Here is a 54,491-nt window from a genome sequence, read left to right on the forward strand (position 1 = left end):
TTGTGGTTGTTCCGGCAATTGTTTTAGTCTTGGCAATTATCGCTACTTTTGGGGTTGAGAAAAAGTACTCTCGCTATACTTCTCGCACAAATTCGATCGCAAGAGAAGATAACATTACTTTAGGAAAGGCGCTGAAAATCTTAACAGCAAGTCGGCAAACAGGGTTATTTTTTACCTTTTTGCTAGTGATGACAATTAGCTTATTTATGCAAGAAGCTGTTTTAGAACCTTACGGTGGTGAAGTTTTTGGTTTATCCATTCCCCAAACTTCTTTGTTAAACACTTTTTGGGGAATTGGAATGTTAATGAGTTTGGGCGCTACAGGTTTTTTGATTGTCCCTCGTCTCGGTAAACAAAAGACTACTAAACTTGGTTGTTTATTAGTGGCAATTTGCTTTATTTTGATTATCGGATCTGGATTTACTGCTAATGCTAGAGTTTTCCAAGGTACATTAGTTTTATTTGGTTTGTCTGCTGGAATTGCTACTACTGGGGCGCTAAGTTTAATGTTAGACTTAACCGCAGCAGAAACGGCAGGAACTTTTGTCGGCGCTTGGGGTTTGTCGCAAGCAATGGCAAGGGGAACAGCAACCATAACTGGTGGCGCAGTTTTGGATATTGGTCGGACTTTGTTTCAATTACCAGTATTAGCTTATGGGTTGGTTTTTGCTTTGCAAGCGGTGGGAATGTTACTGGCAATTTGGTTATTAAGTCGAGTTAATGTTCAAGAGTTTCGCGCTAATGCTAAAGAAGCGATCGCTACTCTCATGCAAAATGACCTAGACTAAAATTAACTTTGCTCCAAAATTGTCTTAAACTATTTGGTGATTGGTTAATTATTAGTTACCATGACCAATCACTAAGTTGACCTTAGTTCAATTACCCAGATTTATCTGTGGGATAAAATCCAAAATCTAAAATCTAAAATCGAATGGCTGACTTTAAAACAGAAATATATAATTTTGCTCAAAAAACAACCGCCAGAATTGGTACTAAGTTGTTAGAAGATTATGGACAACTTAAACCGGATTTTAAAGCTGATGGTAGTTTGGTAACGCAAGCTGATAAATGGGCAGATCAAGAAATTCAAAATGCAATTTATGACTATTTTCCTAGTCACGATGTCTTAACAGAAGAAGGATCTCACGTCTTTTCTGGTGCAGAATGGTGTTGGGTAATCGATCCCATTGATGGCACAACTAACTTTACTAGGGGAATTCCAATTTGGGGAATTTCTTTAGGTTTAGTTTATCAAGGAATGCCGATTTTTGGTTATGTACATTTTCCCAATTTAAACCAATCTTTTCACGGTTATTGGTATGGGGATTCAGAAAGTAAAGAATCTAATGGCGCATTTTTAAATAATATCCCCATTCAAACTAGTAAAGATAATCCGAGTAATAATCACTTTTTTAATCTTTGTTCCCGCAGTACAGATGTTTTGAAAAAGTCTGTACCTTGCAAAATTAGAATGTTAGGCGTGACAACTTATGATTTTCTTTCTGTTGCTACTGGCGCAGCTTTAGGCGGTGTAGAAACTACTCCAAAAGTGTGGGATTTAGCAGGGATTTGGCCTATTGTTCAAGCTGCTGGGGGCGTTTTTGTGACTTTGGTAGAAGATTTACCCTTTCCTTTACGAGAGGGAGAAGATTATGGCGATCGATCTTATCCTACTTTAGTAGTTAGTCGCCCAGAATTAATCCCAACCTTTAAACCTTTGGTAGAATTTTTAGGAAAAAGGTGATCGTTAACTGGGGATTGGGAAATGTTTTATTGTTTAAATACTTTGGTTCTCGATCGCTTTTACAGGATAAATAGTGATGAATAATAAGTTAAAAACTAAGTTAGAATATCCGCTAAAAGAAGCTTTACTCAGATTATCTGTATCTCCGGTAAAAGCCGATCGAGAAGCAATTGCTAGATTAGAAAGAGAAACAGGTAAGGATATTCAAAAAATCATTCAAGATTTGGATAGCATCGATATTACTCTCCAAGCTGTAGAAGAGAAATGGCAGTTCTCTTCCCACAAAATGAAGCTACTATTTTGGGGTTTGTCCTTTGGTTCATTAGTGGGAATTGTCGCTTTATTTGTGCTACCTTGGGAAAAATTAGTGGTGGCGATCGCACTAGGTTTTCTTTTTGGTATTTCTGTCGCTTTTCGCCGTTCTTAAGAGGTGATAAATTATGGAAGTTCAAACTCTCAAACGTTACTACACCCCCGAAGAATATTTAGAACTAGAAGCAAAAGCAGAATATAAAAATGAATATCGAGACGGGGAAATTGTACCGATAATTTGTGAAACAACAAATCATAATAAGATTTCAGGTAATTTTGCTGCATTTTTAAAGTTGGGATTAAAAGGAAAAGATTACGATATTTATGTGTTTCAGGTACGTCTATGGATACCTCGCTATCGTCAATACACTTATCCTGATGTCATGGTAATTGAAGGCAAACCTATTTACACTGGAACAAATACAACTACAGTGACTAATGCTTCATTAATTGTTGAAATTTTATCGAAAAGTACTAAAAATTATGACCAAGGAGATAAGTTTCTTTATTATCGATCGATCCCTGAATTTAAAGAATATATTTTAATTGACCAAACCAGATATTATGCAATGCAATATAGTAAAACTCCCAATACTTCTCGGTTAAGCATTTTTTGCCTTTGTAGGGGCGAAGCATTCGGACAGAAAATCTAGGGTTTGAGTCATAAATTGTCGCCCGAATGCTTCGCCCCTACTCTTAACCGAGCAGTATTGGTAAAACTCCTGATGGAAAATGGATATTAACTGAATATGAATCAGAAAATGCAACTATACAACTAAGTTCAACAAACTTACAAATTAACTTCAGCGATATCTACGAACAAGTAAACTTTAATGATAGTGAAGAATAGTCCGTTGTTCCCACTGAAGTGGGAATCGCGCTGAAGCGCCTACAACGAACTGTTAATTTGACCAGAAGAAATCTGCGATCGGTCCATCTTTCTTTAAGGGAAATTCTGAATTAAAATTTAACAATATAGTTTTCTGTACTAAACTATTACCTAAACGACGAGAAACGCGACTGGGAATACCATAACCATACACTAAATGTCCTTGTCCAGCTAACACAATTACTGTATAATCAGGATTATCTTTGACAAATTTAGCAATATTTTCCGCCATTGTTTCATCCCACAGCACTTGTGCAGAAAAGAATCTTTCAAAACTTTCACTTGCACCATGTCCACCTTGTTGATGTTGATTAAAAACATCTAATAACATTTGACGATAGGCGGCGTTATCTGTGCGAATTTCAGAAATAGGAGGAATGTATTCTTTGTCTTCTGGGGTGAGACTTTCTAACCCTTGGCGTGCAACTTTTCGGGTAACTTCGCTGGGAGTATTTAAAGCTAAAACTGGGATGCGATTTTCTTTAGCAAAACGCAGAATGGGGGCGTAATATTCCCAAGGAAAACCCCAACGTTGTTGATATTCAGTTTGGGTTAAAAGTTCTTCTTCGGTGATTTTTCCAGCTAGGTATCGATCGATCGCCCCCTGAAAAGGACGCTGAAACATTTCCATTGCGATCGCAATTTTCGGCTTTTTCCCATAAATTTGTTGAATAATCTCTAACTGCGCTTTATGATCCGCTACACTAGTATGAGTCTCCCCTAAATAAATCACATTTGCTTTAGTAAGATTCTGGAAAAACTCTTGCGGTGTATAATTTTGTTGGGATACAGGACTAGATATTTTTTGGGCGTTTGCGATCGGGACACAAAATAAATTAATTCCTAAAAAACAGGCGCAAAATAAGGCGAGTTTGTTGGGTTTCATATCTTTTTTTAGTACGCAGATAAAAGCAGATGAACGCAGATGAACGCAGATAAACCTAATGATATATTTTGATTTTTGCTCTCTACCTGTTCCCTAATTTACTCATAAACTGTTTCATCTTCTTTCCGCCATGCAGGATCGACCATGCACACAAAAATTAATGGTTCATTGCCACAATTATGAATAAACTGTTTCGCATTGGGAGGAATATAAACAGCATCTCCCGATTCTACTATCTGAGTTTCTTCATTAATGTGCATTTCACCTTTACCACTAATAATGTAATAAACTTCCGAAGTTGTTAAAGAGTGAAGTGTGGAAGTTTTTCCTACTGGTAAAGTGGCGTGGGCTAAACTATAACGTAATGCTAAAGGTTGTTTATCTGGATGCAACAATTCTCGTAAAATTGTGTTATCTCCAGCAATAAATTCCTCACACTCACTTAATTTTCTGACTAACATAAACCTACTTTCTCGCTTGATAGTCGTTGCAATCTATGGCATCTTCAGTGTTAGCAATTGAAGGATGTACTGTACATTTTAGGCGATAGTCAGCAGTGAAAAACTGACAACCTGTACAGGGGATTTGGTGCATTTTTTTCGCTCTGGAGACGCTATCATTAAAAGCTGACCAGAGACTCCAACCAATCATAATTACTAACGACCATGCTAAGACAAAGCAGATAGGTACTAAATAGGGTTGGATGGCATGAACTAGGGGATAAAGCAGTTTAAACACGGCTAATTACTGCAAATAAATGACTAAATGTGTACTATCTCACATTTTATCTATTTAGCTAGAAATGAAACATCGTTCGTTGTAGAGACTTTAGTCTTACTCAGGACTGAAGTCCTTACAACGAACTGTTTCCTACACTCCTGCGTGACCTAAAGCTAAGCCAGCTACTAACATTCCTAAAACTAAGAAAGGTTGAGCACTTGCTTGATATTTTACGTCATTTTTTAAAGGATCGCGCAGGAAATACATATCTTGAAAAGTGATTTGCGGAATGACTAACAACATTAAAATTGTGGCGTACAAGTTTTGATGAATATAAACTAGATAGCCAGCAATTCCGATTTGGAAAATGTCAATCATTAATACACAAATCCAAGCGGCGGTGGTGACTCCAAACATGACTGGGAGAGATTGTAAACCCAATTGTCTGTCACCTTCGACACTTTTGAAATCATTAACAACCGCAATTCCTAAACCTGCTAAACTGTAGAACAGAGTAAGAACTACAATTGTAGAATTGAGGTCGCCAAATAATGCGTGACCTGCCCACCAAGGCAAAGCAATGTAACTAGCACCAAGGGCATAATTGCCTAGCCAGCCATTTTTCTTTAATTTTAAAGGTGGCGCAGAGTAAATGTAAGAAATGAAAGAACCGCCGATCGCTAAAACTGTAATAGTCGGGAAACTATGACCCGCCCACAAATCTAACAAATAAGCAACTCCAATTCCTGCTAATAACAACACCCAAACTTGAGTGATGACTTGGGGAATCGAAATTACCCCGGAAGGAATGGGGCGATATGGTTCGTTAATTGCGTCGATTTCGCGATCGTAAAAATCATTAATTGTTTGGGTATATCCTGCTAACAACGGCCCAGACATTAACATACAAGCAGCCGCAATTAGGACATTTTCTAACGTCCAAGTGTAGTTACCTGAAGAAGCCGCACCACAAACGACTCCCCAAATTAAGGGAATCCAAGTAATCGGCTTCATCAGTTGCAAGCGAATTTTCCAAATATTACTCTCCCCAGATGCCGCACCCTTCATTCCCAGCATTTGCCGAGTTTTGGCACTACGACTCGGCGCGAGTTCCGCCTCAGTATTAGGTTGAACATCTACTGGTAATTGTGCGGTTTTTTCTGGAGTAAGTTCAGGTTGTGTGAGGTCAGACATTGCTGCTACTAGATTTTCTAGCTAGAAGGACAGAATTAGATAACTGTTTTGGAATTTGGCTCCTTTCACTGATTGTCCACTCAGTTGGGGAGGTAATTCAATATTGTGTCGTTGATCTCCGGCTTCCACGGTGACTTCCGGGCCATTTTGGGTGAGTTTAACTTGTTTTTTGTCAAATCCGGGCAAAAATAATTTTACCTGTCTTGCTGTCAAGTCAATTTCCGTTGGTTTAGGAACCATTGCTGTGGTGCGAAAATCAGGCATGGCATCAATTAAAGCTTGCCAATCTTCACCCTCACGGCTGGGAATACTGCTAATTTTTAAAGGAGCAAATTCCGCGGTGACGGTATTAGTAATTGCGGATTCGCGATCGAAGGTTTCATAAACTTGTTCTAAGCTTTCAGCAATTTCCGCTACCACCGTATCCGGCAAAATCGCTTGATTGAGAATTACTCCCCCAACCGTTAAACCTACTTGTTGAGCACTACCCCAAAGATATTTAGCTGTAGCAATACTGCTTGGATCGCCTGTCGTTACTAAATAAGCCGCTACTCTGTTTGGGTTGGCAATTGCTTGCTTACCTTCCTCTAACAGACTACTGGCTTCCTTACCTTGGGGCAAATTTTCCGGGGTCAGATTAATATTTAAAACTGCACTAGCAATTGGTTGTAGAAAGGGCGAAAGCGTTCTTCCCAAATCCGAATTGCTAAAAATATTTTGGAAGCGCCGCACATACCAGCTGAGAATTTCCGGCATTCCCAACATTCGCAATGTGTCTTTATCGCCAATGCCATCGTAAACGATCGCATCATACTTGCCGCTTTTATCGTACTCCCGGAGCGCATTGAGAGCCAAAGCACTATCCATGCCTGGTAAAACTCCCAATTCTTGACCGTACACTTCCTTAAGCAAAGGCATCCGCAGATATTGCGCTTCCAGGTTTTTTACTTCTTCCCAACTGCGTTCTAGCAGCAAGGAAGTCTGAAACTGAATCCCAAATAAATTGGGACTCAGTTCCTGTGGTTCTGGAGTCAAGGTAGCACCTAACAGCATTCCAAAAGCTGGACTTGTGTCCTGTGTTGCCAGGAGAACTCTTTTCCCCTGACTAGCTAGTTTTTTCGCTGCTGCGATCGCTACTGTAGTGCGACCTGTACCACCTTTACCCAAAAAAGTCAAAATTAGGGACATTTGTCTTCCTTATGCGTTTACGGGTTCTAATTCATCCTCAAAGAACCAAGTGGTAAACTTGTCCTCAAACTGGACAAATACACCTACTCCGCTGCCATCTACCATTTTGTACTCTTTGATTGTCCCGATCTTACCCAAACAACCAATCACATTTGCTGGGGCTCTATCCCTCAGACGGCGTACCCGCACTTTTTGACCGATTTCCATTCCAACTCCAATCTATGAACCATACACAGTCTAAAGGTGTTGTGCTTCTAGGGCAATGGGGCAGGGGAGATGGGGAGGTGGGGAGATGGGGAGGTGGGGAGGTGGGGGGATAAGGAAAGTTCTTTGACATAAAACTCAAAACTTACCCAATCCCCAGTACCCAGTACCCAGTACCCAGTACCCAGTCCCCAATCCCCAATCCCCGATCGATTGCCAAAATCTGAATAAAATCTTACCCTAATACGTTATATGACCAGCCCATTGGTTGAGAAAAGTGGCTTAGCAGTAACCTTAAATACTTCTTTTAACCACTTTCTAGACCATCGGAACGCTGTTATACTGTCTAATTTTAGTAGGAAATACTGAATCTAGTGGCTAGGAACTAAAGCCCAAACCAACTAATCAGTGTTTTTTCGCGGAGTGTGGTGTGTTAATTGTGAGTGAGGAAACAGGTATTGCTGAGGTCAATGAGAGGAGTTGCCCGAAAAGCGGAAAGATTGAGCAATAAACTGCCAATTAATCCTTTATGGCGGGCTAAATTGGATCTACTCAGGGCGCTGGTACTAAGAGACTTGGAGGCGCGGCACAAAGGGTCTGTTTTAGGCAATTTGTGGCCTCTACTCAACCAGTTGTCACAATTGCTAATTTATACTTACGTTTTTTCCATTGTTCTGAAAGTCAAATTGCCTTTGCATGGACTACCAGAAAATAACCTTTCTTTTGGAATGTGGATCTTTGCTGGGTTAATTCCTTGGAATGCTTTGGTAGGCGGACTAGTACCAGCAGCTAATTCGGTAATTAATCAACCAAATTTAGTCAAAAAGGTGGTATTTCCTTTGGCGTTATTGCCATTGGTACCAGTTTTGTCTGCCTTTGTGGAAAGTACTTTAGGAATGATGTCTTTAATCGTTTTAGTGGCACTGACGACAAAGACAATTCATCTTACCCTTTGGTTGTTACCACTAATTTGGATTCCCCAGTTACTTTTTACTGCTGGTTTAAGTTATTTGGTGGCAGGATTAACAGTATTTCTGCGAGATATACCGCAAACTTTGGTAGTTTTAACTAATTTATGGTTTTATTTAACTCCCATTGTTTATCCGATTACTGTGATTCCTGAAAGGTTCCGAGAATGGGTATTTTTGCTAAATCCAATGGCAACGATCGCAGAAATTTATCGAGAGTTAATTTTAAGCGGCACAGTCAAGCATTTAGGAGAATGGGGAATTATTTCTTTATTCTCTTTAATTGTATTTTATGGCGGTTTATCGGTCTATCGGCGCTTGCGTCCAGCCTTCGCTGATGTTCTCTAAAATTTCCCGCAAAAACACCATAAAAAAATCTCATTTGTCCACTGAAAATTAGTTTTTAATAAAAGCGGCAATTCCATGACTGAAATCGTAATTTCTCTGCAAAACGTCTCCAAATGCTTCAAGCGTTATGCTCGTCCAGTCGATCGCTTAAAAGAGTTATTATTACCAGGGAAAGCTCAATGTCAAGAATTTTGGGCGTTGCGAAATTTGAACTTAGAAATTCCCCAAGGACAAACTTTAGGAATTGTCGGGCGCAATGGTTCTGGTAAAAGCACATTACTGCAAATTATTGTTGGGACACTTACCCCCACCAGCGGCACAGTTCATGTTAACGGTAGAGTCGCCGCTTTGTTAGAATTAGGCAGTGGTTTTAACCCGGAATTTACTGGCAGACAAAATGTATTTTTTAACGGTCAGTTAATGGGATTAAGCTACCAAGAAATAGCCGAAAAATTTGATGAAATTGCGGCTTTTGCAGATATCGGAGATTTTATCGATCACCCAGTAAAAACCTATTCTAGCGGAATGTTTGTCCGCTTAGCTTTTGCTGTTGCTACCAGCGTCGAACCAGATATTTTAATTGTAGATGAAGCTTTATCTGTAGGTGACGAAGCTTTTCAACGCAAGTGTTATTCCCGCATTCAATCAATTCGCGCTAGAGGCGGCACAATTCTCTTTGTTTCTCACTCAGCTAGCGCCGTAATTGACATTTGTGATGCGGCAATTTTAATGGATAGAGGCGAAAAGTTACTTTTTCATCACCCGAAATTTGTTCTCGATAAATATCACAAATTAATGTATGCTCCCGAAGATAAAGCTATGACTTTACGGGAAGAAATTCGGGAATTACAAAATGTAGTTAGCTACGATTCCTTTAAACAGCACATTTCGGTTGTCGAAAATAAAACCGTTGTTGATGTCACCTGTGAAACTGCACCGGAAAATGTCATAGAAACAGAAATTCGGGAATTTTTAGATCCTGAATTAGTACCATCAAATACTATTTCTTATGTACCACGAGGAGCTAAAATAACTAATCCTCATATTACCATGCCCGATGGTACAGTTGTTAATAATTTAGTGGGCAGAAAAGAATACATTTACACCTACTCAGTTGCCTTTACGAAAGCTGCCGAACAAGTGCGGTTTGGAATGTTAATTAAAACTGTCAGTGGTTTAGAATTGGGTGGTGCTTCCTTTACTGCTTCTTCGCAAGAAATTTATCACGTTGAACCGGAAACAATAGTAATAGTTAAATTCCACTTCAAATGTTTATTAACCCCTGGAGTTTACTTCTTAAATGCCGGAGTTGCAGGTTTAGTTGATGGACATTTTACCTTTTTATCAAGGCATATTGATGCCGCCATGTTTAGGGTACAACCAGAAGTTAACTCTTACAGTACTGGCATTGTTGACTTGATGATTAAACCCAGTTTAACTATCAACTCGGATTTAACTGAAAAACATCCCGAAGAAGTGGAAATTGTCTTGGGAGAACATTTGTGATTTATGGGTTTTGGCTTGGGTAGATGGAACCGGAAATTATTAAACTCAAACAGCAGGAAATAGTTGCCCAATATGGTGAATGGACTAATCATAACATTCACCTGGGCAATGGTGTTTACACAATTACTGACCAAGGAAATGGTTCGGAAAATAAAGTAAGGCGAATCTTACAAATAATTGCCGATACTGTTAATAAACCTTGGGAAAAGTTGCGGGTTTTAGATTTGGCTTGTTTGGAAGGTTTGTATGGAATTGAATTGGCGTTACAAGGGGCGGAGGTAGTTGGAATTGAGGGGAGAAATGCGAATATTGCTAAGGCAAATTTCGCTAAAGATGTTTTGGGCTTAAATAATATTCAGTTTGTCCAAGATGATGTGAGGAATTTGAGTAAAGCCAAATATGGCAGTTTTGATGTAGTATTATGTTTGGGCATTCTTTACCATTTAGATTTGCCCGATGTGTTTTATTTTATGGAAACTGTAGCAGAGGTTTGTGAAAATTTGGCGATCGCAGACACTCACGTAAGCATGAACGCCGAAAAGTGCTATCTTTATAAAGATCAGAAATATTGGGGTAGCAGCTATGTAGAACACAGTTTTACAGCCACACCGGAAGAGAAAGAAAAATCTTTGTGGGCATCCTTAGATAATCAAACAAGTTTTTGGTTTACCCGCTATTCTCTTTATAATTTACTGGCAACAGTTGGCTTTACCTCAGTTTACGAATGCCACAATCCCCCAGTTATTAATTATGAAAGAAAAAGATTAAACCAAGAAACCGATCGCAATACCTTTTTAGCAATCAAAGGCAAACAAGTTACCTTGAAAGTAACAGCAGTAGAAAATTCGTTATCTACCCAAAAATGGCCGGAAAAAACCGAGTTAATTCATAGAAAAACAGGAAATTAGTAATGTCTCTGACGCTGATAATAGCAGGAATGCACCGTTCAGGCACTTCTCTCACTGCTTCGTTTATCAAAGCGATGGGAGTTAATTTAGGAGAGAATCTTTTATCAGCATCTGAAGATAATGTAAAAGGCTATTTTGAGGATGTTGATTTTGTCGAATTTCAACGTATCTTACTCCAAAATTGCTCTCCTCCAGAAGAATTTGGCATTCCTGAAATAGGTTGGACAGAAAGTGAATATTTGCATCGCCATAAGTTACAACAATATATTACAAATGCACAAGAATTAATTAATTCTCGTCGTGAAAATTACCTTTTGTGGGGTTGGAAAGATCCTCGAACTACCCTATTGCTTGACTTTTGGGATAGTTTAATTCCAGAGGCAAAATATTTATTTGTGTATCGCTTACCTTGGGACGTAGCGAATTCTATACAGCGTGTAAAAACTAATCTTTTAGGGGAAAATCCAAATTACGCTTTAAAAATTTGGGCTTATTATAATCGCCATATTCTTCATTTTTTTAATCGAAATTCGCAACGGTGCATACTTTTTAATGTAAATTCTTGGTTAACTGAGCCAAATAAGCTAATTGAATTATTACAAAATAAATTAGAACTTAAAGTTACAGATTATTGGGATGATAATAAATTCAAACAATTGTACGACGAGACAATATTTAACTGTTTAAATTGGGACGATCATGCAATAAAATTTTGGTGTTACAACCAACCAGAATATTTTGCGCTACTATCAGAATTAGACCAAGCTGCCGATATACCAAGTAGAATCCTCGCCAAAGGAATTACCAATAATTTGTCCATCTCTCAACCAGCAAAAGCAAATAAAATCCCAGAAAGAGAGTTTATCAAAAATAAAGGTAATGAGCAACAAATGCCCATAATAGTAACAGGGATGCACCGTTCCGGCACTTCATTATTAGCTTCATTTATTCAAGCGATCGGAGTAAAATTAGGAAAGAGATTCTTTCCTTCAGACTATTTAAACCTCAAAGGATATTTTGAAGACTTGGACTTTTTAGAATTCCAAAGAGAAGTTCTGAAAAATTCCTGCCGTAGTCAAGAAGTTGGTTGGCATGATTGGGGATGGACAACCAGCGAATTCTTAGATTATAGCAACTTTTCCGAATACATAGAACCAGCCAAAGAGTTAATCAAAAGTCGTAAAGAACAATTAGGAATTTGGGGTTGGAAAGATCCTCGCACCACCCTGATGTTAGACTTTTGGCATCAGCTATTACCAGAAGTAAAATACATCTTTGTTTATCGCTATCCTTGGGATGTATTAAACTCAATTGTTCGCCCTAATTCCTTAGTTTTTGCCGAACGCCCTGACTATGCGCTGAAAGCTTGGGCATTTTATAACCGCCACTTATTAAAATTTTACCAGCAACATTCAGAACAAAGTATTTTAGTCAATATTAGCGCCATCATTGAACAACCAGAAAGATTAGTGAAACTGCTAAAAACTAAGTTAGATTTGCAAATTCCCGATAGCGACTGGGAAGCCAAATTTAAACAAATTTACGACTGGCGGTTATTTACCAGTTTGCCTTGGCAAAGTTCAGTGGTAGAACACATCTATAATAAATATTCAGAATGCTTTAGCCTGTTGGCAGAATTGGAAGCAGCGGCAGATTTACCCGATAATTTTTCTTTAGAATTAGCAGGATTGACAGCAGTGAAACAGACTCAGATAATAACTAAATCAACAGATGAATTGGAAAATGAAACAGCAGAATTGACTCAGGAAGAAAACTCAGAAATTGCTGTTTCCGTGGTGATTCCTTGCTATAACCAAGGAGAGTTTATTTTAGAGGCAATTTCCAGCGTGGAAAGTTGCCAAGAAGCAGTTTATGAAATCATCATTGTTAATGATGGTTCGACAGAAACTTTAACCAAAAAAGTTTTACAATATTTGAAAGATCATGGTTATTTTGTGATCGACCAAAGTAACCAAGGATTAGCTAGAGCGAGAAATAAAGGAATTAGTAAAGCTAGAGGGCGCTACGTTTTACCGTTAGACAGCGACAATAAAATTAGACCAGAATATCTCACCAAAAGTATCGAAATTCTCGATAATCATCCCGAAGTGGGAGTTGTTTACAGCGACGTACAACTATTCGATCGAAGAAAGGATATTTTACCCGTGCCAGATTTTGATATAAATAAACTGGCGATGGGTAACTATATTGATGCCTGTGCCGTAATGCGGAAACAATTATGGATAGATTGTGGTGGATATGATGATAAAATACCCGATAAATTAGGTTATGAAGATTGGGATTTATGGTTAGGTGCAGCAGCTAAAGGCTGGAAGTTCCACCATATTCCTGAAGTCATGTTTGATTATCGAGTCAGAGAAGATTCGATGGTTAGCATTTGTCGAATTCCCGAAAATCACGAAAAGTTAGTGCGTTATATATCTACTAAACACTTGGATATTTATAAGAGTAATTTCGCCAACATTTTGGCGGAAAAAGACGCAGCTTTATTACGTGAAAGACTGCGTAGCGAAGACATGGAATTTCGCTTACAGAAAGCCCAAGTTGCTTGGGAAGAAGCGCGACAACAATTAGAGGAAATTCAAGCAGTTTGGCAAGCAGCAGAAGCCCAAGTTAAGCAAATTCAAACCGCCTGGGAAGCCGCAGAAGCAGAAGTGAAAAAAGTGCAATCTTGCGGGGAAATTTCCCAGAAAGAGTTACAGCAAATTCAAACAGCTTGGGAAGCCGCACAAAAAGAACTGCGCTTAACTCATTCCGAATGGGAAAAAGCCGAATCTGAATTACAAAAAATTCAAACTGAATGGGAAAAGACGCAAGCAGCAGGAAAAGAATCACAAGCCCAAGTACAGCGGATTCAAACTGCTTGGGAAGAAGCACAAGAACAATTGCGAAAAACTAATGCTGAATTGCAAAAATCTCACTCGCAAACAACACAAGTTCATCAACAATGGGAACAAGCGCAGTTAGAAATTAAAAACATTTATGCCGAATGGGAAAAATCTCAATCCCAGTTACAACAAACTCATCTAGCTTGGGAACAAGCCCAGGAACAAATCAGGCTAATTCATGCTGCTTGGGAACAATCTCAAGCCCAAACCAGGTTGATTTACACTGAATGGGAAAAAGTACAGTTACAGTTGCAACAAAATCAAGTACAGTTGCAACAAATACAAGGGGAATGGCAACAAAATCAAGTACAGTTGCAACAAATGCAAGGGGAATGGCAACAAACTCAAGCCGAACTTCGCAATACTCAAGCCGAATTGCAAGAAGCGCGAGCAATTACTAGTCAATCCCAAAGCGGGATATTCGGAAAAATTAAAAAAGCATTGCAAAAGCTGAAGTAAGGAATAATTTCACCCAAAACAATTGAGCAAAAATGAACAAGATTGGCGGTGTAGTTGACACAATTTTCCAAAGTGCTAAGTCTACCCTAAAACCGGGGAAACAGGCAAATATTGCTGTAGAAGAATCACCTTTTATTGAAGTAACTCCTAGCGGAGAATTGTTAGGTTGTTTGGATGCGCCGACAATTAATGAAATTAATCTCAGTGGCACTTTAGCTGTAGTTGGTTGGCTTTGTAGCCGCAATAAATCCATTCAATCTTTACTCTTATCTATTGATGATATCTCGGAAGAACCAATTACTTACGGACTTCCTCGCCCAGATGTTGCCCAAGCTTTTCCTGAAGTGCCAAATTCAGGTTTGTCAGGGTTTAGATGGAATATCTTTTTAGGCAAAAACTTTTCTGGAAATATCATAATTAAAGTTTGGGTAGTGCTGGAAACTGGCGAGAAAGTTTGCTGTTTTTCTCGCCGTGTAAAACTAGAACCTGCGCCAGTAATAGAAGTAAAACCGATTACTCCTTATACTTTTGTTTATGGGGCAATTAAAAAAGCCATTGCAGCATTTCAACATGGGCGTTTGTCGCCGTCGCCACTGCAATGGGTGCGGAAATTACGCCGTTATTACAAACAACTAAAAACTAATCCTACTATTGCTATTGAAAATTATAATGTAACTCATCCTTGGCAAGAACAAGACCCTTATCAAAGATGGGTAGAAGTTAATCGCATTACGCCAAAATTGGCAGCAGTTATGGCGACAGATGCGGCTAAAATTAAGGATATTGGGCCGAAAATTAGTGTGGTTGTTCCTCTCTATAATACGCCGGAAAAATTCTTAGAGGAAATGATTCAATCAGTCACTTCTCAAGTTTATCCGAACTGGGAACTTTGTTTGGCTGATGATGCTTCAACTGCACCTCATGTGAAAGAGATTGTGGAAAAAGCTGCCGCTGCTGATGCCCGGATTAAGGTAGTTTTTAGAGAGGAAAATGGGCATATTTCGGCTGCAACTAATTCGGCGCTAGAGTTGGCGACTGGTGAATATATTGCTTTGTTAGATCATGATGATTTATTATCAGCAGATGCTTTGTTGCAAGTAGCAGAATGTGTGGTGCAAAATCCAGAGGTAGATTGGATTTACACTGATGAAGATAAAATAGATGAAACTGGCAGACATTACGATCCTCAAATGAAGGGTGATTGGAGTCCAGAAATGATGTTGACTCACAATTACACTCAACATTTTACGGTAATTCGTAAGAGTTTGGTGGCGAAAGTTGGGGGAATGCGCCAAGGTTTTGAGGGGGCGCAGGATTTAGATTTATATTTAAGAGTGGCGGAACAAACTACTGAGGAAAAGATTCGTCATGTTGCCAAGGTTTGTTATCATTGGCGATGTCATAGGGAAAGTACTGCTTCTCATGGTACGCAAAAGCGTTATGTGTTTGACAGTGCCGAAAAGGGGATTCGGGAAGCTTTGCAACGTCGGGGGATTAAAGCTGAACCTTTCTTGCCTACGATCGCACAAAAACACGGTTTATGCTTATATCAATTAAAGTGGGATAACTCTCACTTAGCCGAAAATCCAGTCACCATTGTTATTCCCACAAAAGACAGAGTTGATTTGCTGGAAAAATGTATTTCTAGCTTAGAAAAAACCGTCGATAAACGCTACGTCAAACTAATTATAGTTGATGATGGTTCTGTGGAACCAAAAACTCAAGCTTATTTCCAGAAATTACAACAAAATCGAATTTTTGATTGTCGAGTAGTGAGTTCGGGAAGAACAGAAAATCAACCTTTTAATTACTCGCGGGTGGTGAATTTGGGGGCGAAATATGTAGAGACTCCTTTGATGTTACATTTGAATAATGATATTGAAGCGATCGCACCCGGTTGGCTAGAAGATATGGTAGGCTGGATGTCACTACCAGGTGTGGGAGTAGTCGGAGGAAAACTACTTTATCCTGACCAAACTATTCAACACGCCGGAGTAGTAATTGGGCCTCATGAAGGACTGGCAGACCATCAATTTCACCAATTACCAAAAGAAGAAGTTGGCTACATTTGTTTACCTCATGCGGCGCGAAATGTCTGTGCAGTTACAGGCGCTTGTTTACTCACTTCAACCGCCCTTTATCGAGAGTTAAATGGCTTTGATGAAGAAAACTTTTCCGTACAATATAACGATGTAGATTACTGTTTGCGAATCAGAGAATTAGGGCGAAGAGTTGTCTATACCCCGCAAGCAAGTTTAATTCATTTAACTAGTGCTTCCAGAGGCAAAGATTACAACTATAAAGAACACTACAACTTTATAAAAAGGTATGAGAACTTTAAAGACCCTTATTGGAATCAAAGCATTGACTTAGAATCAATGTGGATGGGAATTAATCCCTACCATTATTGTCATTCCGAGAGAGTAGATAAATTAAAAGTTTTGGTAGTTTCCCATAACTTAAACTTAGAAGGTGCGCCATTAATTGTTTACACCTATGCGCGTCATTTCGCTACAATTGGCGGATATCAAGTTCAGGTAATTTCTACCGAAGATGGAGTTTTACGGGATGCTTACGAAGAGTTAAATATTCCGGTAAAAATTGTCAATAAACAATTGCCACTCCCGGAAGAAAAGATTGAGCATTTCCGCAGTCGCCTGAAAAAAATGGGCGAAACTATTGATATCAATTCCTTTGATTTAATTGTTTGCAATACTCTCGTTTGTTTCTGGGGGATTGAATTAGCCAGATTGTTCAATATTCCTAGTATTTGGCACATTCATGAAAGTACGCCTCTGGACAAAAGTATTAAAAACTTCTTCGGGGAAGCTTGCGAAGAATCAATGCCAAAATTGTTAAGAGATTGCTTTTTAAATGCTAACCGAGTAGTATTTCAAGCAGAAACAACTCGCCGGATTTTCCAAGGTTTAAATGCCAGAGATAACTTCCGCAAAATTCCTGGTGCTATTTCCGTAGAACAGATTAATGATTTCCGCCAAAGTCACAGTAAATCAGCGTTAAGGGCAAAATATGGCATTGGAGAAAATGACATTGTTTTAACTGTAGTTGGCACAATTTGCGAACGGAAAGGACAGCACATTTTCATTGAAGCAATTAAGGAATTAGAAGCTAAATACTCGCCGGAAACTTTGCCTAACTTTTCTTATTTAATAGTTGGTGGCAATGTAGTTAGTTACCTGAATTACATAGAACATCAAATCAAGAAGTTAGATTTAAATAACGTCAAAATTTACCATGAAACTAAAGAAGTTTATGACTTTTTCTGTTTGAGTGATATCTTTGTTTGTTCTAGCTTTGAAGAGTCATTCCCTAGAGTGATTTTAGAAGCAATGGCGTTTGAATTAAAAATTGTCAGCACCAATGTATTTGGAATTACGGAAATGATTGATAATGAGGTGGAAGGTTACTTAGTGGAGGCGGGTAATCCGAAAGCTTTAGCTGATGCGATTTATCAATGTTTATCCGAACCAAAAGTGGCGGCGCGTTTGGCGAGTAATGCTTATGTGAAAGTTAACCGGAAGTTTGACTTACCAACACAATTAAACAGACATTTGCTATTAAGTAAAGAAGCTGTTTTAAGTGCAAAAATGGAATCAGAGGGAATGGGGAGAAGGGCAGAAAAGAAAGTTTAGATTGTAGGTGAGAAAGTAGTTGTGGTACAAGAATTAATTGATGTTTCCGGGGAAAATTCGGTCAAGGGTCAACCTGATTTTATTATTATTGGCGCACAAAAATGCGGGACTACATCTTTGTATCAGTATTTAATTCAACATCCGCAAATTCTACCTGCTAGCCAAAAAGAGGTGCATTTTTTTGATTTGAATTTTGTTCGAGGTGTGGATTGGTATCGCCAACAATTTCAGCCTGTTTCTCAAGGATTAATTACTGGGGAAGCTAGTCCTTATTATATTTTTCATCCTTTGGTAGCTGAACGAGTTTATAAATTGTTTCCTCAAGTAAAGTTGATTGCGCTGTTAAGAAATCCGGTGGAGAGGGCGATTTCTCATTATTATCATGAGGTGCGGTTGGGTTGTGAAAAGTTGGGGTTGTTGGATGCGATCGCCCAAGAATTCGCTAGACTAAAAGAAGAAACTGCCAAAATGCTAGCTGATGCAAATTACTACAGCTACAACCATCAACATTACACCTATTTATCCAGAGGAATTTATGTAGAACAACTCAAAAATTGGAGGCAGTTTTTCCCGAAAGAACAACTTTTGGTTCTGCCCAGTGAAGAATTATATAATCAACCAAATCAGGTGTTAAATCAAGTACTGGAATTCCTGCAATTACCGAGTTATCAACTTACTCAATACGACAAATATAACTCCGGGGAATACCCAGAAATTAAACCGGAAATCCGCCAACAACTACAAGAGTATTTTCAGCCATACAATCAACAACTTGAAGAATTCTTAGGAGTAAAATTCCCTTGGTAACGTAGGGTAGGCATCCTGCCTGCCAAACAGCATCCGCAACAGGCAAGATGCCTGTTCTACGAAATCATAGAACCGAGGCGTGACCAATTAGATATTAAAATTGATTAGTTAGTTGTGACTTACTTATGAAAATACTTTTTCTGCATCCTAACTTTCCGGCCCAATTTCGTCATGTAGCGACGGCTTTAGCTCAAGATTCTAATAATGAAGTGCTATTTGGGACAAAGTTTGAGAATCCCGAATGGCAGATTCCTGGCGTTAGGAAAGTGGTATTTAAGCCGAGTCGGGAAGCGCGACCAGAAACCCACCATTATGTGCGATTCTTGGAAAATGGGGTTTTGCATGGACAAGCAGTATTTCGGGTAGCGGAACAACTGAAAGCAGCGGGATTTGTCCCTGATATAGTTTACGGTCACTCTGGTTGGGGGCCAACGCTATTTATTAAAGATGCCTTTCCCAATGCCAAGCTGATGTGTTACTTCGAGTGGTTTTATCATGCTATTGGGTCCGATGCAGATTTTGACCCAGCAGACCCCTTGACAATAGACGATATGGCAAGGATTCGGATTAAGAACACGCCGATATTAGTAGATTTGTATAGTTCTGATTGGGGGGTATCACCTACTTATTGGCAAAGAACCCAGTTTCCCAAAGAATTCCACAGTAAAATTTCGGTACTACATGATGGTGTAGATACAGAATTCTTTAAACCTAATCCGGGGGCAAAATTAATGCTGCCGAATTTGGATTTGTCAGAAGTTGATGAGATTGTGACTTATGTTGCTAGGGGGATGGAACCTTATCGGGGGTTTCCTGAGTTTATCGAATCGATCGCCTATTTACAAGAACGTCGCCCCAACTGTCACGTAGTAGTTGTTGGGTCAGACAGAGTTTGTTACGGTAAATCTTTACCCAATGGGGAAACTTATAAAAACTATATGCTGAAAAAAGTTCCCCTAGACTTATCCAGAGTCCATTTTGTCGGTTCCTTACCCTACGGACTTTACTTAAAAGTAATTCAAGCTTCCCAAGTTCACGTTTATTTAACCCGCCCCTTTGTCCTATCTTGGTCAATGATTGAATCCATGTCCACTGGCTGCTTAGTCTTAGGTTCCGATACCGCACCAGTCAAGGAAGTCATCCAAGATGGGGAAAATGGATTATTAGCAGATTTCTTTTCTCCGAAACAGATTGCTGATAGAATCAGTGAGGTTTTGGATCATCCAACCCGGATGGCTCAACTGCGCCAAAAAGCCAGGGAAACAGTATTAGAGCGATATTCCCTGGAAAAGTTACTACCAAGTCACGTCCAACTAATTAAAGATGTGGCAAATGGTTCTCTACCACCCGAAAATACCCCAACTCCTGCAAATGTAGAATGTAAAGTTTAGCAGTGGTCAGAAAGCTGCGCTCTTGAGCTTTCCTTTTCTGACTACTGAACTATCAACCATCCCCTACTTGTGTAGAAGCATTACGGTGCGTTAAATCACGCAACAAATTTGTCTTGAGAGGGTAGAAGTTCAGGTAATTTGGAGAAAGACCGTTGAACAAATGTGATTCCTTAGCTGCAAGTGTAATATTATCCCCAAGCTGGGGAACTATATAAACGGTGAGATGGTCTTATGGTAGTCAAGACCATTAAGAAACCATTAACAAAGTTACTGTTTAGGTAATTGGAGAAAATTATTGTGCAAGTTATACTACTTAAGGCAAAGGAGATAGAATCAGAAAGCGAATTTGGGTGTAAAAATAAATTAGCCCAAAATTTCGTAAATTTGAGTATTATCTCTACTAAACGCTTGGTACAGTTTTTTGGAATGAGGAGTGTAGTTTAGATGCCATTAATCACATTAACAGCTGGAAATGATCAAGCACCCCCTCCGGCTATAGCCGCTGGTGATACAGTACTGGGGTTGACGGGAAACGATACTATTACCGCCCCATCGAACACTGAAGTTTATGGCAACCAAGGCCAAGATGTCCTGACAGGTGGGGGTACGGGAGTTACCCTTTACGGAGGACAGGGCGATGACACATTGAGAAGCGTAAGTAGCAGTCTCTTATTTGGAGACAAAGGTAACGATTCCCTATTCTCTGTTTTTGCAGATACCCTGTATGGAAATGTTGGCAAGGATACTCTAGTAGTCGCTGCAAATAGTGCAGCTTTTGGTGGTCAAGGTGATGACCTAGTTGAAGCTGTAAGTAGTGGCGCAGTTGGTGCTACCTTAGCTGGTGATAAAGGTAATGACATCGTTAAAGGTGCTGGTGGTGGTGGTTCCAAGTTGTTTGGGGATGATGTCACCATAACTCTCACAGGCAGCGATGCAGGTGCAGATACCATCTGGGCTTATGGTAACGATACTGCTTATGGTGGTAGTGGCAATGATAGCCTCGTTGCCTTTGGTGGTGTCAAAGTGATGTTCGGAAACCAGGATGATGATATTCTCCGTTTCGCTGACACCGTAACTTCAGGTACAGGTACAACCCTCTACGGTGGTCAAGGTAACGATACCCTGTTAGGAAAGAATGGCGGAGCTCTGCTATCTGGTGATAAAGGTAATGACTCATTAGTAGCAAGTGTTGGTCCCGGTAATATTTTTGACACTCTTGTTGGCGGTGCTGGTGCTGACAACCTTTTAGGTACCGAGCAGGCAGAAGTTCTGATCGGTGGATCTGATTCAATACCAGGACTGGATACTACCACTGGTGTTGACTTGATTAATGCAAAAGGCGGCGACGACACAATTGTTGCTGGCGGAGGCGGCAGTGTCGTTTCCGGTGCGGAAGGCAAAGACTCTATGATCGGTGGAGAAGGTAATGACAGCTTCCTGGGAGGAAATGCTGATGATATCCTAACAGGTGAAGCAGGTAATGACACTCTCCAAGGTTGGATAGGGAGCGATACCTTGACTGGTGGTGCTGGCGCTGACTACTTCGTTTATGCTGGTGGTGCGTTTGTAACTTCTGCATTTTTTACCGATGCAGCAGGTATTAATCCGATCGCTAATGGTGCTCTCGGCGATCTAGGAAAAGATGCTGGTGCAGACAGAATCACAGACTTCGAGGTAGGAGTAGATAAGATCCTTCTCGATGGTCAAGGTACTCGTTTTGCTAACATTGGTTTCACCAATGTCGGTGACGCATTATTTGCAGCGTTGTCTACAACTCAGGCACCAGGTCTGGCAATAATCACGGCTGACAGTCAAGTTACCCAAGCTACAGGTAACTTAATTTATAACTCAGAAAATGGAAAACTCTGGTACGATTCAAATCCTGCTATCGGTCCTCTTGATGCTAATAGTGCTCAGTTCCTTCTCTTGCCAACTGGCCTAACCAACCTATCAAATCAAGACTTCATCATTGTCTAAAAAATTGTGAAACAAATGAAACTCGCTAGAAATTAGTAGCTTTATTACCCGTCTAAAAAGGCGGGTTTTTTGTTTATTTGTCATTGGTTATTGGTCATTTGTCATTCGTGAAATATCCAGTTCAGTTTTTTGGAATGAGGAGTGTAGTTTAAATGGCGAAACTAATCATATTAAGAAGATCTGAGTTAATCAAATTGGAGAACAGCTACAAGATATAAAATGGATAAAAAAAATTCTTTTGCAGATGTTTATTTGTCATTGGTTATTAATTAACTGTTGTAAAAACTGTTGATGTTCGTTACTAGCCAAACCATTTTGCAAAGTAGCAATTACTTGAAGCATATCTCCTGCTAAAAGTGCTGAAACTGCTAACCACAACCCCGGAAAAACTTGACTGCGGATAATTCCTGCAACATCAGGTGTCACAGAAATGTATTCTCCATCCTGCAAAGAAAACCAATCAAAACGCTCCTCCATCACTTGCCACACGAGATATTCTTTCACTCCATTGCGGCGATAGACTCGTTTTTTATCCCGAAGGTCAATTGAAGCGGTACTGGCAGCAATTTCGGCAACAAGTTCTGGTGCGCCTTCAATATAGCCTTCTTCATCAAAACGACTTTGACCCCCGCAGGAGGCATTAATAAGCAGCACGGCATCAGGTTGGGGTTCGTTATCAGTATCGAGCCTTACAGTTGGATTATCGCCCAAACGTAGTCCAGGTGTTGCTATTTTGTAATTCCAAAGCCAACCGATTAAATTAGCATGAGGTTCGGCGTGGGGTTCAAACCTTAAAGGCGATGCCATGTAAACAATTCCTTCAATCAGTTCAGCTTTTTTGAGGTGAGGCATTGCTGTATAACGCCGCTCGAATTCTGCACGAGAAAGCAAATCGCCATTTTCCAAAGGTGGGAGAGTGATGCGGTTGTTATTTGTCGGAGCGATCATGGCTTTTGTGCTCCAAAAAAAAATGTTACCTAAACTTAATTAAATTAATTAATATTAGTTTAGCATTATCCTGATAATATGTCATTTTTTCTTAATTCGTTTTCAACAAGGAATTACTTAATTTTGTGCAGTTTTTCGTTTGGCATTTCCTCTTTGACGTGCTGCTGCAAAATTGCGATCGCTCTCTGCTTCTAAACGTAAATTTAATTAATCTAAGTTGGTAGTTAAAACATCCCAACGCTTAATTTAGTAACAGAATTTGGTCTTGTTTCTCGATCGGGAATTCTCGGTTAATTAGTCATGGTATTTCCCCGCAAATACTTGGAGAATTCTATGCTGTTGTTACTCGTCCTTCATTACTGGCTAATCCTTTAACTCCTCATGAAACTCTCAGCAGAATCGATCGGTTACTGCAAATGCAACATATTGAACTATTATCAATGTCCGATCGAGTCATATTGTAGGGTGCGTCAGATTTAGATATTTTCCTTTCTACATAGGCTTTACCGTCTGACGCACCCTACTCGTTAATAAGTGATTTAAATGCGTAACAGCTTATTGCTTGTAGAGCAGATGCTTTTGCATCTTGCATGAGGAATTGTTCTGGTAAGTTGCTAGGAATTTCATCGGGAATTCTGCCTGTAATCACGATCGCACCTAAATTAATTGAGGCACGTAGTTGCGCTTTAGCGCGATAATAAGCGCAACTACGTACTATTTAGCGAAAGAACAAATAGCGAACACCAATTAGTAATAAAAAGATGCCGTAAAGTTTTTTCATTAAGGCACTACTAATGTATGGTTGATTGGCAAATATTGCGCCAAATAAGTTACCAACTACTAACCCAGCAGCGATGAATAATGCGTGTTTAAGATTTAAGTTACCTTCACGATAATAGACGATCGCACCTAAAATCCCGATCGGCAAAATTTGTGCGGCAATAGATGTACCAGTGGCGAACTTCTGATCCATTCCCATTAATAACACCATTGCCGGCACCATGATCGCACCGCCACCAATACCAAACATTCCACCCGCCACACCAGCGGCTAAACCGATAAGCAATAACTGAAACACTACAGGCATAAAACATGGAGAATAAACTTAAGAAATAGTAAAATATTTTCTAACTATTAGCCACACTGATGACTAAAATTCACCATCCCCATAAATTACCACCTGTTGTGAGTCGCGATCGTCGTACCAAAATCCTGAGTAAAGGTTCATCCCACTCGCATTGGCGGGACCCTTACCATTGGTTGCTGACAATTTCTTGGGATAAATTTGTCATTGTAATTATTATTGCTTATACGATCGTCAATACTTTATTTGCTCTAGCATATTTAGCCGGAGGAGATTGTATCGCTAATGCCCGTCCGGGTTCTTTTGCTGATGCTTTTTTCTTCAGTATTCAAACAATGGCTTCCATTGGTTATGGGGCGATGTATCCCAAAACTGATTATGCTAATTTGGTAGTGGCGATCGAAGCATTAGTTGGTTTAATGTTTTTAGCAATGGCAACTGGGTTAATGTTCTCCCGCTTTTCCCGCCCCACAGCCAAAGTTTTGTTCAGCAAAGTAGCAGTAATCGCCCCCTACAATGGTAAACCAACCCTAATGTTTCGCACCGCTAACGAACGACATAATCAAATCTTTGAAGCAGAAATGCACGTTAGTTTAGTGCGCGATGAAGTGAGCATTGAAGGTACAGTAATGCGGCGATTTTATGACCTAAAATTAGTCCGTCACCAAACCCCAATTTTCGCTCTCACTTGGACAGGAATGCACATCATTGACGAAACCAGTCCCTTATACGGCGAAACCGCAGAAACTTTACATCATTCTAACATTGAAATCATAGTTATCCTCACCGGAATTGACGAAACAGTTGCCCAACCAATTCACTCTCGTCACTCATATTTAGCCGACGAAATTCACTGGAATCACCTTTTTGTAGACATTTTAACTACCTTACCCAACGGCAAAAGATTAATCGATTATACAAACTTCCATGACGTAATTCCCCTGTAATCCAATCTTACATCAGCGCCAACATCCGCCTGCGAATCAATTCGTAGGCTAATAGCTAAAGTCCACTGAAGTGGACTGAACAACGAATTTTTTTATAGGTAAATTCTTGAAGGGAAATTTTCGCCAGTTTGCACAGAAACGGTGATAATTTCTGCTTCGATTAACCGAGTTTCTTTAGGTAAGGAACCAGTACCAGGATTTACTGGATAACCGGGAAAACAAGCAGCACTTAAGCTTAATCTTAACTGATTTCCGGCAGTAATTTTCATGCAAGTTGGTTGTAATTGAATGGTTAAAGGTTGGGTTGATTGATTTGGGTTGACTCGGATGTAACCTTGAGTAAAGTTATAAACACTGCCATTATTTTTTACTTCTGACAAAACAGCACATAAATCAAAAGTTGGCTGATCTGCACTGCAATAAATTTCTAAAAATACATCTCCAACTATTAATAAATCTTCTGTTAAAGGTGCAGTAGTGTAAGTTAAAACATCTGTGCGAGAGTCAATAGCTGAACGCTCAAAAGCACCCGCAGGAAATACCGCATGACCACCTAAAGCGGGAACAGGTCGCCAAGGGTCGTGGATAAAGGTGTCGGGGATGGGGGATGACAGGCAGGATGCCTGTCCTACGGAAGAGGTTAATTTTCCGGCATCTTCGCGGATACTTGCTAAGCCGTTACTTTGCAAAAAATAGGATGTTTTAGGATTATTAGGCCAAGCATCAAAGTTTTTCCATTGATTACTTCCCATTTCAAATAATGAGACAGATGGTTGATTATTTATTCCGGTATCAATGTCTTTGAGAAATCGATCGAACCAACGAATTTGTAACTCATCAATTGGGTTGGATGCTGCTAAACCATAATCTATTGCGCCAACTTTTCGCCCCCAAGGAAGATGTGCCCAAGGGCCGATTAAGAGATATTGTAAAAAGCTGCTACGTGATGCCATTTCTTTATATAAGTTGACAGTTCCTCTGAGGAAAGTATCAAACCAACCGCCAACGTGCAACATCGGTAAATCGATGTTTTTTAAATAGGTTTTTGGGGAAAGTTTTACCCAATATTCATCAGGTCGATCGTGGTTTAACCACTGATGATAAAAAGAGTCAGGGGCATATTTTTTCAGTATTTCTGGATATGTGGGAATTGAATCAAATAACGGTAAGTTACGAGAGGCAGAATAAAGAGCTTGAAATGCCGATTCATCATTATTTAATCTGGCGGTTTCTGCGGCAATTTGAATTGCCCAACCAAGGTTAGCTTGTAAACAAAAAGCGCCTCCTTCGTAAGCCCAGTCATGATATAAATCATAGCCGATCGTTGCGGGACAAATTGTTTTTAATGCAGGTGGTTTTTCCACAGCAGCATAAAGTTGTGTCATTCCTTGATAAGAAAAGCCGTACATTCCGACTTTGCCGTTACTTCCAGGTAGTTGAGAGGCCCAATTAACTGTATCGAAACCATCTGCTATTTCATGGGCAAATAATGTAAATTCACCTTGAGAAGTGCCTCTTCCCCTAACATCTTGAATGACTACAATGTAGCCTTGTTGGGCATACCAAGTGGGGTGGGCGTAGACTACTGTGGAGGCGATCGATCTTCCATAAGGTTGCCGCATGAGTAATACGGGAAAAGTCCCCTCAGCATTAGGGCGATAGACATCTGCATCTAACCTCACCCCATCTCTAGTAAACATCGAAACTGTTTCTTTCAGCATTGAGTAAATCAATTCAACATTAAGGCTATTTTAAATTAAATTAAGTAATTTATTGCGAAGTTTATCAAGTTTTAAACTCAATTATTACAAAAGTTTTGTTGTTAGCGATCGAAGTTAACGAACAATTGCTAGATTGGTTTGTAAATCACATTAAGAAAGTAGATAGAGAACTCAAACCTTGTATGAATAATTAATCGGAATTGGGGACTGGGTAAGTTTTGAGTTAGGGAAAAAGTTCTAAGCTTTAAGTTTTCTTCTCCCCTTTACCCCTGTGTCCCTGCCTGTTTTTTTCAGCAAGCAACTAAGGCATCTGAACGACGCAAAACTCTTAAATCTTCCTCATCTAAATCTACAGGAGTGCCACTGCGAATTAGTTCGACAAAATCCTCATTAGGAACCATAAAACACAAAGCATACAATCTTTCTGCACCTGTATTTTCTATTAGATGAATTCCGGTTGGGGGAACTAAAATACTATCTCCAGCCCGAATAGAAACAGTTTTTCCATCACAAGTTGCTCTGCCTTCCCCCTTAAGCACAAAAAACATTTCCACAGCTAAATTATGCCGATTCGGAGGAGTTTTGCCGCCAATATCAAAAATTTCTACACACAAGGTTAACGAAAAGTTAGCTGTTGTTGGATCGAAAACAATTGCTAAACGATTAGTATCATGAGGACTAATCCGAAAAGCTTGATAATCTCTAGGAGACTTAACAACGGGAATTACGCAACAATCATTCATTTTCCCAAATTCCTTTGTCACTTGTGAATTATTAATTTTGATTTGATAATCAGTAGTGGATAGTAGATAAAAATTTTCCTACTACCAACTACTAACTAAAACTTATCCATGACTAATTGCTTTTAAGATAGCTTGAGAATCGCTGACAAAACCAAAACATTGTTTCACATTGTAAAGAGTTGCTAACCAGCAGTACTCAGGAGAAGTAGTAGCGGTGCAATCTTTGACTAAAATGCAATCGTAACCTAAAAAATTAGCGTCTTGTAATGTTGCCATTACACATTGGTCGGCGTTGACTCCGGCAAATAACAAGGTAGTTTTGCCTAAGTTGCGTAAAATACTATCTAATGGTGTATCCCAAAAACCGCTCATTCTGTACTTATCTATGAAAATATCTTCCGGTTTTTGTTCTAATTCATCTACTACCGCAGCGGCCCAACTTCCTGCCATTAAAACTTTGGCATTATTTGTCGGTAAAGGGTCGCCCAAACCTACAGCATCGCCTGTGGAATTGTAAACGTGGCGCAGTCCGGCGCTAATATTTAATAAGTCGGGACGGTTTCCCCAGTTCAACCAAATTATCGGCACATTGACCTTTCTTAACTCTGGTAAAAAGCTTTTTAAAGGGTTAATGGGAGTTCTTGCAGGTGTGACATCTACGCCGATGTGCGCTAACCAACCATCTGGATGGCAGAAGTCATTTTGCATATCAATTACTAATATGGCAGTTTTTGTTAAGTCGAGGCGTAAAGTTTTCGTTTCTGTTGTCAAAGTAACAGGTTTGGGTTCTAAAGGTGGGCGGGTAATGTCAGCAATTTCGGCATTAACTGCCCAAGCATTAGGTGCTACGCCCAAAGTACGGAGGTTGTTCATAATGTTCAATGATTCGGCTCAAAACAAATTTCACTGTTATAGTGAATAATACTGTTGACTGTTTTAGTGTCTAAACTCATAAAATTTGTAAATTCTTAATCTTAAGGACAAATTCGTGACTTTTACTCTTCAACAAGCTTTAATTCCTGTAGACCAAGGTTATACAACTGTAGATGTGCGAGTTGTAGGAGATACTATTACGGCAATTTCTCCGAGTTTAGAAGTTGTCGGCACAGTGGTTAATTGTGAAAATAAGTTATTGTTGCCTGGTTTTTTTAATGCCCATACTCACTCTCCAGAAATGTGGCAGCGAGGAGTTATTCCTCCTTTGCCTTTGGAATTGTGGTTGGCGGAATTGTATGATTTTGCACCTTTAGAAGTAGAAAAGGTTTATTTAAGTGCTTTGGGTACGGCAGTAGAAACTTTATTATCTGGTGGTACTAGTGTTGTCGATCATTTGGTGCTAATTCCTGGGCAAGAAATCGAAACAATTGCGGCGACAATTCAGGCTTATCAAGCAGTGGGAATTCGCGCTTTTGTTGCGCCTTTAATTTGGGATCAATCTTTGATTTCGGGAATTCCTAGCGGGGAAAATCAAGCAGAAAATTCAATTCCGGGGCGTTCTGCTCAGGAAATTTTACAAATGTTGGAGGAGGCAATAAATAAGTTTCATAAACCGGAAGCGGGAGTTTATATTTTAACTGCGCCAACGGGAATTCAATTATGTTCTGATGAGTTGTTTGTCGGGTGTGGGGAGTTGAGCGATCGCTACAACCTTTGTCGTCATTCTCACCTGTTAGAAACTAAAGCCCAACAGTTACTTGCTCAAGAAAAATATGGTTGTAGTGCGGTAGAACATTTAAACAGAATTGGTTATTTGAGTTCGCGTACTTCTTTGGCGCATTGCGTTCATTTGACTGATGATGATATCAAAATTTTAGCAGAAACTCAGTCAACTGTTGTGCATAATCCTCTCAGTAACCTGCGTTTAGGTAGCGGTATTGCGCCAATTTTAAAATATCGGCAAGCGGGAGTTAATGTTTCTTTCGGTTGCGATGGTGCTTCGAGTAATGATTCTCAAGATTTACTGGAAGCGATTAAAATTGGTTCGATTCTGCACAATGTTACAGATTTAGATTATCAACACTGGATTACTCCGCGTCAAGCTGTGGAAATGGCAAGTTTGGGTGGTGCTAAAGGTTTGAATTTGGGAGAACAGCTTGGTTCTTTGACTGTGGGGAAAAAGGCTGATTTGGTACTTTATGATTTAACTAATTTGTCTTTGTTACCTCGGACCGATCCGATTGGTTTATTAATGTTAGGTCGTCCAACTCAGGTGGTTGATAGTGTTTGGGTTGATGGGAAAAGAGTTGTGGAAAATGGTCGAGTATCTACGATTAATGTGGATGATTTGAAACAGGAATTGTTTGCTAAAAGTGAATGGGTGACAAATCGAAAGTCAAAAACTGTGAGTGAGTTTGAGGCGCATTATCGCAGTGTGATGGGTTTGAGTTAAATTGAGATTTTGCACTTGTTGTTTTAGCTCGCCTGCGAATCAATTTGCAGGCTAATAGCTCAACTCCGCTAAAGCGGACTGATACTAAGTGGGTAAATTCATGTAGTTTCAGTGGCACTTTCTAACATTTTAATTGTGCCATTATTGGCATCAATTTCTACTTCAATTCCTATTGGTAAGGTGAATTTGTTGGGAATATGTCCAATTGCTGCACCATACCAAGCGGGGATTTTTAAGGGTTGAATATGGTCTTGTAAAACTTGGATTAATGTTAAGGATTTTTCTGGTTGTTCGGGGTTGCATCTGGTACATTGACCGAAGATAAAACCGGAAATGCGATCGAGTATTCCCGCGATTTTTAATTGGGTTAACATTCGATCGACTCGGTAAACTTCTTCGCCAATTTCTTCAATAAATAAGATAGTGTTTTGCCAATTTGGTAAGTAAGCAGAACCTACCATTGCTGATAAAACTGATAAGTTTCCTCCGACTAATTTACCTCTAGCTTTTCCGGGAGTAATTGTTTCTACTCGCAGAGGCAAACTGGTGATTTTTTCATCAATAAAAGCCGAGTTTTGCATCGTAACAGCTTCTCTATTAAACAGAATTCGCTGCACGTAATCTATAGTAAATTGATTCCAAGTCGATGTAGCAACTGGCCCGTGAAATGTGACAATTCCACTGAGAGCATAAATTGCTAAAAGTAAGGAAGTAATGTCACTATAACCAATAATAATTTTGGGATTTTTTCGGATTAATTGGTAATTTATTAATGGTAAAATTCGATTGCAACCCCAACCACCGCGCAGAGTGAGAATTGCTTTAACTGATGAATCGGCAAACATGGTATTAATATCAGCAGCACGGTCAATGTCTCTACCTGCTAAGTAACCGTATCTGTCTAATATATGGGTTCCTAATTTGTAATTTAATCCTAAGTTTTTCAGGGTTTGTTTAACTTCTTCTACATCTTCGGAAGTAATGAAACTGGCAGGATTAACTAAACCAATTGTATCACCAACTTTTAGGCTAGATGGTTTTAAAATTGGTTGGGAAAATGAGTTAGCTTGAGCAATTTTTGGTAGTTGACTGGTGAAGGCGGCGAGTCCCAAAGCTTGCAGAAGTTGGCGGCGATCGAACTTCATGTATCTACCCAAACTGTCACCGCTGCTACAGCAATTAACATTTCATCATTTTTATCATTTAAAGATGCGATCGCTCTCCCTTCAACTACCATTCCCCCTGCTTCTAAAGTTAAAGTTTTTTGTCCAAAAGGTAGCACTGCTAATACTTCTTCTTGACGCACTTGTTCGGGGTAAGGAACGGCAACTTTTACCTCAACAATCATTTGATTTGGATCGCTTAAACCTGCAACTTCCCACACTCCGGGTAAGGCATTGTGGGCGATCGCATTTCGCACTGCCCTAGCTGCCGCTACAGTTGGTTCCTGTCCATGCTGATCCACACCCATTCCCATTTCAATAACCAAACGTTTTCTAGTCACTTTCACCTCTTGATTTGTTAATTTTCAATTAATTTCTTGCAACTACTTTTTCTGGGCATTTTCCTTTTGCATTTCCATCACAAACTGCACTATTTGCAGATTATCGTCCTTCCAATTTAAACGCTGTTCTCGAACTACTTTTAGGTGAGGCTCTATATTTTTAGGACTAATTAATTTACCAAAATTTGCCGGAACTTTTTCCGGTTGATAGTTATAAATTCGCTGCATAATTAAGTCAGCAACTTGATCTCGATAATGAACGCTATCCACAAAATGATTCATCCGATCTCCGATAGGTTCTGTAGTTAGATTGCTGTAACTGGCAAAGTCCCAAACCGGAGTGATTTTAACAATTTCCCGTTTCCAATTTTCAAATTCTGACCAAATACCAGCCCGATTAATTAATTCTAATTGGGCAGCGTGTACTGGGGCAATAAATACTTTCAACTTAATATTACGTTTTTTACAAGTATCAACAATTGCCTGAAAAGCTGCTAACTCTTCTTCCGAAAGATTGTAGTCTTTGTAGAGGGTTTTTTCCGCCAAATACATTTTCATTACCCTCTGAAAATTGCTATATCTGGCGCTATCTTTATAGAGAGTAGCTTCTACCTTAGCGGGTTTAACTGTAGGTTTAGTTACAGAAGTTTTCTTCTTTTGTTTATCTGGATCTGGTTTGACAACTTGCGCTCTATTAACAGGGTTTTTGACATTTTTTTCTACTTTTTTATTAGGCTTTTTAGTTTCTTTTGGCTTAGGTTTCTGGGTTTTTTGGCGCTTACTTGCTTTGGCTGCTTCTTTGCTCTTTCTTGTGACCTTTTTTCTACTTTTAGATTTGAGTTTAGTGGAGGATTTGCGATCGATCCTTGCTCCTAAAACCTTAGATTTTTTCTCCTTTTCAGATTTTGGTTGTTCTGCCGGATGTAATAAAGGTACATCAGAAGCAGTCACCTTTTTTAAGCTAGCAATGAAAGTATCCAAAGAAAAATTAATTTTAACCAACTCAGGAATAGTTACACTATACTTATTAGTTCTGACTACAGTTACCTCTTGAGGCTTTTCTGGTTGAGGTTCTGGAGTTGATTTTACTGGTTTTTTTTGCCCCCCAAAAGCAAAGAAATCTAGGCTAAGAACTACTTCCTGTAAATCAGGATGGTTAGCCAAAGTATCATCAAAATAACTTTTAATATCCCGCATTTTCGCCCCAGGTAAAGCCAAGTTATAAACTGGTTGTACCTTTTTTAAAGCTGGGTGTTCAGTAGATAATTTTAAAGCTGTAGATGTACCTAAAAAGATAGCTTTAGGTTGGATTTTAGTAATACTGAGGGTAGCTAAATTTATTTTAAATCGCTCGGCTCTATACTTATTTCTCTGCTCTAAAGTTGTTGGTTTAGGTTGATTTTTATTTTCTACCTTTTTCGGTTCTGGTGTAGTTACTGGTGGCGGGGAGTCCTCAGCAAAATCAAATTGATTTTGCTCTGGTGCAGTCAGATTTTTGATTACGCCATAAGGATCGACAGCTAAATTGAAAATAGCAATAAAGGCTAAATTCAACCCTACCAAAGGCAAAAACAATAAGTTAAACAGGCGATAATTTTTGCTGTTAATCATTGCTAAAATTGGAAGTAAAGGAACTCAGAAACTCGGTTTAAAGATAGGAGACATAAAGCAGCAATAGTTGTCAGAGAGACTACCCAGAGTAAATTAGGTTTAAACCATTGCAGCATTTGATTAGTATTTGGTAAAACTGTAACACAGACTAATAATGCAGCTATAACAATTAAACTTTCTCCCCCTCCTTTTAAGTAAGGAAAAGTTTGGCTAAACTTCACTCCAATAGGAGATAACCAACCGAATAAACTTTCATAATTGCTAGAAATAACAATACCTTTTGTCCCGATCATCGTTTGCAAAATTTGCCAAGCATCAGCAGCATTCCGCGCCCGGAAAAACACCCAGCTAACTACTACTGCTAAAAATGTAATTGTCCAACCTAATGATTTAGGTAAGGCTTTACCATGTAATTTCCACCAATGATTAATTGATAAATACATTCCATGTAAAACGCCCCAAATGATAAAAGTCCAACCTGCACCATGCCACAATCCTCCTAATAACATGGTAATTATCAAGTTACTATAGCGGCGAATTTCTCCTCTCCGACTACCTCCTAAAGGAATGTATAAATAGTCTCTTAAAAAGTTAGAAAGAGTGATGTGCCAGCGTCGCCAAAAATCGCTAATAGAGAAGGCTTTATAAGGTGAGTTAAAGTTAATTGGTAGGTTAATATTAAGCATTAAACCTAAACCTATTGCCATATCTGAGTAACCGGAAAAATCGAAATATAGCTGTAATGTATAACTCAATGCGCCTACCCAAGCTTCAATAAAGCTAACTTGAGAAGCGTTATTAAATACAGGTGTCACCCAAGCGGCTATGTTATCACCAATTAAGACTTTTTTAGCGAGTCCTAAAATAAATAGGGCTAAACCCATTGCCATGTTTTTATGAGAAAAAACATAATTTCTCAGTTTTTGAAATTGCGGAATTACATCTTTATTATCTGATATTGGTCCTGCGATTACGTGAGGGAAAAAGGAGACAAAAATACTATAAGTGAAAAAATTTGATTGTTTAGCTTTCCCGTTATAACTATCTACTAAATAGGCAATTTGAATAAATGTATAGAATGAAATTCCCAAAGGAAGAATAATTTGGGGAATTTGCCAGTTTGTTTGCAGTATTTGACCTAATGAACTAACAAAAAAATTTGCGTATTTATAATAGCCTAATAAACCTAAGTTGAAGCAAATACCCAACCATAAAAATATTTTAGCTTTTTCTGTGTTTGGTTGGGCTTGTTCGATGCAACTGCTCATTAAGTAATTAAAACTGATAGAAATTAGTAGCAGTGGCAAATAAGAAATGTTCCAGTTAGCGTAGAATGCTAAAGAAGCGATCAATAACCAAGTTCTCGCTAGATTAATGAAACGAAACTTGGTTAAAGTAAAAAATACTATTAGGGCGATCGGCAAAAAGCCGAAGATAAAAGTATAGGAGTTAAACAGCACAGTTCGATATTTAAGAAAGAGAACAAATTGCGATCGCAGTTGATTATATATTATTTGTCAACTTTTTGTTACTATTCCTGTAATAGGCAATAGCAGCCAGTCTCCATTAATATACATAATTCCTGATGATTTCCTTCCACACGGCGTAACCTTCTCCATTTAAATGAAGACCATCATTAGTGTACCGATAAGCTAGTTCATTGTCGATAGTAAAAAAGTAATAGAGATCTATATACTGATAGTTAAATTCCCTTGCTAAGATTTCTAATTCTTGATTTAGCTGAAATACCAAGTTATTATTCACTGGTGTTTTAAACCGACTGTTCGCTGGTAAAACGCTTTGAATATAAACTTCGGTTTCTGGACTCGATCGTTTAATATTAGCTAGTACCATTCTATATTTCCTGACTATATCCTCTAGTTTTTGGTTACTAATTACGTCATTTATTCCAATCATCAAAAAGATTTTTCTTGGACGAGTTGCAGTGACTTGATCCAATCTTTTCAGCATTCCATATAAATTGTCTCCAGCAATGCCTCGATTTTTCACATTAGGATTTTCTAAAATTTCTGACCATTCACAACGTTCAATTATGCTATCTCCTAAAAATATAATATCATTAGGACTTTGAGGAATAATTTCAAATAAACTCGTTCGATCTAAATAATAAGAAGAAAACCTGACTGGCTGGGTACTATTATTATTAAAATATCTACCCAACAACTGCTCGCTCATCAAATAAGAGGTTAAGCCTTTTTTGGGAATCAAAATTATGGCATATATGACAAATAAAATATTTAAGGTGATGGAAAACACCATTCCCCAGTTTTTTTTCAGTGATTTAGGCGAAAGAAGCATTTTAGCGATCGAGAATCAAAAATCTAACTAACAATATACCAGGGTGTAGTTGCTGTCAAGTAGTTTATCTCTATTTGAACTATAAATTTAACTCAATCTAGCGGTACATTCTAAAATCAATTTTTGATTAATTAAGGCATAAGGTTGAATTTCTAATGCTTGACGAAAAGCTTGTATTGCCTGACGATATTCACCGATCGCAGCATGACACAATCCTAACCCATGAAGTGCGCCAAAGTGAATTGGATTGAGCTTAATTACCATTTTGCAATCAGCAATTGCTTTTTTATATTCTCCAATTGAGTAGTATAAAACTGCACGTCGATTCCAAGCTTCTGCAAAGTCTGGTAAGTCAGAAATTAGCTGTGTAAGTGCTATTTCTGCTTCTTTAATTTCTCCGGTTTCTAGTAACAATTGAGCTTGACGAATTACTTCAAATCCGATCGCACCTTTCTGCTCAAACCAAATTCGCCAAAGTTCTGCGGTAGCGCGATCGCGTATTTCTTCATCAGGATCTTTCAAATTTTCTAGTAACTGATTAATCCGATACTCATTCATAGTTATTACTCACAAAAATGATTAAACAAACACACTGAGATTCAGAGAATTAGTGAGTTTTTCTAAGAAAAATATTCCTGCTTTTGAGTTACCTATACGATCGAGAGCAGGGCTATAACAAGCGATCGCACCCGCCCCAGGTACAACAGATAACAACGCACCACTCACCCCTGATTTAGTTGGTAAACCTACTTTTACGGCAAAACTAGCTGATGCTTCATACAATCCACAAGTCAACATTAAAGCATTAACAATTCGCCTATTTTCTCCCGAAATTCCGATTTTTTCTTCTGCTAATAACATTCCCAAATTAGCTAAATCGCTGACATTTCCTGCCAAACAACAAATATGATTGTAAGTGTCGATCGCAATTTCGGGAGCATTCAAAAAGCCAAATTCAAACATTAGTTTTGCGATCGATCGATTCCGTCCCCCACCAGCCGCCACAACAGAATTGAGCATCGCTTTATCTAATATTAAATTAGTTCCAGCACTTTGATTTAACCATTGACGTAAGTTTTCACAACGCGAAAAACCATTGTCACCGGGTAATAGAGAAGCTAGTGCGATCGCCCCACTATTAATCATCGGATTTCTCGGCCAACCTTGGTCAGCTTCTAGCTGTTCGATCGAGTAAAAAGGTTTGTCAGAAGCCTGCATTCCTACATGAGAAAATACCGCCTCTTTCCCCATTTCTTCCAATAAAAATAACAGCACAAAAGGCTTAATTACACTCATTAAAACGAAAGGTATTTCACTTTCCCCAAACCTGAAACTTTCACCATTTGTGCAATTAATTTCTACCGCCAACCATTCAGGATTTACTTCAGCCAACCGGGGAATATAATCAGGTAATCTACCCCCTTGACTGTAACTTTTTGCCTGTACAGCTAAAAACTCTAATTGAGCTTGAGTTAAATTAGATAACTTCGCTGAATTCATCATCTATTAACCAACATTACAGAATGGGATTCAGCCGCTTTAATAAAAGCATTAACATCTTCCTCTTTAGTATCAAAAGCCGTAACTAACCGTAAAGTAGTCGAATCTTCTCCTTCCCAACGATAAAACCGAAAACCTTCCGCAAAAAGACCTTGAATCACAGTTTCCGGCAACTGAATAAAAATTTCATTTGCTTCTACTGGATGACAAACTTTCGCCCCAGGCAAACCACTTAATCCCCTGACTAACTTCGCCGCCATCTTATTAGCATGATTCGCATTTTTCAACCATAAATCATCTTTAATATATGCTGTTAACTGCACAGACAAAAACCGCATTTTAGAAAACAAATGTCCGCCACGCTTGCGCCGAAAAGCGAAACTTTCCGCTAATTTATGGTTAAAAAACACCACAACTTCCGCCGCCATTGCCCCATTTTTAGTAGCACCAAAAGATAAGACATCCACACCAGCACGCCAGGTAATATCTGCGGGTTTACAACCTAAAGAAACCACCGCATTAGCAAACCTGGCTCCATCAAGATGTAAGCAAAGATTATGGGCGTGAGTCACTTCAGAAATCTGGCGAATTTCATCTACAGTATAAACTGTTCCCGCTTCAGTTGCTTGGGTAATACTAACGGCAGCAGGTTGGATATGATGGACAATTCCTGCACCTGCTTTTGTTAATTTTACTCCCAAATCATCAGCAGTAAACTTGCCATGTTCGCCCGAAATTGTGACTAATTTAGCGCCACCAGTGTAGAACTCTGGCGCACCGCATTCATCAAGGTTGATATGGGATTCATTGTGGCAATAAATAGCACCATAAGGCGGTGTAATTACTGATAAAGCCAGAGAGTTAGCAGCGGAACCTGTGGCTACTGGGAAAACGATTACATCAGTTTCAAATAATTCTGAAAAGAGACTTTGTAATTGTTGAGTGTATTCATCGTTACCATAAGGCATAGCTGCACCTTGATTAGCGGCAATTAAAGCTGCTAAAATTTCCGGTGCTACACCTGTGACGTTATCGCTACAGAAATTCATTAAATTTAGAGTTTAGTTGCAACTGTTCTATTTAAAATGATAGAGAAAAAAACGAAAATTCTCCATATTGAATAAGTTTAATTTTACCAAGCGATCGCCTCCCGATCGCGAAAAAATCCCCCGTCGGCCCATCATCCGGCAAAGTTGCCAACCAAACAATAGTATCAGCGCCTTGTTCAGTTGTTCGCGGTGCATTTTGCCCTCCCATATCCGTTTTTACCCACCCAGGACAAACTGAATTAACCAAAATATTCGCCTCTTGTAACTCATAAGCAAACATCTGAGTTAAGGAATTCAAAGCAGTTTTTGACAAAAGTTTTGCACTTTCTTGAAAAACATCCGTTTCTGATTTCCCGATTACTATCAATACCAGATAACATCCGCAATTACATTTCTGATTTTCAGTTATCTCTGGAAGTTTTAGCCGATCCAGAAATAAATGATTATCTGCAACTATTTATCTCCATTTATACACAAGTGGATTTAAAAGAAGCAATAGATAAACTAGATCAATTTGAGGAAGAGTGGTGGTTACAAATTTCTTACGAAGTACGAAAACTGATTGCTAAACTGTTACGCATTTAAAAGTCATATTGTAGGGTGCGTCAGATTTAGATATTTTCCTTTCTACATAGGCTTTACCGTCTGACGCACCCTACTTGTTAATAAGTGATTTAAATGCGTAACAGCTTATTGATGTGGAGTGTGAATGAGTTTTGATTGGTCAGAATATCTTAACTTTGCTAAAGAAATTGTTGGTAATACCAAATCCGGTTTAAATACCCCCGCTATTCTTTAGTCCGCGTAGGACGTTCGGCGAAGCTCAGTCGAGCCGCGGACTTTGTTTGTGTAGTAGCGTTCGCGTAGCGTGTGCTTAGCACGTATTTCAATCGCCCAATCATAAAGGGGATAGCTGACCCGGATTTGGTATAAATTCACATCTTGCATCAGTCTCAATACCCGCCTGCGAATCAATTCGCAGGCTAATAGCTAAGGTCCTCTGAAGAGGACTAAATACTTTCAATCAAAAACTTTCAGTCCATTTTAATGGACTTCGCTATTAGCCCGAAAATTGATTTCCGGGTGGGCTAAAAACGCAGCTACAAATTCTCAATTTCACACTAACTGACTGGCAACTGACGGTTTAACCATTGCATCACCTGTTTGCACATTAAACCAATGAATTGACTCATTAGGTAATACCAAATTTATCTCTTCTCCACTCCATTTTTGTTGAATTGGTACTAAAGCTCGGACTATAATTTCTTCTTTTTCGGAACTATCAACCCGCACACTAATTAAATAGTGCATCCCTAAATTTTCTACTAAAAAAATGCGACCCTTAATTATATTTGTATCTTCCGGTTTTGCTAAATGCACATTTTCCGGGCGAATTCCTAAAACAATGTTATGTGGAACAGTTGGCATCTTTGGCAGAGGAATTTTAAAATTACCTAAACTTGCGTGATTTCCTTGGCAAGAAAGGGTTAATAAATTCATCTGTGGACTACCCACAAAACCTGCAACAAATACATTTGCTGGGTTGTTATAAATGAGTTCGGGGGCATCAAGTTGTTGCACGTCACCTTTATTAAGTACAGCAACTTTTGAAGAAAGAGTCATTGCTTCTGTTTGATCGTGAGTTACATAGACAACGGGCACTTTTTGGGCGGCAAATAATTGTTTTATTTCTGCTCTGACTCTTTCCCGCAAAAGTGCATCTAAATTACTTAAAGGTTCATCTAATAAAAATACATCGGGACGGCGAACTAAGGCGCGTGCTAGGGCAACTCTTTGTCTTTGTCCGCCTGACATTTGACCGGGTTTTCGGTTCATTAATTCTTCTAAACCTAAGACGTTTGCTGCTTCTGCTACTCTTTGTTTGATTTCTTCGGAAGGGGTTTTTTTCAGTTTTAAACCGGAAGCAATGTTGTCATAAACTGTTAGGTGTGGGTAAAGGGCGTAACTTTGAAAAACCATTGCAATATTTCGATCGCCCGGACGCACTCCAGTAACATTTCTTTCGCCAATCAAAACTTGACCGCGAGTCGGTTCTTCTAACCCAGCAATTAACCTTAAAATTGTTGATTTTCCACACCCCGAAGGGCCAAGTAATGTGAGAAATTCCCCATCTTCTACAGATAAACTGACATCTTTTACCGGAATAACTTTGGGGGTGTAAGTCTTATTTAAATTTTTCAGTTCTAATTTAGCCATTGTTTTATTTTTCCTTAAATTTCTAACTCAACAATTTAGATTTTTTCTAGTTGTATCGGGATGTTATGATAGGGCGGGTTTTGTTTAGAGATTTTTGATTTGATACAGGGTTTATCTGCTAAACCCGCCCCTACAATTAGATACAATTAAAAATTGATAAGGATGTGAGTGATATTATCCCTTAACAGCACCAGCAGTTAAACCTTGTACAATCTTGCGTTGGAAGAACAAAACCAATAATACTAAAGGTAATGTTCCTAAAACTGTTGCTGCTGCGATCGGTCCATAAGGTATTTCAAAAACTGAAGCCCCACCTAATTGGGCAGCAGCAACCGGAATAGTTTTCATGTTTTCTTGAGTCATGAAAGTTAAAGCAAAAATGAACTCATTCCAAGCAGCAATAAAGGTTAAAATTCCGGTAGTTACTAATGCTGGAACTGTCATGGGTAACAAAATTTGAATCAGCATTTGCCAAGTATTGTAACCATCAACTTTGGCAGCATCTTCTAAATCTTTGGGTAACTGTTCAAAAAAGCTGCGTAACACCAAAATTGTCAGGGGTAAGTTAATCGCAGTGTAGGGAATAATCAGTGCTAAATAGTTGTTTGCTAATCCTAATTTTTGGATAACTTCTAACAGTCCCAAAAATAACAAAATTCCCGGAAATAAGGTAACTATCAAAACACTGGCTAAAATTGCTTTTTGCCCCCGAATACTTAATCTTGCTAAAGTATAAGCAGCAGGTGCGCCAATTGCTAAGGCTAAAAAGGTAGAAGTAATCGATACAAAGGCGCTATTAAACATATAGCGCAAAAAGGGACGACGATCGAACAATTCAATGTAATGATCCAGAGTGAAACGAGTTGGAAAATAAACTGTAGGAACTGCCGAAATATCCTCATTGACTTTAAATGAAGTCAACAATTGCCACAAAACAGGTGCTAAACAAAAGAGTAACACTAAAATAATTGCGATCGGCAACAAGATTTTTTTCCAACTGATCTTTGTTTCCTTCTTGGTTCTTTCTTGACTAATTGCTGTCATTTTTTAACTAACTCCTGACAATCTTTTTCGCATTTTGTTGAGTAAGAAACTAGCGATCGCTACAGCCAAAATCAGCAGTAAAAAAGTCACTACCACCAAAGCTGAACCATAACCAAAATCTAAATAGCGCATCACCGTTGCATAAATATAAAGTGAGACAACTTCCGTCGCCCCGCCTGGACCTCCTCCAGTCATTACAGTGATTAAATCGAACACACCAAAAGATTGAGCAAACCGAAATAATAGCGCAATTAAAATTTGTGGCATTAGCAAAGGTAAAGTAATTTTAGAGAAACTTTGCCAAGGAGTTGCACCATCGATCGCGTGTGCTTCATAGAGGTCAGGAGAAATAGATTGCAACCCAGCTAAAAGCAAAATACTAATAAAAGGAGTCGTTTTCCAAACATCAGCAATAATTACGGAAACCATTGCTAAAGTTGGTTCACCTAACCAATTAATTCCGGTTTCAATTAAACCCAAACGTAACAAAATATCGTTAACAATGCCAAACTGATCGTTAAAAATCCATGCCCATGCTAAACCAATTAAAGCAGTAGGTAAAGCCCAAGGGATAATTGCCGCAGTTCTCACTAAAGAACGACCGCGAAATTTTTCATTTAAAACTAAGGCAATTCCCAAACCTAGTAATAATTCCAACAGCACAGCTGAGACTGTGAAAACTGAAGTTATCCAAAAACTTTGCCAAAAACGACCATCTCCAGCCATGCGAATATAGTTATCTAAACCGGAGAAAATCGGCTGTAATTTTGTACCTAAATTTTGCGTAAATAAACTTAACCAAAAAGCACGGGCAATGGGATATCCGTACACAAACAACAGCAGTAAAACGGCGGGTAAAATTAAAATCCAACCTGTGCGTTGTTCTCGATCGCGAATTGTATTCAATCTCATCATTTATTCACTGGTAATAGAAGTCAGAAAACCAAATTAAGCCGCTTTTTTCTGTTGACTAGCTTTCAGTAACCTGCGAGTTTCATTAGCAGCAGCTTGCATCGCATCTTCGGGAGACATTCGACCAGTTAAAGCGGAACTCAAGTAGCGTTGTAAAATATCAGATGTTTGAGCATACTGAGCAATTGGCGGACGCAAAACCGCATTATCCACCACTTTCAGCAATTCGGGAAAATGGGGATATTTCGCCACAATTTCTGGATCGGTAAATAACTCCCGGCGACTGGGAACATAACCCGATTTCAAAATAAATTCTCGCTGGGCTTCTCGACTGCTAAAATACTCAATTGCTTTCCAAGCTTCTTTAGGATGTTTCGTAGATTTAGCAATACCTAAACCCCAACCTCCTAAGCAAGCAGCAGAATTTTCTCCAGGTGCATGAACCATTGGTTTAATACCAATTTTTCCGTTAATTTGGGAAGTTTTTTGATTAGCTAAAGGCCAAACATAAGGCCAACTTCTTAAGAAAACAGCTTGACCACTTTGGAAAATTCTTCTGGTTTCTTCTTCTTGATATGTTGTTACTCCCGGTGGGGAAACTCCGGCTTTAATTGTGTCGCGTAAAAAGGCGATCGCTTTTAAACTTTCCGGGCGATCCAATCCCACCTCAAAAGTCTCAGGATTTACCCAAAAACCACCATAACCTTGTAAAACTTCAACAAACATTGCCACCAATCCTTCATATTGGCGACCTTGCCAAACATAACCCCATTTTGCTCGATCGCTTCTCTGCAAAACTTTGGAAAAATTCATCAATTGCTCAAAGGTTTCTGGCGGTTTTAATCCTGCTTGTTTCAGCAAATCTTCCCGATAATAAAGCATTCCCACATCAGAACGTAGGGGAATTCGATATAGTCTACCTTCGTAAGTTCCTCCCTCCACATCTTTAGGAGAAAAAGCTTCTAATTGCTGGGGAGTAACTTTATCAGTCAAATCTAACAACCACCCCGCAGCAGCAAATTTGGATGTCCAAATCACATCCATATTGATTAAATCGTAAGGAGACTCGCCTAAAATAAATGCCGAAGTATAAAGGTCTTCGATTAAATTTGTCGCATTTGGCCCTTCGATAATATTAATCCGAATACCGGGATTTTTTCGCTCAAATTCTGCAATCATTCCCTCTCGCCAAGGTTGAGCATCAGGCGCAGTCATTAGTAAATTAAGAGTTACTGGTTGTTGAGCCACCACTATTTTATTTACTAAAATCAGGCTCAAAAAAATAGCAATAAACATCCCTGTACTACGCCAAAATCCTAGTCTACGCAAAAATTTCTTCAGTCGATTTAGCGGCTGATGGTAAAACATGATCTCTATATTCAACGCAAATTTTAATTAGCTGATTAGTCAGCAAAAGCACCGCAATCTCTCAGTATTTGGTTTAAATTGAGAGTCCCCATTGGGAAAATATTTAGTTTTTCTTTGGCAAAATTCTGTTGATCGCTAGCAGCCATAAAATTGTTATTTCTCTAGTTTGACTTGGGCTGCATCGCCAATAATAGTGCGATCGAGAATTCTGACATACCTAATTTAATCCACTCTTAAACTTAACGCAACTTCTCCAGATATAGCACATTTATTCGGAAAAATATTCCTACTACTGCGATAAAAAAATCGCGATCGCTGCTATATCTTCAGCTAAAATATAAAAATATATTCAATATTTAAACTAACTTAAGATTAGTTTGGCTCTATCTAGCGAAATAGATCGATCGCAAGCCATTTTATTTAGTAAAACTTCATAAAGTTATATAAAAAATCCAGATGCAAGTAGCTAAATATTTGCATCTGCGGTGAAAATTGCCAGTAACAAAGTCATGAAAAACAGCAAATTTACTGATTTATTTTCGGCTGATGATATTCATGCCAATGACGAGCAATATCAATCCGACGACACAACCAAACTTTTTCATGCTGCTGCACATAATCAAGAAAACGCGCCAAAGCTGCTGCACGTCCAGGTCTTCCAACTAAGCGACAATGCAACCCAACACTCATCATTTTTGGTGCAGTTTCGCCTTCAGCATAAAGCACATCAAAAGCATCTCTAAGATAAGCAAAAAACTGATCGCCAGAATTAAAACCTTGATTAGTTGCAAAGCGCATATCATTGTTATCCAAAGTGTAGGGAATGACTAAATGCGGTTTGCCATAATCATAAATCCAGTAAGGTAAATCATCGGCATAACTATCAGCATCGTAGAGAAAACCGCCTTCTTCAACAATTAATTTACGGGAGTTGGGACTAACTCTGCCGATGTAACAACCTAAAGGACGACTACCAGTAACTTGAGTGTGAATAGCGATCGCCTTTTGTAAATGTTCCCTCTCCGCTTCCTCACCAAAATATTGATAATCAATCCAACGATAACCATGAGTAGCAATTTCCCAATCAGCTTTTAACATCGCTGCAACTGCTTCCGGGTTTCTTTGCAAAGCCATTGCTACACCATAAACTGTCACCGGAATTTTTCTTTGGGTAAATAGCCGATGTAGTCGCCAAAAACCCGATCGGCTACCATATTCATAAATCGATTCCATATTTATATTTCGTACCCCAGGCAAAGGAACAGCCCCCACAATTTCTGACAGAAATGCTTCCGAAGCAACATCACCGTGAAGAATAGAATTTTCCCCACCTTCCTCATAATTAATCACAAATTGTACTGCCACCTTTGCTTGATTAGGCCATTGAGGATCGGGAGTATTTTGCCCATAGCCAACCATATTTCGCGAATATTCCTTATTCATTGTTACCACCTCTTTTGATGGGAAATTTGATTAACATAAATAATCCAAAAATCCACAGCTACATCTGTGTGCATCTGTGGATATCTGTGGTATAAAAAAACTTAAATTTTCTCAGCAACTCGCTGATTTTTCAGCTTACGTTTCAGGCGCAAATAGCGAATTCGCATCACTAAACCCAAAGTAATTTGCTTCATAGTCCAATAAATAACCGTCAAGACAACAAAAGTAATAAACATAACTAATATCGGGCGTTTTGAAGTCAAATCATTAATTGTTGTCAGCAAAACATTATCTGGATCGGTAACTAAATCCCAACTATTAAATCGCTGAAATCTTCCCATGTAAATTCCTACAGCACAGAGAGCATGAGTAATTAACTCAGACCATATCACCCACTTTGATGATAGCTGTCGTTTTACATAATTACCCTGGTTAATTAACGAAATCACATAAGCTTCCGTTCCAGCAATAATGGCAAAGAAATGTAAGGGAATAAAAATTAAAGTAATAATCCAAGCAGAAAAACCTTCCCGAATACCACGAATTAAATGAATAATATCTGTTAGTAGGTAAGGCGCATTTGGGAGAAAAGCAAAATAAACTGCAAAACCTATCCACCAAATATAAGAACGGTAATTTGATTTGCGCCGAAATAGCCAAAAACTAAGAACTAAGGGAATAAAAGCCAGAAATAGATTCCAAGCAATCCAACCGCTATATATGCCACCGGAAAATGCTTCTTTTGTCTGGTAAAGTTGGGATCTCATAGATATGTCTTCTCTGTTAGTTATACCTTTACTTAGATTAACCTTTCGCTGAAAAATCAACTACAAATTTCAGATGCACTATCCAAGCATAGTCAACCCAGATCGGCAAAAGCAAACAAGATGCCTAAATTGCAAGGGTTTCAGCACCTCAACTCAGCAAAAATATCTAGCCAGAACGTGAATTTAACGAAAATTAAGAAAGCATAGTTACCCTCAGCAGGTAAAATATAAACATGAAGCTGTTAAATAACAACTGATAAAAACTAATCAAAATATTAGCAAGTTATGGCGGATTCTGATTTAACTGGTGGTTTGCAGTGGACTGCGGAAGCTAAGACAAAGCTGAAAAATATTCCCTTTTTTGTGCGGACTCAGGCGAGACAGCGAATTGAACAATTGGCACGAGAAGCCGATTTAGAAGTGGTAACGCCGGAAATTGTTGAACAGGCGCGATTAGAATTTGGACAGTAGTAATGGCATTTTTCCAAACTAATTTAAAGCCTGACCCATTGATTTGGAAAGTGGAAATTGAGGAAAGATCGATCGCACTTTAAGCTTAGTTTAGAAAGTGCGATCTATCCCCCATTCTCTCAACACTAACTACTTGAATTAGACCCTCCTCCAAACCTAGCTAAAATTTCCTCACGCGAAAGAGTTAACAACAGTTGACTCAACTCACTAGCTGGCAATTCCAACATAGGATTTATACATCTATTTAGTTGGTCATCCAAAGAACCAAACCGAACTCGCAAAAAGTTTTCGATCATCTCTTGACGACCCTCTTGACGACCTTCCTGACGACCCTCTTGACGACCTTCTCGTAAAGTATCTTCTCGCCAACGTACATAAGCTGATGATAAGTTCATAAGCAATTCCTCTTCATCTTCACTTAAATTTTGCGTCGTTTCTAAACCAACTCGCCAGTTAGCGACAACCTCCAAAATGTTTCTTTTGAAAGGATGGTTTTCTGCCATTACCTCACGGCTAACTATTACCTCACCCAAAGGAGTTAATAGTTCGCTGAGATACTGTTTAGCAAATTGGTCATGAAAATTTCTCGTCATTCTCCCACCGTCATTGCTGAGATAATTGCCTGTTGACTAACTGCCTGATAAACTGAGTTTAAATACTGCATTACTGCGTCAGATGTAGCTACATTTGTTTGGGGTTTTTCCGCTTCATCATTACCCAAAGGAATCTTACCCAGAACATCTAAAATTGTTTCACTAATTGGCGACGGTGCAATTACAACCAAACCGGGTTCTAAAGGTTGGTCATATTGCCAAAACTCTGCGATTTTTAAGGGATATTGTACTTTTTGACTTACCGGAATATCAGTTTCTTTATTTTCTTGTTCCTCTTTTCCCTTGCTGCGAAACTTGCGTAAAGCTTCAATAACTTGTGCTTTGCTGCGTCCACGCAATTGAAATAAAACAAAAGGATCTTCACCGAAGCGATCGCCTAACAAATAATAAACCGCCCCAATATGTTTGCAAGGATTAGCTTTATCAGGACAACTGCAACGACTTCGCACATCTTCTAAAGTAAAAGGAAACAAACTTAAACCATTAGCAGTAAAAACTTCTTCAATATTTTTCGGCATTTCTCCAGCTAATAACTTAGCCGAAAAAATTGCCCTCTGCGACATAGTTTCAATGACATAATCCCACTGTTCATCAGTAAAAGGTTCCAAAAATATCGAAAGTTGATAAGGTTCCGGTTCTGTTCCTTGAACTTTGGCAAAAACCTTTTGTTCCTGAAAATCAATGCTCAAAACATTCCCTTGTCTAGCATAATTTCGCGCCCGTTCCAACCGCTTTTTAAATCGATATTTATCCAACAATTCTAACCACCGTTCCACCCACCATTCCCGACCAGAAATAGCAGTATTATCTTCCTTCGTAACCCTTTGTATCCCCGGATCGTAATCTCTCATCATCTCTTCCTTTGCGTCCTTCGCGTCTTCGCGGTTAAAAAAAATTAAAACTCCGAACTATCAATAACTGCATTGCGATCGAGCAATAATAAATTCCGTAACTGGTCAGTATCTAACTCAGTTAACCAATTTTCCCCAGCACCTACTACCTGTTCTGCAAGTGCTTTTTTACTTTCAATTAAATCATGAATTTTCTCTTCCAAAGTTCCTTGACAAACAAACTTATGTACTTGCACATTGCGCGTTTGACCAATCCGAAATACTCTATCAGTTGCTTGATTTTCCACCGCAGGATTCCACCATCGATCGAAGTGAAAAACATGATTGGCGCGAGTTAAATTCAACCCAGTACCACCAGCTTTTAAAGACAAAATCATCACTCTTGGTGCTTGCGGATCGTTTTGGAAGCGATCGATCATTTCCTCCCTTTGATTCTTGGAAGTGCTACCATATAAAAACAGAATTTCTCGATTAAATTGCTTTTCCAAATAGGGTTTTAATAGTTTTCCCCATTCCGCAAATTGGGTGAAGATTAAAGCGCGATCGCCCTCCGAAATCACCTCTTCCAACATCTCTTCTAAACGCAAAAGTTTAGCCGATCGATGATTATTTGCCAAACTTGCTTCCTTCAAAAATTGCGCTGGATGATTGCAAATTTGCTTCAGTTTCACTAACAAGGCTAAAATTTGACCTCGGCGTTGAATCCCTTCTGAACTTTCAATTTCTGCCAACGATTTTTCAACTAATTTCTGATATAATTCTGCTTGTTCCGCAGTTAACCCGCAAAATACATTCATTTCCTGCTTTTCGGGCAAATCTTGAATGATATCGCGATCGGTTTTTAAACGACGCAGGATGAAAGGTTGGACTAGCGATCGTAAAGTCTTTAATGAAGAAGTATCCCCATATTTCTCCACCGGAATCGCAAATCTGCGTTGAAAGAAATTTTTTGGTCCCAAATAACCCGGATTGAGAAAATCTAAAATTGACCAAAGTTCCGACAACCTATTTTCCACCGGAGTTCCTGTTAACGCAACCCGAAAACTCGCCTCTAAATCCCTTACCGCTTGCGACTGTTTCGCCTCTGGATTTTTAATATTCTGCGCTTCATCTAACACCACACCTTGCCAAGAAACAGTTTGCAAATCCTTCACATCGCGGAAAACTAATTGATAACTAGTAATTACCAAATCTTTATCCTGAACTGCTTTCGCAAACGCCTTTCCTTTCGGACGTTTATCACCGTGATGCACTACAACTTTTAAGCTAGGGCCAAATTTTTTAACTTCCCTTTCCCAGTTACCTAAAACTGAAGTTGGACAAACTAAAAGAGTCGGTTTTTCCAGCGCATTCTCTTCTTTTAAATGTAATAGAAAAGCGATGAACTGAATCGTTTTTCCCAAACCCATATCGTCCGCTAAACAAGCACCTAATCCCCAGCGTTCTAAAAATGCTAACCAACCGACACCTCGCGCTTGGTAAGGGCGTAATTCTCCTTTGAAAGTTTCGGGAGGATCGATCGCCTCCACCGCCCGATTACTTGTTAAAGCATTCAACAAATCTTGCAAAACTCCCGAAGCTTCAAAACTCACCACAGGCAATTTTTCCACCATTTGCGTGTCACCTGTACTGAGACGCAAAGCATCTTCTAAAGAAAGGGACATTTCCTCTTTTCGAGAAGCAAAAAAATTCTTCGCTGACTTCACATCTTGCGGGCGTAACTCCACCCATTCCCCTTTAATTTCTACCAGCGGACTATTCTGCGCTGCTAACTTGTCAAACTCTTTTTTAGAAATAGTTTGCCCACCGATAGATAACTGCCATTTGAAATTTAATAAACTCTGCAAACCTAAGCGTTGATTTGCTTTTAACTCAGGAGTTTGGGCGCGAATACTTAAACCCAAACGACTCGCCCAACCATCCCGATTTGCCAAACTTGGCGGTAAAATTACCCCTAAACCACTATCTTGAAAACGCCACGCACCTGCTTTAATAAACTCGTAAGCTTCTAACGGATTTAAGCGGCAAAGTTGGGGAGTTGCTGTTTCTAAACTCGGTTCGATTACTGGCATTAATCGAGAAGCTAAACCTAACCCTTGCAGAAAAGTTTCTTGCGGACGTTCTATGGTTCTTCCTTGATAAATAAAACGTTCAACTGGATTCTGCCAAATAGTCGCAGCATCTACGATCAATTCAGGATCGTCAACAGCTTGCAAACAATATTCTAAAGTCCAATCTTTTGCATCTTCTCCAGGAGGATGCACTTTAAAACAAGTGCGAAATAAACTTTGTCCTGTTAAAAATGGTTGAACAGGTGCCATCCAAGAATTTAAGATTGCTACTAACCTTTCTGGGGTTTCTCCGGTTACTTGCGCCGACTCATTTGCTAATCCTTCTAACCACTTCTGCACCAAATTTTCTGTACTCGGGACAGAGTTTCCTTTCGCCACAGTTCGCACTTGTAAATCGATCGCACTACTTAAGAAACTCAGCAGTAAGTCTTTAGGTTCTGGCGGTAATTCTAAACTAATAAATGGCGAGGAATCATCAATTACCCAACTTTGATAACTGCGACAAACATCTGGCATTTGTCGGGCGAAATTTTCTAACCGAACTCGATCGACTCCGCTATCAAGTAAAGGTTGCCAAACAGCCAAAAAATCATCTTCTCGCTGTTGCAGTCTCGGCAAAAACTTACACCTTGCCAGTAAATCAATACTCCATCTAGCGATGTGACTCCAAAACTGCAAATCTCTGCCTAAAAAAGAATCTGATTCATTAATAGTAGTTAGCGGCAAAGCAGCTAAAAACTCTCTTGCTTCTTGCCTATTTAAACAAATTCCCTCTACTTGCCAAGGATATAAATAACATAAAGATATCTCTGATTCATTTTCATTTAATATAGTGCCCGAATGCAACGGCAACAAAGCATTATTATCTAGAGTTATCCGAGTTGGTAAACCTAAAACTTGTACTTGCCAACGGTTAGTTTGACTTTCTTCCGCTTTCTTTTTCCCTTTTTTAGCTGCACTTTTCTCAACAGTTACAGCGTCAGTTGGTAGCACCTTGCTGATTTTATCTAAACTCTGTAAATAGGCAACTAATTCTTGCTTACTCATTGCATAAGGGTGAGGTAATAGCATTGTGAATTCTTCAGAGTTTGCTGGGTTAACTCTGCGCCATGTTTCTCCCCAAATGAATAAATAATCGCCCTGAGATTGATTGATCCAACTACCGTGTAGAACTGCCATTTAGAAACTGCTCAAATTTTGTTTGTGATGTTTAACTCATCATTAGTCGCTGCGGAAGAATCACTAAACTAATGATTAATATCGATAATTGTTTGCGAATACTTGCGGTTGTGCGTAAAATTGCGGATATCATTTTATGATAACCCTAAAAATTCCATAAAACAACCGATTATCACTTTTTTCTGGTTAATTGTAGTTACAAATTTTAACAAGGTGAAATCTGATGAGCGATTCCCCAGGCTGGTATATTATCAAACGTAACCAAGGCAACTGTGATATTGTTCCTAGTCCACAAGTGGAAAGCCAAGAAGATTCTAATATCGTAGAACGTTGGGGGCCTTTTAGTTCGGTAGAAGATGCGATCGCTCGTCGTGTCGGATTAATCCGTGCCGGGAAATGTAAACCTATTTAGGGATTAGGAAAAGGGAAAATTTTTCACTAAAATCTCTCCCTTTTCTCCGTCTCTAGATATATTTTTTCAGCAGCAAAGCTAAGTTTTCTTTAGTTTTTGTTGGTGCTTTATCCAATGGGGTAAGAATAGCATATTTCAAAGCCGAATGAGCTTCAGAAACAAAAGGATTTTCCGTAATTCTTCGTACCGTTTCTTGAATTACCTTTTGAGCATTAATCGCATTGCGTTGTAAATTATCAACAATCATTTCTACAGTCACGCTATCATGATCTGGATGCCAACAATCGTAATCAGTAACTAACGCTAAAGTTGCATAAGCAATTTCGGCTTCTCTGGCTAATTTTGCCTCTGGTAAATTAGTCATACCAATGACAGTTGCACCCCAACTCCGGTAAAGATGAGACTCTGCCTTAGTAGAAAAAGCCGGCCCTTCCATGCAAACATAAGTACCGCTGCGATGCAAATTTACATTATCCAAATTTAAACTAGCCACCGCATCTGCTAAAACATTAGCTAACTTTTGACAAATTGGATCGCCAAATGCAATATGAGCTACAATTCCCTCGCCAAAAAAAGTGGATACTCTATTTTTAGTGCGATCGATAAATTGATCTGGCACTACCATGTCTAGAGGTTTAGCTTCCTCCTTGAGAGAACCAACAGCTGACGCGGAGATTAAATATTCAACGCCCAGCTGCTTCATTGCATAAATGTTCGCCCGGAACGGCAACTCAGACGGTAATAGAGTATGATTCCGACCGTGACGAGCTAAAAAAGCCACCTTAGTTCCAGCTAAAGTGCCGACAATTAAAGCATCAGAAGGCGGCCCAAAAGGAGTATCAACTTGCACCTCTTCCACATCTTTGAGGGCCTCCATTTTGTAAAGACCACTGCCACCGATAATCCCAATTTTCGCCTCAGTCATAAAATTTTGTTGTATTGCGCGTGAAACTTCAGCATTGTACCTAAAATGACTGTGACTAGGAACACAGAGAAGAAGTTTTATTAGCGATCGCCATCACTTTTTCTCAATAAACTGTAACAATAGAATTGTGAGTATTACCATTTATTTGGGAATACTGAGTTTGGTTGAATAAGGTAAAGATTAATTGAATAATGATGAGGCACTTTGAAACAAAACCAAAAGTATCGGTTGAAAGCATCCTAGAAAGGATATTTGCTATTCGCCAGATTAATCGGAGAGATCAACATACTTTAATGGCAGCATTGCTATCCAAAGATTCTCTGAGCGAAAAAGATCAACGCCAAATTAATGAAGTGTACGAAGCAATCCAAAAAGGATTGATCAGAATAGTAGATTGAAAAATAAAGGCAGAAGGGGGGAGAAAATTTTCAATAGTAGGGGCGGGTTGAGAAAAACACTTTTCCTTCTTTACAGACAACCTTCAACAAAACCTGCCCTGACAGAATTTTCCATTTTGAGTTAAAACCCACATGACGCACCCTCAACTGTCACAAGCGGAAATTACAAAAGATATTTGAGTAGTCCCTACAACGATCGAGAATAAAAAAAGGCTCCTGCCTTAAGGCAGGAGCTTTGAACTGTTTAGGAGAGAGAAATTTAAACTTATCTAACTCCTTAGTCGATATCGCCCATGAATAATACTGGCTCGGTTTCGCGATCGATACCTTTTTCAAAGCCAGCAGCAGCAGCACGAGCCCGTCCTGCGTGCCACAAGTGACCAACTAAGAAGAAGAAAGCCAAGACAAAGTGAGAAGTCGCCAGCCAAGCGCGTGGGTTTACGTAGTTAAAGCCGTTGATTTCAGTAATCAGACCACCTACAGAGTTCAAAGAACCGTTGGGGGCATGAGTCATGTACTCAGCAGCACGACGTACTTGCCAAGGCTGAACGTCATTCTTGATCTTGTCTAAGTCAAGACCGTTAGGTCCACGTAAAGGTTCCAACCAAGGGCCACGGAAATCCCAGAAGCGCATGGTTTCACCACCAAAGATGATTTCACCTGTAGGAGAGCGCATCAGGTATTTACCAAGACCAGTTGGGCCTTGTGCAGAACCGACGTTAGCACCTAAGCGTTGGTCACGTACTAGGAAGGTGAACGCTTGTGCTTGGGAAGATTCAGCGTTAGTTGGGCCAAAGAATTCGCTGGGATAAACAGTATTGTTAAACCAAACGAAGCAAGCAGCAATGAAACCCATCAGGGACAATGCGCCCAAGCTGTAGGAGAGATAAGCTTCTCCAGACCAGATGAAAGCGCGACGTGCCCAACCGAAAGGCTTGGTGAGAACGTGCCAAATACCACCAGCGATACAGATCAAACCGATCCAGATGTGACCGCCGATGACATCTTCTAAGTTATCAACGCTGACAATCCAGCCATCGCCACCGAAAGGAGATTTTGTTAAGTAACCAAAGATGACAGCAGGGTTCAGTGTGGGATTAGTAATTACCCGCACATCACCACCACCAGGAGCCCAGGTGTCATATAAGCCACCAAAGGCTACTGCCTTAGCCACTAAAAGCAAGGCACCACAGCCAAGCACAATTAAGTGGAAACCAAGGATGGTGGTCATCTTGTTCTTATCTTTCCAGTCATACCCGAAGAAAGAAGAGTATTCTTCGAGGGTGTCTGGTCCACGAACGGCGTGATAGATACCGCCCAGACCCAAAACAGCAGAGGAAATTAGATGCAGAACACCAACTACGAAGTAGGGGTAAGTATCGATAACTTCACCACCTGCGCCAACTCCCCAACCTTGGGTAGCGAGGTGAGGTAGTAGGATTAAGCCTTGTTCGTACATCGGCTTTTCTGGGTTAAAGTGAGCGACTTCAAACAGACACATCGCTCCAGCCCAGAAGACAATCAGACCAGCGTGGGCAACGTGAGCGCCCAGCAGTTTACCGGAAAGGTTGATTAAGCGGGCGTTACCAGCCCACCAAGCAAAACCTGAAGATTCTTGGTCACGATTGCCCGCAACCATTGCACTGTTAAATGATGATTCCACGGGGCAGTACCTAAATAAAAGGTTCTAAGGATTTTAGGATTTAAGGGTGAAATTTAAGGATGAAGGAAAAATATCTGATTAATTTTCCAGTCATCCCCGTTTAGCTTGTTTTTACAGAGCGTTACCGCGAGGCAGAACTTCTTCAGGGAAGACAAAACGCTCGTGGGGTTGGTCAGCTGGAGCCATCCAAGCTCTCAGACCTTCGTTCAAGAGAATGTTCTTGGTGTAGAAGGTTTCAAACTCTGGGTCTTCTGCTGCTCTTAACTCTTGGGATACG

The 54,491-nt window shown here is 39.3% G+C and carries 48 protein-coding genes and 2 pseudogenes (1 of these 50 cut by a window edge); 18 read left to right on the forward strand and 32 right to left on the reverse strand.

Features of this window, described 5'->3' with window-relative positions; all coding sequences use genetic code 11:
* The 4 genes from ACE1B6_RS14175 to ACE1B6_RS14190 form a co-directional block, all read left to right on the forward strand.
* On the forward strand, positions 1 to 788 hold the 3' portion of the coding sequence (locus ACE1B6_RS14175) for a BCD family MFS transporter (RefSeq protein WP_413257884.1). It extends 652 nt beyond the left edge of the window; the window shows 788 of its 1,440 coding nt (coding positions 653-1,440); the start codon falls outside the window, past its left edge; it ends in the stop codon at positions 786 to 788.
* A gap of 143 nt (positions 789 to 931) precedes the next feature.
* Entirely contained in the window at positions 932 to 1,744 is an 813-nt protein-coding gene (locus tag ACE1B6_RS14180; RefSeq protein WP_413257885.1) for an inositol monophosphatase family protein, read from the forward strand.
* A gap of 76 nt (positions 1,745 to 1,820) precedes the next feature.
* Positions 1,821 to 2,171 carry a hypothetical protein gene (locus ACE1B6_RS14185; RefSeq protein WP_413257886.1) on the forward strand — a complete coding sequence of 117 codons (351 nt, stop codon included), beginning with the start codon at positions 1,821 to 1,823 and terminating at the stop codon, positions 2,169 to 2,171.
* A 13-nt stretch (positions 2,172 to 2,184) separates the two neighbouring features.
* Positions 2,185 to 2,709 carry a Uma2 family endonuclease gene (locus ACE1B6_RS14190; protein WP_413257887.1) on the forward strand — a complete coding sequence of 175 codons (525 nt, stop codon included), beginning with the start codon at positions 2,185 to 2,187 and terminating at the stop codon, positions 2,707 to 2,709.
* Between the two features lie 249 nt (positions 2,710 to 2,958).
* Here the strand turns inward: ACE1B6_RS14190 and ACE1B6_RS14195 are convergent, their stop codons facing one another.
* The 6 genes from ACE1B6_RS14195 to petP form a co-directional block, all read right to left on the reverse strand.
* Positions 2,959 to 3,831: a ChaN family lipoprotein gene (locus ACE1B6_RS14195; RefSeq protein ID WP_413257888.1), complete on the reverse strand. Its 873-nt coding sequence runs from the start codon at positions 3,829 to 3,831 to the stop codon at positions 2,959 to 2,961.
* A gap of 98 nt (positions 3,832 to 3,929) precedes the next feature.
* Positions 3,930 to 4,292 carry a cupin domain-containing protein gene (locus ACE1B6_RS14200; protein ID WP_413257889.1) on the reverse strand — a complete coding sequence of 121 codons (363 nt, stop codon included), beginning with the start codon at positions 4,290 to 4,292 and terminating at the stop codon, positions 3,930 to 3,932.
* Positions 4,293 to 4,296: 4 nt separating this feature from the next.
* Positions 4,297 to 4,569 carry a hypothetical protein gene (locus tag ACE1B6_RS14205; RefSeq protein WP_413257890.1) on the reverse strand — a complete coding sequence of 91 codons (273 nt, stop codon included), beginning with the start codon at positions 4,567 to 4,569 and terminating at the stop codon, positions 4,297 to 4,299.
* Positions 4,570 to 4,701: 132 nt separating this feature from the next.
* Positions 4,702 to 5,745 carry a chlorophyll synthase ChlG gene (chlG, locus tag ACE1B6_RS14210; RefSeq protein ID WP_413257891.1) on the reverse strand — a complete coding sequence of 348 codons (1,044 nt, stop codon included), beginning with the start codon at positions 5,743 to 5,745 and terminating at the stop codon, positions 4,702 to 4,704.
* Positions 5,746 to 5,766: 21 nt separating this feature from the next.
* Complete coding sequence (locus ACE1B6_RS14215; protein WP_413257892.1) at positions 5,767 to 6,933, reverse strand: Get3/ArsA fold putative tail anchor-mediating ATPase NosAFP; 1,167 nt, start codon at positions 6,931 to 6,933, stop codon at positions 5,767 to 5,769.
* A 9-nt stretch (positions 6,934 to 6,942) separates the two neighbouring features.
* Entirely contained in the window at positions 6,943 to 7,140 is a 198-nt protein-coding gene (gene petP, locus ACE1B6_RS14220) for a cytochrome b6f subunit PetP (RefSeq protein WP_413257893.1), read from the reverse strand.
* A 467-nt stretch (positions 7,141 to 7,607) separates the two neighbouring features.
* On the opposite strand from petP, the gene ACE1B6_RS14225 reads away from it, so the two are divergent.
* From ACE1B6_RS14225 to ACE1B6_RS14260, 8 genes are all read left to right on the forward strand, one after another.
* Positions 7,608 to 8,453 (forward strand): ABC transporter permease, encoded by an 846-nt coding sequence (locus tag ACE1B6_RS14225; RefSeq protein WP_413257894.1) that lies wholly within the window; start codon positions 7,608 to 7,610, stop codon positions 8,451 to 8,453.
* Positions 8,454 to 8,528: 75 nt separating this feature from the next.
* Positions 8,529 to 9,959 (forward strand): ABC transporter ATP-binding protein, encoded by a 1,431-nt coding sequence (locus ACE1B6_RS14230; protein ID WP_413257895.1) that lies wholly within the window; start codon positions 8,529 to 8,531, stop codon positions 9,957 to 9,959.
* A gap of 23 nt (positions 9,960 to 9,982) precedes the next feature.
* Positions 9,983 to 10,867, forward strand: a complete 885-nt coding sequence (locus ACE1B6_RS14235; protein ID WP_413257896.1) for a class I SAM-dependent methyltransferase — start codon at positions 9,983 to 9,985, stop codon at positions 10,865 to 10,867.
* Positions 10,868 to 10,869: 2 nt separating this feature from the next.
* Positions 10,870 to 14,235, forward strand: a complete 3,366-nt coding sequence (locus ACE1B6_RS14240; RefSeq protein WP_413257897.1) for a glycosyltransferase — start codon at positions 10,870 to 10,872, stop codon at positions 14,233 to 14,235.
* Between the two features lie 32 nt (positions 14,236 to 14,267).
* On the forward strand, positions 14,268 to 17,888 hold the full coding sequence (locus tag ACE1B6_RS14245; protein WP_413257898.1) for a glycosyltransferase: 3,621 nt from the start codon (positions 14,268 to 14,270) through the stop codon (positions 17,886 to 17,888).
* A 21-nt stretch (positions 17,889 to 17,909) separates the two neighbouring features.
* Positions 17,910 to 18,695, forward strand: coding sequence for a sulfotransferase domain-containing protein (locus tag ACE1B6_RS14250; protein WP_413257899.1), 786 nt, complete (start codon positions 17,910 to 17,912; stop codon positions 18,693 to 18,695).
* 125 nt (positions 18,696 to 18,820) lie between these two features.
* Positions 18,821 to 20,086 (forward strand): glycosyltransferase family 4 protein, encoded by a 1,266-nt coding sequence (locus ACE1B6_RS14255; protein WP_413257900.1) that lies wholly within the window; start codon positions 18,821 to 18,823, stop codon positions 20,084 to 20,086.
* A gap of 444 nt (positions 20,087 to 20,530) precedes the next feature.
* Positions 20,531 to 22,063 carry a calcium-binding protein gene (locus ACE1B6_RS14260; RefSeq protein ID WP_413257901.1) on the forward strand — a complete coding sequence of 511 codons (1,533 nt, stop codon included), beginning with the start codon at positions 20,531 to 20,533 and terminating at the stop codon, positions 22,061 to 22,063.
* A gap of 255 nt (positions 22,064 to 22,318) precedes the next feature.
* On the opposite strand, the gene ACE1B6_RS14265 is transcribed toward ACE1B6_RS14260, so the two are convergent.
* Both ACE1B6_RS14265 and ACE1B6_RS14270 read right to left on the reverse strand, forming a co-directional pair.
* On the reverse strand, positions 22,319 to 23,011 hold the full coding sequence (locus ACE1B6_RS14265; protein WP_413257902.1) for a Uma2 family endonuclease: 693 nt from the start codon (positions 23,009 to 23,011) through the stop codon (positions 22,319 to 22,321).
* Positions 23,012 to 23,729: 718 nt separating this feature from the next.
* Positions 23,730 to 24,098 carry a TSUP family transporter gene (locus ACE1B6_RS14270; RefSeq protein WP_413257903.1) on the reverse strand — a complete coding sequence of 123 codons (369 nt, stop codon included), beginning with the start codon at positions 24,096 to 24,098 and terminating at the stop codon, positions 23,730 to 23,732.
* A 59-nt stretch (positions 24,099 to 24,157) separates the two neighbouring features.
* On the opposite strand from ACE1B6_RS14270, the gene ACE1B6_RS14275 reads away from it, so the two are divergent.
* Positions 24,158 to 25,042, forward strand: a complete 885-nt coding sequence (locus ACE1B6_RS14275) for an ion channel (RefSeq protein WP_413257904.1) — start codon at positions 24,158 to 24,160, stop codon at positions 25,040 to 25,042.
* Between the two features lie 92 nt (positions 25,043 to 25,134).
* Here ACE1B6_RS14275 and ACE1B6_RS14280 read toward each other — a convergent pair whose 3' ends face one another.
* The 3 genes from ACE1B6_RS14280 to ACE1B6_RS14290 form a co-directional block, all read right to left on the reverse strand.
* Positions 25,135 to 26,763 carry a CocE/NonD family hydrolase gene (locus tag ACE1B6_RS14280; RefSeq protein WP_413257905.1) on the reverse strand — a complete coding sequence of 543 codons (1,629 nt, stop codon included), beginning with the start codon at positions 26,761 to 26,763 and terminating at the stop codon, positions 25,135 to 25,137.
* Between the two features lie 290 nt (positions 26,764 to 27,053).
* A complete protein-coding gene (locus ACE1B6_RS14285; protein ID WP_413257906.1) occupies positions 27,054 to 27,506 on the reverse strand; it encodes a cupin domain-containing protein in 453 nt (150 codons plus the stop codon).
* A 102-nt stretch (positions 27,507 to 27,608) separates the two neighbouring features.
* Entirely contained in the window at positions 27,609 to 28,379 is a 771-nt protein-coding gene (locus tag ACE1B6_RS14290) for a cysteine hydrolase family protein (protein ID WP_413257907.1), read from the reverse strand.
* A gap of 115 nt (positions 28,380 to 28,494) precedes the next feature.
* On the opposite strand from ACE1B6_RS14290, the gene ACE1B6_RS14295 reads away from it, so the two are divergent.
* Positions 28,495 to 29,895, forward strand: coding sequence for an amidohydrolase (locus ACE1B6_RS14295; protein ID WP_413257908.1), 1,401 nt, complete (start codon positions 28,495 to 28,497; stop codon positions 29,893 to 29,895).
* A 98-nt stretch (positions 29,896 to 29,993) separates the two neighbouring features.
* On the opposite strand, the gene ACE1B6_RS14300 is transcribed toward ACE1B6_RS14295, so the two are convergent.
* From ACE1B6_RS14300 to ACE1B6_RS14340, 9 genes and pseudogenes are all read right to left on the reverse strand, one after another.
* Positions 29,994 to 31,040 carry a S66 peptidase family protein gene (locus tag ACE1B6_RS14300; RefSeq protein WP_413257935.1) on the reverse strand — a complete coding sequence of 349 codons (1,047 nt, stop codon included), beginning with the start codon at positions 31,038 to 31,040 and terminating at the stop codon, positions 29,994 to 29,996.
* Positions 31,037 to 31,399, reverse strand: a complete 363-nt coding sequence (locus tag ACE1B6_RS14305; RefSeq protein ID WP_413257909.1) for a Lin0512 family protein — start codon at positions 31,397 to 31,399, stop codon at positions 31,037 to 31,039. The genes ACE1B6_RS14300 and ACE1B6_RS14305 overlap by 4 nt, the downstream gene beginning before the upstream one ends.
* Before the next feature lie 42 nt (positions 31,400 to 31,441).
* Positions 31,442 to 33,010 (reverse strand): hypothetical protein, encoded by a 1,569-nt coding sequence (locus ACE1B6_RS14310; RefSeq protein ID WP_413257910.1) that lies wholly within the window; start codon positions 33,008 to 33,010, stop codon positions 31,442 to 31,444.
* A 2-nt stretch (positions 33,011 to 33,012) separates the two neighbouring features.
* Positions 33,013 to 34,470 carry an MBOAT family O-acyltransferase gene (locus ACE1B6_RS14315; RefSeq protein WP_413257911.1) on the reverse strand — a complete coding sequence of 486 codons (1,458 nt, stop codon included), beginning with the start codon at positions 34,468 to 34,470 and terminating at the stop codon, positions 33,013 to 33,015.
* Between the two features lie 106 nt (positions 34,471 to 34,576).
* Positions 34,577 to 35,290 (reverse strand): GDSL-type esterase/lipase family protein, encoded by a 714-nt coding sequence (locus tag ACE1B6_RS14320; protein ID WP_413257912.1) that lies wholly within the window; start codon positions 35,288 to 35,290, stop codon positions 34,577 to 34,579.
* A 126-nt stretch (positions 35,291 to 35,416) separates the two neighbouring features.
* A complete protein-coding gene (locus tag ACE1B6_RS14325) occupies positions 35,417 to 35,887 on the reverse strand; it encodes a tetratricopeptide repeat protein (RefSeq protein WP_413257913.1) in 471 nt (156 codons plus the stop codon).
* A 21-nt stretch (positions 35,888 to 35,908) separates the two neighbouring features.
* Entirely contained in the window at positions 35,909 to 36,832 is a 924-nt protein-coding gene (gene glsA, locus ACE1B6_RS14330) for a glutaminase A (RefSeq protein ID WP_413257914.1), read from the reverse strand.
* Complete coding sequence (locus ACE1B6_RS14335; protein WP_413257915.1) at positions 36,829 to 37,878, reverse strand: threonine aldolase family protein; 1,050 nt, start codon at positions 37,876 to 37,878, stop codon at positions 36,829 to 36,831. Before ACE1B6_RS14335 ends, glsA begins: the two co-directional genes overlap by 4 nt.
* A gap of 83 nt (positions 37,879 to 37,961) precedes the next feature.
* Positions 37,962 to 38,191: pseudogene (locus ACE1B6_RS14340) on the reverse strand (SDR family oxidoreductase); the annotation flags it as partial.
* Between ACE1B6_RS14340 and ACE1B6_RS14345 the strand changes: the two are divergent.
* A complete protein-coding gene (locus ACE1B6_RS14345) occupies positions 38,185 to 38,463 on the forward strand; it encodes a hypothetical protein (protein ID WP_413257917.1) in 279 nt (92 codons plus the stop codon). The pseudogene ACE1B6_RS14340 and the gene ACE1B6_RS14345 overlap by 7 nt on opposite strands.
* Before the next feature lie 531 nt (positions 38,464 to 38,994).
* Here the strand turns inward: ACE1B6_RS14345 and ACE1B6_RS14350 are convergent.
* The 6 genes from ACE1B6_RS14350 to ACE1B6_RS14375 form a co-directional block, all read right to left on the reverse strand.
* The gene (locus ACE1B6_RS14350) at positions 38,995 to 40,095 is read right to left on the reverse strand and encodes an ABC transporter ATP-binding protein (protein WP_413257918.1); all 1,101 of its coding nucleotides are present in this window, start codon (positions 40,093 to 40,095) and stop codon (positions 38,995 to 38,997) included.
* A 174-nt stretch (positions 40,096 to 40,269) separates the two neighbouring features.
* Positions 40,270 to 41,139, reverse strand: a complete 870-nt coding sequence (locus tag ACE1B6_RS14355) for a carbohydrate ABC transporter permease (protein WP_413257919.1) — start codon at positions 41,137 to 41,139, stop codon at positions 40,270 to 40,272.
* 3 nt (positions 41,140 to 41,142) lie between these two features.
* Positions 41,143 to 42,054 carry a carbohydrate ABC transporter permease gene (locus tag ACE1B6_RS14360; RefSeq protein ID WP_459563027.1) on the reverse strand — a complete coding sequence of 304 codons (912 nt, stop codon included), beginning with the start codon at positions 42,052 to 42,054 and terminating at the stop codon, positions 41,143 to 41,145.
* A 33-nt stretch (positions 42,055 to 42,087) separates the two neighbouring features.
* Complete coding sequence (locus ACE1B6_RS14365; RefSeq protein ID WP_459563028.1) at positions 42,088 to 43,419, reverse strand: ABC transporter substrate-binding protein; 1,332 nt, start codon at positions 43,417 to 43,419, stop codon at positions 42,088 to 42,090.
* 525 nt (positions 43,420 to 43,944) lie between these two features.
* Entirely contained in the window at positions 43,945 to 44,862 is a 918-nt protein-coding gene (puuE, locus tag ACE1B6_RS14370) for an allantoinase PuuE (RefSeq protein WP_413257921.1), read from the reverse strand.
* A gap of 101 nt (positions 44,863 to 44,963) precedes the next feature.
* Positions 44,964 to 45,629, reverse strand: a complete 666-nt coding sequence (locus ACE1B6_RS14375) for a DUF1361 domain-containing protein (RefSeq protein ID WP_413257922.1) — start codon at positions 45,627 to 45,629, stop codon at positions 44,964 to 44,966.
* A 285-nt stretch (positions 45,630 to 45,914) separates the two neighbouring features.
* Here ACE1B6_RS14375 and ACE1B6_RS14380 point away from each other — a divergent pair, with 285 nt between their 5' ends.
* A complete protein-coding gene (locus ACE1B6_RS14380) occupies positions 45,915 to 46,100 on the forward strand; it encodes a PCP reductase family protein (protein ID WP_413257923.1) in 186 nt (61 codons plus the stop codon).
* A gap of 125 nt (positions 46,101 to 46,225) precedes the next feature.
* Here the strand turns inward: ACE1B6_RS14380 and ACE1B6_RS14385 are convergent, their stop codons facing one another.
* The 3 genes from ACE1B6_RS14385 to ACE1B6_RS14395 are packed head-to-tail and all read right to left on the reverse strand — an operon-like array spanning position 46,226 to position 50,816.
* Positions 46,226 to 46,693, reverse strand: a complete 468-nt coding sequence (locus ACE1B6_RS14385) for an RpnC/YadD family protein (protein ID WP_413257924.1) — start codon at positions 46,691 to 46,693, stop codon at positions 46,226 to 46,228.
* Positions 46,690 to 47,568, reverse strand: a complete 879-nt coding sequence (locus tag ACE1B6_RS14390) for an SWIM zinc finger family protein (protein WP_413257925.1) — start codon at positions 47,566 to 47,568, stop codon at positions 46,690 to 46,692. The genes ACE1B6_RS14385 and ACE1B6_RS14390 overlap by 4 nt, the downstream gene beginning before the upstream one ends.
* A gap of 41 nt (positions 47,569 to 47,609) precedes the next feature.
* Positions 47,610 to 50,816, reverse strand: coding sequence for a DEAD/DEAH box helicase (locus tag ACE1B6_RS14395; protein WP_413257926.1), 3,207 nt, complete (start codon positions 50,814 to 50,816; stop codon positions 47,610 to 47,612).
* 223 nt (positions 50,817 to 51,039) lie between these two features.
* Between ACE1B6_RS14395 and ACE1B6_RS14400 the strand changes: the two genes are divergently transcribed.
* Positions 51,040 to 51,228 carry a DDE transposase family protein gene (locus ACE1B6_RS14400; RefSeq protein WP_413257927.1) on the forward strand — a complete coding sequence of 63 codons (189 nt, stop codon included), beginning with the start codon at positions 51,040 to 51,042 and terminating at the stop codon, positions 51,226 to 51,228.
* Positions 51,229 to 51,280: 52 nt separating this feature from the next.
* Here ACE1B6_RS14400 and ACE1B6_RS14405 read toward each other — a convergent pair whose 3' ends face one another.
* Positions 51,281 to 52,153: an S-methyl-5'-thioadenosine phosphorylase gene (locus ACE1B6_RS14405; protein ID WP_413257928.1), complete on the reverse strand. Its 873-nt coding sequence runs from the start codon at positions 52,151 to 52,153 to the stop codon at positions 51,281 to 51,283.
* 191 nt (positions 52,154 to 52,344) lie between these two features.
* Here ACE1B6_RS14405 and ACE1B6_RS14410 point away from each other — a divergent pair, with 191 nt between their 5' ends.
* On the forward strand, positions 52,345 to 52,551 hold the full coding sequence (locus tag ACE1B6_RS14410; protein ID WP_413257929.1) for a hypothetical protein: 207 nt from the start codon (positions 52,345 to 52,347) through the stop codon (positions 52,549 to 52,551).
* A 277-nt stretch (positions 52,552 to 52,828) separates the two neighbouring features.
* On the opposite strand, the gene psbC is transcribed toward ACE1B6_RS14410, so the two are convergent.
* Together psbC and ACE1B6_RS14420 are read right to left on the reverse strand one after the other, a co-directional pair.
* Positions 52,829 to 54,190: a photosystem II reaction center protein CP43 gene (psbC, locus tag ACE1B6_RS14415; protein WP_413257937.1), complete on the reverse strand. Its 1,362-nt coding sequence runs from the start codon at positions 54,188 to 54,190 to the stop codon at positions 52,829 to 52,831.
* A gap of 135 nt (positions 54,191 to 54,325) precedes the next feature.
* Positions 54,326 to 54,491 (reverse strand): annotated as a pseudogene (locus ACE1B6_RS14420) (photosystem II D2 protein (photosystem q(a) protein)); the annotation flags it as partial.

The sequence above is a fragment of the Floridaenema fluviatile BLCC-F154 genome (assembly GCF_041929135.1).
GTDB lineage: Bacteria > Cyanobacteriota > Cyanobacteriia > Cyanobacteriales > Aerosakkonemataceae > Floridanema > Floridanema fluviatile.

Bases quoted from the DNA above. Each gene is read 5' to 3' on its own strand.
- ACE1B6_RS14235 (WP_413257896.1), top strand. From the start codon at position 9,983: ATGGAACCGGAAATTATTAAACTCAAACAGCAGGAAATAGTTGCCCAA.
- chlG (WP_413257891.1), bottom strand. From the start codon at position 5,745: ATGTCTGACCTCACACAACCTGAACTTACTCCAGAAAAAACCGCACAA.
- ACE1B6_RS14380 (WP_413257923.1), top strand. From the start codon at position 45,915: ATGGCGGATTCTGATTTAACTGGTGGTTTGCAGTGGACTGCGGAAGCT.
- puuE (WP_413257921.1), bottom strand. From the start codon at position 44,862: ATGAATAAGGAATATTCGCGAAATATGGTTGGCTATGGGCAAAATACT.
- ACE1B6_RS14400 (WP_413257927.1), top strand. From the start codon at position 51,040: ATGAGCGATTCCCCAGGCTGGTATATTATCAAACGTAACCAAGGCAAC.
- ACE1B6_RS14180 (WP_413257885.1), top strand. From the start codon at position 932: ATGGCTGACTTTAAAACAGAAATATATAATTTTGCTCAAAAAACAACC.
- ACE1B6_RS14390 (WP_413257925.1), bottom strand. From the start codon at position 47,568: ATGATGAGAGATTACGATCCGGGGATACAAAGGGTTACGAAGGAAGAT.
- ACE1B6_RS14190 (WP_413257887.1), top strand. From the start codon at position 2,185: ATGGAAGTTCAAACTCTCAAACGTTACTACACCCCCGAAGAATATTTA.
- ACE1B6_RS14200 (WP_413257889.1), bottom strand. From the start codon at position 4,292: ATGTTAGTCAGAAAATTAAGTGAGTGTGAGGAATTTATTGCTGGAGAT.
- ACE1B6_RS14275 (WP_413257904.1), top strand. From the start codon at position 24,158: ATGACTAAAATTCACCATCCCCATAAATTACCACCTGTTGTGAGTCGC.
- ACE1B6_RS14185 (WP_413257886.1), top strand. From the start codon at position 1,821: ATGAATAATAAGTTAAAAACTAAGTTAGAATATCCGCTAAAAGAAGCT.
- ACE1B6_RS14360 (WP_459563027.1), bottom strand. From the start codon at position 42,054: ATGATGAGATTGAATACAATTCGCGATCGAGAACAACGCACAGGTTGG.
- ACE1B6_RS14320 (WP_413257912.1), bottom strand. From the start codon at position 35,290: ATGGTGTTTTCCATCACCTTAAATATTTTATTTGTCATATATGCCATA.
- ACE1B6_RS14405 (WP_413257928.1), bottom strand. From the start codon at position 52,153: ATGACTGAGGCGAAAATTGGGATTATCGGTGGCAGTGGTCTTTACAAA.
- ACE1B6_RS14285 (WP_413257906.1), bottom strand. From the start codon at position 27,506: ATGAATGATTGTTGCGTAATTCCCGTTGTTAAGTCTCCTAGAGATTAT.
- ACE1B6_RS14310 (WP_413257910.1), bottom strand. From the start codon at position 33,010: ATGATTAACAGCAAAAATTATCGCCTGTTTAACTTATTGTTTTTGCCT.
- ACE1B6_RS14290 (WP_413257907.1), bottom strand. From the start codon at position 28,379: ATGAACAACCTCCGTACTTTGGGCGTAGCACCTAATGCTTGGGCAGTT.
- ACE1B6_RS14350 (WP_413257918.1), bottom strand. From the start codon at position 40,095: ATGGCTAAATTAGAACTGAAAAATTTAAATAAGACTTACACCCCCAAA.
- ACE1B6_RS14265 (WP_413257902.1), bottom strand. From the start codon at position 23,011: ATGATCGCTCCGACAAATAACAACCGCATCACTCTCCCACCTTTGGAA.
- ACE1B6_RS14410 (WP_413257929.1), top strand. From the start codon at position 52,345: ATGATGAGGCACTTTGAAACAAAACCAAAAGTATCGGTTGAAAGCATC.
- ACE1B6_RS14225 (WP_413257894.1), top strand. From the start codon at position 7,608: ATGAGAGGAGTTGCCCGAAAAGCGGAAAGATTGAGCAATAAACTGCCA.
- ACE1B6_RS14240 (WP_413257897.1), top strand. From the start codon at position 10,870: ATGTCTCTGACGCTGATAATAGCAGGAATGCACCGTTCAGGCACTTCT.
- ACE1B6_RS14230 (WP_413257895.1), top strand. From the start codon at position 8,529: ATGACTGAAATCGTAATTTCTCTGCAAAACGTCTCCAAATGCTTCAAG.
- ACE1B6_RS14255 (WP_413257900.1), top strand. From the start codon at position 18,821: ATGAAAATACTTTTTCTGCATCCTAACTTTCCGGCCCAATTTCGTCAT.
- ACE1B6_RS14385 (WP_413257924.1), bottom strand. From the start codon at position 46,693: ATGACGAGAAATTTTCATGACCAATTTGCTAAACAGTATCTCAGCGAA.
- ACE1B6_RS14215 (WP_413257892.1), bottom strand. From the start codon at position 6,933: ATGTCCCTAATTTTGACTTTTTTGGGTAAAGGTGGTACAGGTCGCACT.
- ACE1B6_RS14325 (WP_413257913.1), bottom strand. From the start codon at position 35,887: ATGAATGAGTATCGGATTAATCAGTTACTAGAAAATTTGAAAGATCCT.
- ACE1B6_RS14335 (WP_413257915.1), bottom strand. From the start codon at position 37,878: ATGAATTTCTGTAGCGATAACGTCACAGGTGTAGCACCGGAAATTTTA.
- petP (WP_413257893.1), bottom strand. From the start codon at position 7,140: ATGGAAATCGGTCAAAAAGTGCGGGTACGCCGTCTGAGGGATAGAGCC.
- ACE1B6_RS14260 (WP_413257901.1), top strand. From the start codon at position 20,531: ATGCCATTAATCACATTAACAGCTGGAAATGATCAAGCACCCCCTCCG.
- psbC (WP_413257937.1), bottom strand. From the start codon at position 54,190: ATGGTTGCGGGCAATCGTGACCAAGAATCTTCAGGTTTTGCTTGGTGG.
- ACE1B6_RS14280 (WP_413257905.1), bottom strand. From the start codon at position 26,763: ATGCTGAAAGAAACAGTTTCGATGTTTACTAGAGATGGGGTGAGGTTA.
- ACE1B6_RS14300 (WP_413257935.1), bottom strand. From the start codon at position 31,040: ATGAAGTTCGATCGCCGCCAACTTCTGCAAGCTTTGGGACTCGCCGCC.
- ACE1B6_RS14365 (WP_459563028.1), bottom strand. From the start codon at position 43,419: ATGTTTTACCATCAGCCGCTAAATCGACTGAAGAAATTTTTGCGTAGA.
- ACE1B6_RS14355 (WP_413257919.1), bottom strand. From the start codon at position 41,139: ATGACAGCAATTAGTCAAGAAAGAACCAAGAAGGAAACAAAGATCAGT.
- ACE1B6_RS14395 (WP_413257926.1), bottom strand. From the start codon at position 50,816: ATGGCAGTTCTACACGGTAGTTGGATCAATCAATCTCAGGGCGATTAT.
- ACE1B6_RS14375 (WP_413257922.1), bottom strand. From the start codon at position 45,629: ATGAGATCCCAACTTTACCAGACAAAAGAAGCATTTTCCGGTGGCATA.
- ACE1B6_RS14245 (WP_413257898.1), top strand. From the start codon at position 14,268: ATGAACAAGATTGGCGGTGTAGTTGACACAATTTTCCAAAGTGCTAAG.
- glsA (WP_413257914.1), bottom strand. From the start codon at position 36,832: ATGATGAATTCAGCGAAGTTATCTAATTTAACTCAAGCTCAATTAGAG.
- ACE1B6_RS14270 (WP_413257903.1), bottom strand. From the start codon at position 24,098: ATGCCTGTAGTGTTTCAGTTATTGCTTATCGGTTTAGCCGCTGGTGTG.
- ACE1B6_RS14195 (WP_413257888.1), bottom strand. From the start codon at position 3,831: ATGAAACCCAACAAACTCGCCTTATTTTGCGCCTGTTTTTTAGGAATT.